This is a genomic window from Frigoribacterium sp. VKM Ac-2530, from assembly GCF_015350835.1.
Lineage (GTDB): Bacteria > Actinomycetota > Actinomycetes > Actinomycetales > Microbacteriaceae > Frigoribacterium.
This window is the reverse complement of sequence record NZ_JADKSE010000001.1, coordinates 1662662-1719023: the sequence shown is the minus strand read 5'-3', so window position 1 is coordinate 1719023 and position 56362 is coordinate 1662662. Positions and strand designations below refer to the sequence as shown.

Here is a 56362-nt window from a genome sequence, read left to right as displayed (position 1 = left end):
GCCCAGCGGCGTCAGCTACGTGATCTCGAACCGGCGGGTGATGGCACAGACGCTGCCCGAGCTCTTCGTCTCGATGAAGGTGCGCCCCGTGGGCGACTATCCCGCCCGCCTCCTCGCTGCCCTCAAGAAGAGCGCGCCGTCGGGCGTCGACGAGCCGACGGTGGTCGTGCTGACCCCCGGGGTGTTCAACTCGGCCTACTACGAGCACACCCTGCTGGCCCGGCTGATGGGCGTCGAGCTCGTCGAGGGCCGCGACCTCTACTGCTCGGGCGGCCGCGTCTTCATGCGCACGACGGGCGGCCCCGAGCGGGTCGACGTGATCTACCGCCGGGTCGACGACGAGTTCCTCGACCCGCTGCAGTTCCGTGCCGACTCGGTGCTCGGCTCGCCCGGCCTGCTGATGGCCGCGCGCCTCGGCACCGTCACCATCGCGAACGCGGTCGGCAACGGCGTCGCCGACGACAAGCTCGTCTACACGTACCTGCCCGAGCTCATCCGCTACTACCTGGGCGAGGAGGCGCTGCTGCCGAACGTGCGCACCTGGCGCCTCGAGGATCCCGGCGCCCTCGAGGAGGTGCTCGACCGCCTCGACGAGCTCGTCGTCAAGCCCGTCGACGGCTCCGGCGGCAAGGGCCTCGTCGTGGGGCCGGCCGCGAGCCGACGCGAGCTGGACGAGCTCCGCACCCGCCTGCGGCAGGACCCGCGTGGCTGGATCGCTCAGCCAGTCGTGCAGCTGAGCACCATCCCCACCCTCGTCGACGACGGCCTGCAGCCCCGCCACGCCGACCTCCGGCCGTTCGCCGTGCACGACGGCGACGACGTCTGGGTGCTGCCCGGCGGGCTGACGCGCGTGGCCCTGCCCGCGGGCCAGCTCGTCGTGAACAGCAGCCAGGGAGGCGGGTCGAAGGACACCTGGATCGTCGGCGGCGACGTGGCGGCCTGGGCAGGCCACGACGTGAGCGCCCTCATCGCGGAGCAGACGACGCCGACGCAGTCGATCCCGGTCATCACGCCGGAGGCGGCGGCAGCGGCAGCAGCGGCGGCCGCCGACCACACGCCCGACCACGCCCCGCAGGACGACCCCCGCAACGACCAGCAGGCCCAGCAGCAGCAACAGCAACAGCAACAGCGGGCGAGACCCGCCACCACGACCGAAGGACGACCATGCTGAGCCGCATCGCCGAGAGCCTCTTCTGGATCGGCCGCTACATCGAGCGGTCCGACGGGACGGCCCGCATCCTCGACGTGCACCTGCAGCTGCTGCTCGAGGACCCGTGGATCGACGAGGACACCGCCTGCCGCAGCCTCCTCTCCGTGATGGGCAGCGAGGCCGCCTCCGACGTGCCGCTGACGCGGGGCGACGTGCTCGCGCGGCTGGCCGTCGACCGGCACGACCCGGCCTCCATCGCGTACTCGCTCGGCGCGGCCCGCGAGAACGCCCGGCGGGCCCGCGAGATCGTCTCGACCGAGCTGTGGGAGTGCCTCAACACGACCCGCGCCCGCATGCCGCGCAAGGTCGCGGGCGACAAGGTGCACGAGTTCTTCGCCTGGGTGCGGGAGCGCAGCGCGCTCGCCGTCGGCATCATCGAGAGCGCGACGAGCCGCGACGAGGTATGGCAGTTCTTCACCCTGGGCCGGTCGATCGAGCGCGCCGACATGACGGCGCGGCTGCTCGCGACGCGCACGCTGACCGAGGCGTCGGGGCCGTCGTGGACGACGATCCTCCGCTCGTGCGGCGCCTACGAGGCCTACCTGCGCACCTACCGGGGCGTGCCGAGCGCCCGCAACGCGGCGGAGTTCCTGCTGCTCGACCGGTTGTTCCCGCGCAGCGTGATGTTCGCGGTCAGCCGCGCCGAGGCGTGCCTCCGCGAGGTCGAGCCGTCGAACGGGCGGGTGATCGCGACCGACGGCGGAGTGCGGATCCTCGGGCAGATGCGCAGCGAGCTCGAGTTCCGGCCGATCGGCGACATCCTCGACGACCTGCCGGCCCAGATGGACGCCGTCCAGGCCGCGACGAGCGCCGCCTCCGAGGCCATCCGGCAGCGGTACTTCCCGACCAGCGCGGCGCCGACGTGGGTCGGTGAGCGATCGTGAGCCGGCTGCGGATCCGCCACCACACCGGCTTCTCCTACGCCGGCGAGGCCGTCGCGAGCTACAACGAGGCGCGCATGCTGCCGGCGCACGCCGAGGGGCAGTTCGTGCTGTCGTCGCACCTCCGCATCGACCCGGCCGCGGGCACCCACGAGTACGTCGACTACTGGGGCACGCGGGTGTCGGCCTTCGAGGTGCTGCTGCCGCACCGGCAGCTGTCGCTCACGGCGACGTCGACCGTCGAGCTGCGGCCGGTGCTGCACCCCGAGACGACGACGGGCTGGGACGACCTCGCCCGCGTCGCCGGCGCCACCGCCCAGTTCGTCGAGCACCTCGAGCAGACGCCGTTGACGGCGCCGCCGGCCGACCTGGTCGACCTGGCCCTCGAGGCGAAGGGGGCGTCGACCTCGCCCTGCTCGACCGCGATGGAGATCTGCCAGAGGGTGGGAGGTGCGGTCCGGTACCTGCCCGGGGTCACCAACGTGAAGACGACGGCCGCCGAGAGCTGGGCCGCCCGGGCCGGGGTCTGCCAAGACATCGCGCACGTGACCGTGGGGGCGCTCCGCGCGGCGGGGATCCCGGCGCGGTACGTCAGCGGGTACCTGCACCCCCGGCCGTCGGCCGAGCTGCGCGAGACCGTCACGGGAGAGTCGCACGCCTGGATCGAGTGGTTCTGCGGCGCGTGGCACGGCTACGACCCCACCAACCTGATCGACATCGGCGACCGTCACGTGGTCGTCGGCCACGGCCGCGACTACCGCGACGTGCCGCCGCTGCGCGGGGTGTACGCGGGGTCGGGCGCGTCGTCGCTGTTCGTGACCGTGGAGATCACGCGCGAGGCGTAGCCGGCTCAGCAGCGAGCGAACGAGTACCCGGGGTCGTCGGCCGGCACCAGGTCGCGGTCGCGCACGACGGTGCTGCGCGGCGTCGTCGCCCGGGCGCAGAGCCCCGCGACGGTGTCGCGCAGGTCGTCCGTGTACTCGACCGCGAGCACGTGGTCGCCGTACACGTCCGTGAAGGACCCGCACTCGGAGTACAGGTCGCACTCCTCGACGACGGCGAAGTCGAAGCCGATCTCGTCGCGGCCGCGCGCCTCCAGCTCGGCGGTGTTCTTCTGGCCGGCGGCGAGGCCGGCCTGGTGGGTGCGCTCGACGAGCAGCGTCGCGAAGGCGACCGCGTCGTCGAGGTCGAGGGCGCCGTCGGAGCGGCTGTACGAGTCGAGGTTGTCGAACTCGACCGCGTCGAAGCCGGCCGCCGCGCAGCCGTCGATGACCGGCGCCTGCAGCTCGGCCAGCGCCTCCCTGGCCTCGGCTGTGGAGGTGTCGAAGAGGTGCTCGTCCGGCCAGCCGGGGTCGACGAGAAGCCCGCCGGAGGCGTCGTGCAGCAGCAGGGACTCGGGCCAGACCGCGCCGGGCTGCGTCTGGAACCCGTTCACGTAGCAGATGTCGAACCCGGCGCCGGCGGGCTCGTCGGTGCTGTCGCGGGCGACGACCGTCACGCCGTCGGGCACGGGGGAGGTGCCGCCGAGCTGATAGTCGAAGCCGGCTCCGGTGGGCCAGAGGTCGGCGCCGGAGGCGCGGGCCGGGTCGGCAGCACCGGTCGCCCCTGAGGGCGCTGCGCCTGCACCGCCTGCGGCGGCTGCTCCGCTCGTCGCGGGCGGGGCGGCTGCCGCGCAGCTGGCGAGCACGACGACCAGCGCCGTCGCGGCGGCGGCGGCCGCCACCACGGCCGCGGTGCGCCCGGCGAGGCGAGTCCGTGCGCGCGGAGGAGTGCGTCGTCCCTGGTCCATGCCGCGAGCCTAGGTCAGCGTGGGCAGGGCCGCGGCTGCGCGACCTCCCCTTCCTCGTCGCTGTGCCGGATGCGTCGGACGTCGTCCTCTGGGGCACCGGTCGGGCTCCACCACGTCGACTTGCCTGTTCCGACGGGTCGAGTCGGCACAGTGCACTCCGTCGGGCGGCTCGGTCGTGCACGGGTGACGGTTCTGCACGGTGGATCGAGGAGGACTCGACGGGGTCCACTGGTCACAGGAGGAGGCGGCCTCCTGCTCCGGTTCCTCGTCCGAGGGCGTCTGGTAGTCGGCGGGCTGAGATGGCGAGGGTGATGGTGAAGCAGAGGAGCAGTGCTGCTCCTGCCGGTCGGAGGTCAGGGGTCGCCAGGGTGAGGGGTGTCTCGGTCGCTTGTGCGAGACCGACGCCGCCAGCGAGCATGACCATCGCGAACACGACGGCGGGACCTCCTGCAGCCATGGTCTGGATCAGGGCCTGGGCGACGGGGAGGAGCCGCGCTTGTCGTGGCTTCATGCCGATCCCGGCGAGTGCCACCCAGTCGCGTGCATCATGTCGGGAGGCGACGAGTGCGGCGGCGACGCCACCGGACAGGCTCACGGCGATCATGGGTCCGAGGGTCGAGGCGATGTTGAGCCATTCGGCCCCGATGGAGGTGGACAGCTCGAAGGAGAGCATCTGGACGATGTCGAAGGTGGCCTGGGTCAGCGCGACCGACCCGACGACGAGGGCTATGGCTGATGAATAGGCCGCGGTCACGCCTGCCCGCTCGAGGGCGACGTGGCGGGCGAGGTGCCAGATGAGGCCGCCCCGGGGGACGACCCATCCGATGGCACGGACGGTCGCAGACGCGATGAGGGGCATGAGGGCCGCGAGACAGATGATCCCTGCCACCAACGACGCCCCCATGAAAGCCACTACCCAGTCGCTGTTCGGCATGTCACCCATCTCGTCCCTGTCATCGGGCAGCAGGGCGAACAGTGCGATGGGGATGAGCAGGAGCGCCAGCGAGGCGATCGCCGTGGTCACGCGCAGGGCTGCCGATGCCCGTCGGCGTCGGACGATGCGGCGGGCTGCTGCTGCGGGCAGTTCGCGGCTCGCACGACCAGCCACGCCCAATGCCGACACGAACGCCAGACCGGCCACCGCGATCGATGTGGTGACCACGGTCCCGACCAGGTCGCCGGCCGAGGCGTGGGCGGTCTCCTCGGCGCCGCCGAGCAGGGCGACGTAGGCGTGTGAGGTGACCGGTGCCAGGGCCGGGACGACGACCGTCCCGGCGAGGATCGCCCCGCATGTCGCGATCAAGGCCGAGCGTGCGGCGTAGGTCCAGGCCACGGCGGCGGGTGGGGTGCCGAGGGTGGTGAGCGCGAGGAGGGCTGGGCGTCCGGCGTCGTGGATGCTTCGTGTGGTCGCGGTGATGACGGCGATCACCGCGACGGTGGTGATGGTGACGAGCGTAGCTTCGCCCGACTCGTCGGTCATGGACGGGATGCTGGCCTCTCGTTCCTGGAATGCGTGGAGCATGAGGGAGAAGACGGCCACGGATGTCGCCGTGGTCAGCAGCTCGGCGGCGATGACCCGGGGCGCCGACACAGTGCGGTGCAGGAGCAGGAGCAGGGTCATCGCAGGTCGCTCACGATCTGGCCCTGTTCGAGTCGCACTCGCCGGGAGGCGGCCGCTGCGGCCTCGCCGTCATGGGTGACCATGACCACGGTGCACCCGCGGGCCGCCTGGTCCCGGAGCAGAGCGATGACCTGACGGGCGTTCGCCCGGTCGAGGGACTCGGTCGGTTCGTCTGCGAGGATGAGCCGTGCACGATTGGCGATGCACCGTGCAACTGCCACTCGTTGCCTCTCGCCGCCCGAGAGCTCGGCGGGGCGGGCCTTGGCACGGTCTCGCAGCCCGACCGCATCCAGGGCAGCCCCGATCTCGCTGCGCGTCAGGCGGCCACGGCGGATGCGTGCCGGGAGCTCGACGTTCTCGGCGACGGACAAGGACGAGAAGACGTTGTCGTGTTGCTGGATCAGGCCCACGCTGTGTGACCGCAGATCCGCTAGGCGGCGCGGCGAGAGTGTGCGGAGATCGACACCGTCGAGCGCGACGACCCCCCGGGTCGGCCTGTCGAGCCCCGCGAGGCAGCTGAGCAGACTCGTCTTGCCGGCACCCGACGGACCCTCGAGAGCGACGAATTCGCCCGGGGAGACGCTCAGGTCAACGCCAGCAAGAATGCGTGTCTGCTGTCCTCCGGTCTGCCGCAGCATCTCGATGCTTCGGACATCTATCTGGGTCATGCGTCCAGCTTTCTGAGTCGTGGTCCAGTGCACGGGAACCCACCGATGTGGATGCGGTTCACTGCCCTGATGTTCTTTGATCGGAGAAGAGGAGAGAACCGAGCGCGATGCACTTCGCGGCTACGCCCTCTGGCCCTGGAGTGGCGCCCGCGCTCTCCATCTGTTCCGACGGTGCTGGGTTCAGTCGGCCACGTCGGCTGCAGGGTCGGTCTCGAGGATCACGCTCAGGCCACGCCGCAGCAGCTACGCGCGCCTCGAACGTCGGTTCGGAGCACGTCGACGTGGTGTCGTGCCGCCGTGCACCGGTCGTCAGTCGGGCTGGCGTGGGCCGATGAGGATGTCACCGACGCGCGACTCGAATCGGTATTGCCGCGCGGCGTCCGGGTTGTTGCCGAGTCCGTTCCTGATGTCGCCAAGGCCGGCTTTGGTGGTGATGCCGTAGTCGCCGACAGGAAGCGTGACGTCTTGATCGCCGGCGGAGGTCTGGATGGACATCGTGGCGGGCGCGTCGTCGAGGTTGACTCTCGAGTCACCCGCGACGTTCTCGAGGGCGAGCGAGGCGGCCTTTCCCTCCAACGAGAAGTCGCCGCCAGAGGTCGTAGCCGTGATGTCGCCGAATCGGCCGTCGAGGGTGACATCGCCCCCGAAGGTGGTGATCACGAGGGACGCGCCGAGTGCGTGGTCGTGGGGAAGTTGGAGGGTGAGATGCCGCTCAGGTGACCGGCCTCCATCGAAGTTCCACGAGTCCCATGAGGGGCGGTCGGTCTCGATGACCAGTTCGTTGCCGTCGACGTGGTGCCGGAGGTGGATCGCCCCGGCGTCGTGGATGATCCGGGGGCGTTCGACATCCGAGTCGACGACGGTGATGTCGGCCATGGAGGTGTCGAAGGTGACTCGCTCGAAGGGTTCATCGACCCACACGGTCCGCGGATCGCTCCTTTCCTGAGCGGGCTGACCGATTCTCAGAGCAGTGGCTACGAGGGTTCCGCCGATGACCACAGTGGGGACTGCGATGACGACTGCGGTCAGCGCGGCGATGCCGGCGACTGCTCCTGCGGTCAGTGAGGAGCGCCTCGAGGGGGGACGGCTATCGGGCGTGGAGGTGGTGGCCTGCGGGGATGGTGGTGTGCGGTGAGGAGAATTCATGGGGTACCAATCTGTGGAGCGTGTCCGCCGCCAGCCTTCAGAGGCAGCGGAGCACGGTGGAGACGCGGCGGTCACGAGCGTCGAGGTCGGAGATCTGGACCCGCGCGATCGCCTCGAGATCGATACTCGGGCGGTCGAGTTTCCAGATGTCAACCATGGAATCCTAAAGGAGATATTTCGACGTGTGACTCCGGGTAGCAGGTGATCGTGGCGGGGGGTTTGCCCCCTGGCGAGGGGTGGGCTGTTCCCGAGAAGGTGGGAGAACGTTCCTGTTCCCGTTCTGGCCAGTGGCTCTCGAGATGGGGTCGTGCCCGCCCTGAGACGGCGGCTGGCCGCCTCGAGCGAGGTCGGCGCCATCCGCGCCGTGGGGACCGACGAGAGCGCACCATCTGGCTTTTCCTCAGGTGCGGACCATCCCTATCGAAAGGAGATCACGTGGACGCAGTGATCGTCTCGCTGGCCGAATCTCCGTGGGTGCTGGCTGCGGTCTTCTTGGTCGTCGTCCTCGACGGATTCTTCCCCCCCGTCCCGAGCGAGACTGTGGTCGTCGCGCTGGCAGCCGTCGGCGCCGCGACCGGGGCGCCGAACCCGGGGCTCGTGCTCCTCGTCGCGGGCCTGGGCTCGTTCCTCGGCGACAACATCGCCTTCTCGATCGGGCGCAGAGTCGGTTCGAACAGGTTCCGTTCCCTGCGGGGAAAGAAGGTCGGGGCCTTGATGGAGCGAGCGCGATCGAATCTCGACCGCCGAGCCGCCTCGGTGATCCTCACGGCCCGTTTCGTTCCCGGGGGCCGCGTCGTCGTCAATGTCCTGGCAGGAGCCAGCAGCTTCCCGCGGCACCGATTCGTCGCGTTCTCTGCGGTCTCCGGAGTCCTCTGGGCGGCGTACTCGGTCCTGATCGGTGTCGTCGCCGGCGCCTGGGTACACGACACTCCCCTTCTCGGGGCGGGCATCGCGGTCATCATCGCGCTCGTGTCGGGTCTCGTCGTCGACCGGATCAGTCACTCACGGACACGACGATCTGTGAAGCCAGCTTCATCGGCAGGCTCAGACGTGACCTTGGCCGATGGGAGCTGGTGACGCTCACGGTCTCCGAACCCGACGCCGACGACACATCGGGGACAGGCGGGCGAGTTGCCGAACTCGAGCCTTCCGCACTCAGGCGCCCCAGGCCCAGCTAGCGGCGCTGCGGAGGCGCCCCGCCGCCAGGGCCGGGCCGGGGGCTTCGTCCGGAAGAGCCCGCTTCGTCGACCGGCACGGCCCCATCGCCGACTGCGGAAGGCACCATCGACACGTCGGGCGCCTCGCCTCCGGACGGCGCGCTCGGAACGATCGCACCCGCGGCGACCGTCCGCGATCGGACGGCCGCGACCGACCGTGACACGACGGCTGCGAGCGAGGCCGTGGCCGTGCGCTGAGCCGTGGAGGCGTGCTGCCCCGCCCGCTGTGTGGCGGCCCTCGCCGCCCGTCGTGCCGTGAGCGCGTGGCGGTGCGCGGCAGTCCGAGCTGCGGACAGGGAGGACGGCCCCGCGGCGACGGCCGTGTCCGAGGTCCCGACGGGCGCCGCGAACGGTGCTGAGAGCGGCGATGCCGACGTGGGCGCCGTCTCCTCGGCGACGGGAGCAGGGAAAGAGGAAGAAGCGGCGAGGGCGGAGGACGCGGGGGACCGGGACAGATCACGGGTGCGGCCGGTCGCCGATGCGGTCCTCGACTCGGCCGTGGCGGCGGCCGCCTCGGCGGACGAGCCCGACGCGGGCAGCCGTCCGAGGACGCGGTCGGCCAGGGCAACGAGCAGCACCACCACCCCGCCGACGACGAGCGCGGACGCCAGCAGCAGGAACGAGACCGCGACGTAGTCGTAGGGGCCGTCGACGGCGCGGGCGTCCGCTGCCAGGCCGAGCGCGCCTCCGGAGACCACCGCGGCGAGGGCCGCTGCCGCGCACCGCGCTGTCCTGCCCATGTCGGGACCCTCCACGACGGGACGCCGCGGGGCCGGATCAGACCCGAGGACTCGTCATGGGCGGACTGTACGCCGGGCGGCCCGACCGTGGTAGCCCTTTGCGCTCAGCGGCCACGCGCTCACGACGTGCGCGACGTGACCTCGTCGGCGGCGAGCACCGCGGCGGCCTCGTCACTCCGCTCGCGCGCGGGTCGGCCCCCGTCGCCGTCGTGCTCGACGGTGAAGTGCGGCACGAGCCGCGGGGCGATCCGCCGCACGACGCCGGCGTCGGCGGCCGCGGCGACCGGTGCCACGCGCCGCACCCGCAGGTGCTGACGGCGCACGAGCCAGACGACGGCGATGCCGGCGGCGACGAAGCCGGCTGCGGCGCCGACGCCGATCGCCCAGCGGGGCCCGGCCGTGTCGGCGACCCAGCCCACGATCGGGGCGCCGAGCGGCGTGCCGCCCGTGAAGATCGCCATGTAGAGCGCCATCACGCGGCCGCGCATCTCGGGCGCGGTCGACAGCTGCACCGTGCTGTTGGCCGTGGTCATCAGCGTGATCGACGACAGCCCGACGGCGACGAGCACGGCGGCGAACGTCCAGTAGCTGGGCATCAGCGCGGCGACGGTGCAGGTCACCCCGAAGGAGGCGGCGGCCAGCACCAGCACCCGCATCCGCGGGCGCTCCCGTCGCGCCGAGAGCAGGGCGCCCGTCAGCGACCCCACGGCGATGCACGACGACAGCAGGCCGAACCCGCTGGCGTCGACGCCGAACTCGACGCTGGCCATCGTCGACGTGAAGATCGGGAAGTTGAGGCCGAAGGTGCCGATCACGAAGATCATCGTGAAGACGACGAGCAGGTCGGGGCGCCCCTTCACGTAGCGGAACCCCTCGCGGATCTGTCCCTTGGCCCGCGACACCGGCGGCTTGTGCTCGAGCTGCGACACCCGGATGAACCGCAGCGACAGCAACACTGCGGCGAACGAGGCCGCGTTGATCAGGAACACCCAGCCGGTGCCCACGCTCGCGATCAGCACGCCGGCGACGGCCGGGCCGAGGAGGCGCGCGCCGTTGAACGAGGCCGAGTTCAGCGAGACGGCGTTCGAGAGGTGCCCCGGGGGGACGAGCTCCGACACGAAGCTCTGTCGGATCGGGGCGTCGATCGCGTTCACCGTGCCGAGCAGGAGGGCGAACACCCACACCATCCAGAGCTGCGCGACGTCGGTGAGCACGAGCAGGCCGAGGGCCAGGCCGAGCAGCGCCATCGTGCCCTGGGTGAGCATGAGCATGCGTCGCCGGTCGAACCGGTCGGCGATGAGGCCCGTGACGGGCACGAGCAGGATCGGCGGCGCGAACTGCAGCGCCATGGTGATGCCGACCGCGGTCGCGTCGTGGTCGGTGAGGTGGGTGAGGACGAGCCAGTCCTGTGCGGTCGCCTGCATCCACGTGCCCGTGTTCGAGACGAGCGCGCCGCCGAACCAGAGCCGGTAGTTGTAGAGGCCGAGCGAGCGGAACATCGCGCTCACGACCGGGTCAGCTTCCGGAGGATCTCGGTGGCGTCGGCCAGGGTGCGGCGCTCGTCGGCGGTCAGCGCGGCCAGCCGCGGCACCAGCCACTCGTCGCGGCGGCGCCGGGTCTCGAGCACGAACGCGGCACCCGCCTCCGTCGTCTCGAGCACCACCCGGCGACGGTCGTCGTCGTCGGCCCGACGGCTGACCAGGCCGGCGTCGACGAGCTTGCCGACCGTGCGGTTCATCGACGGGGGAGTGACGCCCTCGTGCTCGGTGAGTGCTCCGATGGTGAGCGGCTGCTCGTGGAAGACGTAGCCCAGGGCCGTCATCTGCGCGTCGGAGACGTCGACGTCGGCCTTCTGCTGGCGCATCCGGCGGGCGAGGCGGAGCACGGAGCCGCGCACGTCGGAGGCGAGCTGGGCATGCGGGACGGTGCGGCGTGCGGGTGCTGCAGCTGCGGGTGCGGTGGTCTCGGTCATCGCCCGCCAGCCTAATCATTTAGCTCGCCTAAGTAAACGATCTACCACGATGTACGACACTTGTTGCCGTCAAGTCCATGCAGGCGTATCGTCGAGGACGGCTCATCGAGGAGCCCCACACGACACGAGGAAGAAGCGACAGCATGGGCAAGTTCAGCGGCAAGACGGCGATCGTCACCGGCGGCGGGAGCGGCATCGGCGCCGAGGTCTCGCGCCAGCTCGCGGCGGAGGGGGCGTCGGTCGTCGTCACTGACATCAAGCTCGACTCTGCGCAGCGCATCGTCGACGAGATCACCTCGACCGGCGGCACGGCCGTCGCGTTCGAGCAGAACACCGCGAAGTGGGAGCACTCGGAGGCGGCCGTCGCGTTCGCGAAGGAGACCTACGGGGCCCTGCACCTCGCCGTCAACAACGCCGGCATCGGCGCCGCGCCCCAGACCATCGGCGACTACGACATCGCCGCCTGGGACAGGGTCCGCTCGGTCGACCTCGACGGCGTCTTCTACGGCCTCAAGTTCCAGCTGCCCGCGATGGTGGAGGCCGGCGGCGGAGCCGTCGTCAACATGGCCTCCGTGCTCGGCTCGGTCGGCATCGCGAAGAACGCGGCGTACGTCACGAGCAAGCACGCCCTGATCGGACTGACCAAGGTCGCGGCGCTCGAGTACACCGCCCAGGGCGTCCGCACCAACGCCGTCGGCCCCGGCTTCATCGACACGCCTCTCGTCCGCTCGTCGATGTCGACCGACGAGCTGCACGCCCTCGAGGGCCAGCATGCGTCGGGCCGCCTCGGCACCGACTCCGAGGTCGCGGCGCTCGTGCTGTTCCTTCTCAGCCCCGAGGCCTCGTTCATCTCGGGCAGCTACCACCTCGTCGACGGCGGCTACTCGGCGCACTAGCGCGCGCCTCCTGCGATCCGCCCCGCGCGCCGCTTCAGCCCCGCTTCAGCGCGCCCGCGCCAGGATGGGCACGCGGGCAGGGTGCGCGCGAGGAAGGGGCCGACCGTGCGCGTGCTCGTCGTCGAGGACCAGCCGACGCTGGCCGAGGGGCTCCGCGTCGGGCTCGAGGCCGAGGGCATGGCCGTCGACGTGGCGGGCACCGGCACCGACGCCCTCTGGCGCACGCGCGAGGGCAGCTACGACGTGGTCGTCCTCGACATCATGCTGCCCGGCATGAGCGGCTACGCCGTCTGCCGGGCGATGCGTGAAGGAGGCGACTGGACGCCGGTCATCATGCTCACGGCCAAGGACGGCGAGTGGGACCAGGTCGAGGCCCTCGACACCGGTGCCGACGACTACCTCACCAAGCCGTTCTCGTTCGCGGTGCTGCTCGCCCGCCTCCGTGCGCTCGTCCGCCGCGGGGCCCGGGAGCGGCCGGTCGTGCTCGAGGCCGGCGACCTGAGGCTCGACCCGGCGTCGCGCGACGTCCGCCGCGGCGACGAGCAGATCGAGCTGACGAGCCGCGAGTTCGCCGTGCTCGAGTTCCTGATGCGCCGTTCCGGCAGCGTCGTCACGAAGCGCGAGGTGCTCGACGGCGTCTGGAACGACGACTTCGAGGGCGACCCGAACATCGTCGAGGTGTACGTCCGGCACCTCCGCAACAAGGTCGACCGGCCCTTCGGCCGCGAGTCGATCGTCACCCTGCGCGGGGCCGGCTACCGGCTGGAGGCGCGGGGTGGCTGACGACTCCGGTCGCGTCGGCCCCGGTGGTCGCGACGACGAGGATGGCCGCGCGACCCGCACCGGTCGACAGGCCCGCCCCGGACGCCGTGGCTCGCTGCGCCTCCGCATCACCGCGGCCGCCGTGCTCGCCGTGGCGCTCACGCTCGGCGCGTTCGCCCTCGTCTTCGCGCTGGTGCAGCAGGCGGTGCTCGCGGACGCCCCGCGCTCGGCCGCGTCCGCCGACGTCGACCGTGCCGTCGCCGCGCTCGCCGGCGGGTCGAGCCCGGCCGTCGCCGTCTCCGGCGACGCGGACGGAGCCCTCGTGGCCGTCTTCGACTCCGCGGGGCAGCTCGTCGCGACGGGCGGCGACGACGACCTCGCCGACCACGCGAGACAGCTCGCGGGGGCCGCCTCGGGCAGCCGGGTCTCGCTCGACGGGGACGACTTCGTCGTCGAGACCGACGGCGCGGAGTCGGTGAGCACGACCACGTCGACCCCCTCGCCGTCGTCGAGCCCGAGCCCGAGCGCGAGCGCGTCCTCTGCGCCGGAGCCGTCGGGGTCCCCGTCCGACGACGACGACGCGCTCGACGAGGACGACGCCGCCGAGGCCGCGAGCGACGCCGCCGACGACGCGCGCGAAGCCGCCGAGGACGCGCGCGAAGCCGCCGCGGCTGCCGCCGCCGAGGGCGACGAGGACCTCGACGTCCAGACCGTCACGACACGGTGGGACGTCGTGGCCGCGCGCTCCCTCGACGAGGCGCAGGCCGCCTCCTCGGCCAGCCTGCTCACGCTCGGCGTGGCCGTCCCCGTGGCGCTGCTCGTGCTGGGGGTGACGACCTGGTTCGTGGTCGGGAGGGCGCTGCGCCCGGTCGAGTCGATGCGCCGCGAGGTCGCCGAGGTGACCGCCGCGAACCTGTCGCACCGCCTCGCCGACCCGGGCGGGGGCGACGAGGTGTCGAGGCTCGCCTCGACCCTCAACGGGATGCTCGACCGGCTGGACGCCTCCGCGACCGCGCAGCGGCGCTTCGTCGGCGACGCCTCGCACGAGCTCAAGACGCCGCTCGCGACCATCCGCCAGCACGCCGAGGTCGCGCTGCTGCACCCCGAGAGCATCGACGGGCGTGCGCTGGCCGGCACCGTCCTCGGCGAGGAGGCGCGGCTCACCTCCCTGGTGCAGGGCCTGCTGGTCCTCGCCCGCGCCGACGAGGGCGCGCTCGGCGTCGCCCGCCGCCCGGTCGACCTCGACGACCTCGTGCTGACGGAGGCGGCTCGCCTGCGGTCGGGCTCCGGCGAGGGCGTCGGTCGTGGCGTCTCCGTCGACGCCACGGCCGTGGGACCGGCACGCGTGCGCGGCGACGAGGGGCTGCTCGGGCAGGTCGTCCGCAACCTCGTCGCCAACGCCTCCCGGCACGCGCGCTCGGCGGTGGCCGTGGGGCTCGTCGAGACCGCCGACGGCCGCGCGGTGCTGACCGTCGACGACGACGGTGCGGGGGTCGCCGCGGACGACCGCGCGCGGATCTTCGAGCGCTTCGTCCGCCTCGACGAGGCTCGTGACCGCGACGCCGGGGGCAGCGGCCTCGGGCTCGCCATCGTCGCCGAGATCGTGCGAGTGCACGGAGGCTCGGTGCGGGTCGAGACGTCGCCGCTCGGCGGGGCGCGCTTCGTCGTCGACCTCCCGGCCGACGCCGCCTGACCTGGCCGTCGGCGGACCCGGCCTGATCTGCCTGCCCGGCCCGCGCCTCCTCGTCGCCCGCTCCGATGTCGAAACACCCCGGAGTGGACGATGCACCTCGGAACGACGGGGTGCATCGTCCACAACGGGGTGCGAGGTGCGGGCTGTGGGTGCGGGTCGAGCGGCAATCGACAGGAGGTGGCCGTCGAGCGACCTGCGGCGGCGCTCGCTGAACGTTCCTTCAGGTCGCTTCAGGGGCGCTTCAGCGCCTGCCCGAGACAGTGGGGTCATCGCTCGAGAGAGCACCACCCGCCGCACCGCGGCCCACGATCGGAGACACCGTGAAGAACGTCCTGAAGAGCAAGAAGTCCCTCCTCGTCGCCGGCGGGGTCGTCGGGATCCTCGTGCTGGGCGGCGGCGGCGTGGCCGTCGCCTCGACCCTCGACGACCGCGTCGGCGGCGGGGCGAACGACCGGGCGCAGGAGGCGGCGCTCGCCGAGACCGGCGGAGGAACCGTCACCGACGTCGACCGCCTCGACGACGGCCTGCCCGGCTACGAGGTCGACGTCGTGCTGCCCGACGGCCGCGAGAGCACCGTGCTGCTGGGCGACGACTTCAGCGTCTCCTCGTCGCTCATCGACGACGACGACCGTTCCGGCCGTGACGACCGCTCGGGCCGTGACGACCGCTCGGGCCGTGACGACCGCGACGACGACTCCGGCCGCGACGGCCGTGGCGACGACGACCTCTCCGACGACTCGACGGCCACGCCCGGCTCCTCGAGCACGCCCGGCTCCGACAGCACGTCCGGCAGCACCTCCGGCACGGACGACGACGACCTCGTCGGAGCCGACTTCGACCAGGCCGCCGCAGCCGCGATCGCCGCGGCCGGCGGGGGCACCGTGACCTACGCCGACCGCAGCGACGACGGCGACACCGCCTACGAGGTCGACGTGCGCCTCGACGACGGGACCGAGGTCGACGTCGACCTCGACGCCTCCTTCGGGGTGCTCCGCACCGACGTCGACGACCGCCGCTGACCTGCCCGGCGCGCTCCGCGCCTCCTCCGCACCCTCCGGACCCGCGCACACCCCCGTGCGCGCCGGAGGGTGCGCGCGGTTCCCGGGGGTCTCGACGACGACCAGCGCCGCCCACCGCCTGACGATGCGAGGATGACACCGTGCCCATCTTCTCCGCCGCGCGAGGCGACCACACGTTCGTCGACGCCCACGGCGTCACCGTCCACTGGTACGTCTGGCGGGCGGCCGACCCGCGCGGATCCGTCCAGCTGATGCACGGCGTGGGCGAGCACGCGCTCCGCTACGAGGAGCTGGCGCAGGAGCTCGTCCGCGCCGGCTGGACGGTCTACGCCGACGACCACCTCGGCCACGGCGCGACCGGCCTCGGTCAGCACGGCGGCGACCGCACGAAGCTCGGCCGGCTCGGCCCGTCGGGGCTGCGGGGAGCGGTGGAGGCGGTCGTCCAGTTCACGGGGATCATCCGCGACGACGCACCCGGCCTGCCCCTCGTGGCGCTCGGCCACTCTTGGGGGTCGCTGATGCTCCAGAAGATCGTCGACGAGCGTGCCTCGCTCTACGACGCCGTCGTGCTCAGCGGGACCGCGTACCGGGTGCCCGGCAGCATGAACGGCGGCGACCTCAACGCCCGGCACGCGCACCTCGGCACGACCGGCTTCGAGTGGCTGAGCCGCGATCCGGCGGTCGCGGCCGAGATGGCGGCCGACCCGCTCGCCGTCGACGCGAAGGTCGCGACCCTGTTCGGCTGGCGCGACGCGCTGCGGCTGCTCGGGCGTCCGGCCAAGCAGCTCGACCGTGACGTGCCGCTGCTGATCCTCGTCGGGGGAGACGACCCGCTCGGCGGAGAAGAGAGCGCCCGCAAGCTCGCCGAGGCGTACGTGTCGCGCAGCGGGCTGACCGACGTCGAGCTCGTCGTCTACGACGGCGCCCGGCACGAGGTCTTCAAGGAGACGAACCGGGCCCAGGTCTTCGCCGACCTCCTCGCCTGGCTCGACGCCCGCCTCCCGCGCCCTTGACCTGCCCGCCTGACCTGCCCCTGTCCCGCGGCGCGCCCCTCACCTCCCGCGCCGCGCCGCGCCCTGCCCCCAGACCCGCTGGGGCCGCAAATGCCGACCGCGGGACCTCGCATGGTGGGATATCCAAGGGTTGCGGGGCCGTCCATGCTGCTGCGGTCGGCATCTGCCACAGCCCCGCCGCAGACCGCGCAGGCATAGGCTGCAGCCATGCACGGTGAGTACAAGGTCCCTGGCGGCAAGCTCGTGGTGGTCGACCTGGAGGTGCGCGAGGGCCGCCTCGCCGAGTTCCGACTCGCGGGCGACTTCTTCCTCGAGCCCGACACCGCGCTCGACGCCATCGACCGTGCGGTGAACGGCCTCCCGGTCGAGTCCGACGCGGGGTCGATCGCCGCGGCGATCAAGGCGGGCCTGCCCGACGACGCCGTCCTGCTCGGCTTCTCGCCCGACGCGGTCGCGACGGCCATCCGCCGCAGCCTCTCGAAGGCCACCGACTGGCGCGACCACGACTGGCAGATCATCCACGACGCGCCCGTCTCGCCGAACATGCACCTCGCCCTCGACCAGGTCCTGACCGAGGAGGTGGGGGCCGGCCGCCGCCAGCCCACCCTCCGCTTCTGGGAGTGGGACCAGCCCGCCGTCGTCATCGGCAGCTTCCAGTCGCTCCGCAACGAGGTCGACCTCGACGCGGCCGCCGAGCACGGCTTCGAGGTCGTGCGGCGCATCAGCGGCGGCGGCGCCATGTTCATGGACGCCCAGTCGATCGTCACCTACTCGCTCTACGCCCCCGGCGAGCTCGTGCAGGGCATGAGCTTCGCCGACAGCTACGCGTACCTCGACGAGTGGGTCATCACGGCCCTCAAGTCGCTCGGCATCGACGCGTTCTACCAGCCGCTGAACGACATCACCAGCGCGAAGGGCAAGATCGGCGGGGCCGCCCAGAAGCGCCTCGGCAACGGAGCCCTGCTTCACCACGCCACGATGTCGTACGACATGGACGGCGAGAAGATGGTGAAGGTGCTCCGCATCGGCCGCGAGAAGATGAGCGACAAGGGCACGACCAGCGCCGCCAAGCGCGTCGACCCGCTGCGCAGCCAGACCGGGCTGCCGCGCGCCGAGATCATCGAGCGCATGAAGCAGACCTTCACCGGCCTCTACGGCGCCGAGGTCGGCCACGTCACCGACGACGAGCTGCAGGCGGCCGAGCAGCTCGTCACCACGAAGTTCGCGACGCCGGAGTGGCTCCGCCGAGTCCCCTGACCAGCAGATCCCACCGAGGGAGGCGCGGGCTCGGCCCCGGGACCGGTCGCCGACCTCCCCGGACCCGGCCCCGAGCTCGGGACCGTCGAGTGGTCAGTTCCTGTCCCTCCCGCTCGCGAGAACGACAGGAATCGACCACTCGACGTGACGTCCAGGCCAGTGCAGGCCGAGCCCGAGCCTGAGGCCGGGCCTGTCCCCGAGCTCGGGGCTCAGCGCGTCAGGAGCTCCTGGTAGTCGACGTGCTCGTCGACCCAGTCGACGACGAACGGGCACATCGGCACCACGCGCAGCGACGTCTCGGAGCGGACGTCGTCGAGCGCGCCCTGCACGAGCTGCGCCCCGAGGCCGGCGCCGCGGCGGGCCGGCTCGATCTCGGTGTGGGTGAAGCGGATCTCGTCGCCGACGACGTCGTAGGCGGCGAGCCCGATGGTGCTGCCGTCCTCGACGAGGACGTACTGGTTCTGCTCCGGACGGTTCTCGACTGTGGTGCTCATCCCGACACGGTACGCCGGCTGGCTCGGGGCCCGTCCACCGGTGCGAGAGGATGGCGACCATGCCCGTCGACTGGACCCGCGCCTCCTCGAGTCTCGTGGTCCACGGCGACAACCTCGACGCGACCGCGACGCTGCCCGACGGCGCGTTCACCGTCGTCTACCTCGACCCGCCCTTCAACACGGGCCGGCCCCAGACGCGCCGCTCGACGACGTCGGTGCGCAGCGTCCCCGACTCGGTGACCGCCGTGACCGGGTTCAAGGGGCTCGGCTACGAGCGGATCCGCGGCGACCTGATGCGGTACGACGACCGCTTCGACGACTACTGGTCGTTCCTCGAGCCGCGGCTCGCCGAGGCGTGGCGGCTGCTCGCCGACGACGGCACGCTCTACCTGCACCTCGACTACCGCGAGGCGCACTACGCGAAGGTGCTGCTCGACGCGCTGTTCGGCCGCGACTCGTTCCTCAACGAGATCATCTGGGCCTACGACTACGGCGCGAAGAGCCGCAACCGGTGGCCGACGAAGCACGACACGATCCTCGTCTACGTGAAGAGCCCGAAGGGGTACTTCTTCGACTCGGAGACGGTCGACCGCGAGCCGTACATGGCTCCCGGCCTGGTCACGCCCGAGAAGGTCGCGCGCGGCAAGCTGCCGACCGACGTCTGGTGGCACACGATCGTGTCGCCGACGGGACGCGAGAAGACCGGCTACCCGACGCAGAAGCCCGAGGGGGTGCTGCGCCGCATGGTGCAGGCGTCGTCCCGCGAGGGCGACTGGGTGCTCGACTTCTTCGCCGGCAGCGGCACGCTCGGCGCGGTGGCCGAGGCGCTCGGTCGTCGCTACGTGCTGGTCGACAGCAACGAGGAGGCGGTGGCCGTCATGCGCAGACGCCTCCCGGACGCGACATTCGTCGTCGCCGAGCCGCCCCGCGCCTCCTCGGCCAGCTGACCTACGGCCGCAGCCGCCCGAGTTGCCGTCATGGCGGCTGTAGATCCGCAAATGCCGACCATCTGCCCGCATTCCCCGCTACAACAAGGGGAAAAGTCGGTATTGCGGCGCGCCCAGTCGGCTTTTGCGGCCAGCGGGCCCGGTCAGGCGGAGACGGGCTCCGAGCCGGCATGGGCGTCGCGCGACGGCTCGGCAGCGGCAGCACCAGCGGGGGCGGCGTCGCGGCCCTCGAGCTCGGCGAGTGCCTCGGCCTCTGCCTCGGCGCGGGCCTCGGCGAGGGCGATCTCGGCGAGGGCGTGGTCGTCGACGTCGACGGCGGCGGTCATGGCCTCGAGGAACGAGACGACGGCTGCGGTCTCGTCGGGCGAGAGTCCCTGGGCCGCGGTGATCATGCGGCCGTGCATGCCGGAGAGCGTGTCGGTGACCTCGGCGTGCGTGCCCTCGGTGGCCCGCAGCAGGACGCCGCGCTTGTCGGTGGGGTGGGGCAGGCGCTCGACGTGGCCGCTCGCGACGAGCCGGTTGATCAGCACCGACGTGGACGCGGAGGTGATGGCGAGGTGCTCGGCCAGCACCTTCGCGCTGACGGGCTCGTGCTTGCGGCCGGCCCGCACGAGGAACCGCAGCGCGGCGAGGTCGGTCTCGTTCATCTTCATGCTGTCGCGGGTGCGACGGCGCATGTCCGACTCGGCGGCGCGGTAGCGGCGCAGGGCGTTCAGCACGGCGACTCCGCGCTCGCTGGCGCTGGAGCCGTACCAGTAGCCCGTCGCGTCGTAGTTCCGCCGGGTCGGCTCAGGAGGCATGCTAGAGAGTGTAGCTAAGCCGATCAGGCAGTCCTAGCCTGCGCCGGGCGTCGCGAGGCGTTCCCAGGCAGTTCATGGCGGGTGCGACCAGCCCCGGTCAGCTCGAAGCGGGCCGGTCCGAGGACGGCCCGCCTGACGCGGGGCGGTCCGAGGACGGCTCGCCTGACGCGGGGCGGTCCGAGGACGACCCGACCGACGCGGGTCGCTCCGGCGACGGCCCGTCGCCCTCGACGACCGGGACGCTCCCCGTCGTCGGCGCGACCAGTGCGCCCGACGCGGCCGCCGCCTCCTGCGCTGCCAGCTCGGCCGCGAGCCGGTCGTCGTTCGCCTCGTCGATGGCCGACTTCTGCCTCAGCGGCGTCGCCTTGAGGAAGAAGCTGAGCACGAAGGCGACCAGCACGATGCCGAGCGCGACCCAGAACACGGTGACGGTCGCCTGCGCGAAGCCGTCGAGGAACGGCGCCGCCAGCCGGCTGTCGGCCGTGTTGAGGAACGACGTGTTGCCGTTCAGCGCCCCGCCGACCTGCGACGTGTCGCCTTTCTGTGCCGCCTGGTAGAGGCCGAGGATGCTCGCGTTCGCGCTGTCGGCGGTGACGCTCGGGTCGGCCAGTGCCGCCTGGGCGTCGCGCTGCAGCGCCGGGTCGGCGAACGCCGCGGCGATCGTCTGCGGGATCCGCGAGAAGAGCACCGAGAACAGCACGGCGGTGCCGAGCGTGCCGCCGATCTGGCGGAAGAACGTCGACGCCGAGGTGGCCACGCCGATGTCGCGCGGGCCGACCGAGTTCTGCGACGCGATGGTGAGCGTCTGCATCAGCTGGCCGAGGCCGAGGCCGATCAGCAGCATGCCGATCATCATGAACCAGTAGGGCTTGTCGTACGAGAGGTTCGTGAACCAGAAGAAGCCGAGCGACATGAACGCGGTGCCCGTGATGGGGAAGATCCGGTAGCGGCCCGTCCGCGAGATGAGCTGGCCCGAGACGATCGACGAGATCATCAGCCCGGCGATCATCGGCAGCATCTGGAAACCGCTCTCGGTCGGCGTCGAGCCGAGCACGAGCTGCAGGTAGAGCGGCACGGTCAGCAGCGCGCCGAACATGCCGAAGCCGACCAGCACGCCGAGCACGGTCGCCATCGAGAAGGTGGCGTTGCGGAACAGCTTCAGCGGGATGAGCGCGTCGTCGCCCATCGCCCGCTCGACCATGACGAACGAGACGATGCCGATCGCGCCGATCACGTAGCAGGCGAAGGCGCCGGGCGACGACCAGCCCCACTCGCGGCCCTGCTCGGCGACGAGCAGCAGGGGCACGGCGGCGACGATCACCGAGGCCGCGCCCCACCAGTCGATGCGGACGTTCTCGCGACGCACCTGGCCGGGGATGTGCAGGAACCGCACGACGACCGCGAGCGCGACGACGCCGATCGGCAGGTTGACGAGGAACACCCAGCGCCAGCCGGTGACGAACAGGATCTGGTCGGCGCCCGCGAAGAGCCCGCCGACCAGCGGGCCGATGACGCTCGAGATGCCGAACACGGCGAGGAAGTAGCCCTGGTACTTGGCGCGTTCGCGCGGGGCGAGGATGTCGCCCATGATCGTCAGCGGCAGCGCCATCAGGCCGCCGGCGCCCATGCCCTGCACGGCGCGGAACAGCGCGAGCTGGTACATGCTCGTCGAGAAGCCGGCCAGCAGCGAGCCCAGCAGGAATATCGAGATCGCGATCAGGAACAGCGGCCGCCGCCCGAAGATGTCGGACAGCTTGCCGTAGATCGGCGTCGAGATCGTCGAGACGATCAGGTAGGCGGTGGTCACCCACGCCTGCAGGCTCAGCCCGTCGAGGTCGTCGGCGATGGTCCGCATCGACGTGCCGACGATCGTCTGGTCGAGCGCCGACAGGAACATGCCCGCCATCAGGCCGAAGATCACGAAGAGGATCTGGCGGTGGGTCATCAGCCCCTGTCGCTCCGCGGGTGCCGAGGAGGCGGTGGTCGCAGGGGAGGAGGAGGCGGTGGTTCTCGACATGGCGCGGCGTCCTTCGGAGGGCACGAGGTGGTGAGGCTGCGGAGCAGGGCGGGGGCTGCGGGACCGGGCGTGAGCTGCGGGACCGGGCATGGGCTGCGGAACGGGAGGGGCGAGGCGGCGACGCTGCAGCCGAGGGAGGCGCACCGAACGTGCGCAGACCGCAAAAGTACTGCACCGGCACGGCTTCCACCAGACGTGGTGACGAGCCTGGGGACGGAGCAGGCAGAGCTGCTGTCGGGGGAGGAGCCGTAGCCTGGTGCGATGCCGTCCTCCCGCCGTCGCCGACCGTCGCGACACCGCCCGTCGGCGTCAGCCCCGCTGGCCGCGCTCGCGCTGGCCCTGGTGACGGCTGCGCTCGCGGGGTGCACCTCGGGTGCCGCGCCGGACGCGAGCACGAGTGCGAGGCCGAGCGCGCCTCCTTCGTCGTCTGCTCCCGCGGCGACCGCCGATCCTTCCGAGGAGCCTGCCCCCGTGACCAGCCCCGCCGAGCCCCCGACGCCCGCAGCGCCCGCCTTCGACAAGTCGGCGATGTCGATCGACGACCCCGCGAGCCTCTGGGTCGTGAGCGACAAGCTGAGGCCGCTGAGCCCGATCGACTACGTGCCGAGCGACCTCGTCACGATCGACGTCGCGTCGCAGAACCCTCCCGTGTTCCGCCGCGAGGCCGGGGACGCCCTGCTCGCGCTGTTCGCCGCGGGGGAGGCGGAGGGGGCCGGGCAGTTCCAGGTCCAGAGCGCGTACCGGTCGTACGCCACGCAGGTGAGCGTCTACCAGGGCTGGGTCGACCGGCTCGGCCAGGCGCAGGCGGACATCCAGAGCGCACGCCCCGGGCACAGCGAGCACCAGACGGGCCTCGTCGCCGACATCAGCCCGATCCCGCTGAGCTGCGCCCTGCAGGCCTGCTTCGGCGACACCGCCCAGGGGCAGTGGCTCGCCGCCAACGCGTGGCGCTACGGGTGGCTGCTGCGCTACCCGGCCGACAAGACTGCCGTCACGGGGTTCACCTACGAGCCGTGGCACTTCCGCTACGTGGGGGTGCCGCTCGCGACCGAGCTGCACACGACGGGCGTCACGACGCTCGAGGAGTTCTTCGGCCTGCCCGCAGCGCCGACCTACGCCGGCTGAGCCCCGCCGCCGCTGCTTCGCCCCCCGGACCTCCGCGAAAGCGACAACCCTCCGCGATGTTCCGCGTCGCTGTGTCACTTTCGCGTGGCTTCGCTCACGCGGAGATGTGGCGGGCCGCCGGCGGTGCTTCCTCCCCAGCCGCACCTCCTCGGCGGGCCCTCCCCATCGACGCGTGACGTCGGGGCGTCCGTGGCCAGCCGGGAGCCATGGTGGCCGCATGATCGACCTCGCCGACCAGACGTCCGACCTCGTCACGTCGAAGGAGGCGCGGGCCGGCGTCGGCGACTCACGTGCCCTCCAGCGTGATGCCGCCGCCGGGCGACTCGTCCGCATCGCCCACGGCGCGTACGTGGAGACAGGCCGGTGGTCGTCGCTCCTCCCCAGCCAGCGTTTCGTTTACCGGATCGCGGCGGCGCAGCGGACGGCCGTCCGGCCTCTCGTCTTCTCCCACGCGGCCGCGGCTGCGTTGTGGGGGCTGCCCTGGTGGGGTGCTCCGCCCGGTCTGGTCGAGGTCACCGATCCGGCAGCTCGCTCCTCACGAACTCATCGTCTGACGCGTGTCCACGCTCAACCGCTGAGGGACGGCGACGTCGTCGAGCACCTGGGCGTCAGGGCGACCGTCCTCGGCCGCACCTGCGCGGACGTCCTCCTCGACCACCCGAGCCTCGACGCGACCGTGGTCGTCGACGGAGCCCTGCACGCCGGGGAGACGGACCCGGCAGGCATCGCGGAGTTCGTCGAGCAGCGTCCCGCTGCGAGAGCGCACGCCCGGGCCCGCCGCACCCTCGGCTTCTGCGAGCCCGGCGCCGACTCGGCCGGCGAGTCGGTCAGCCGCGTGCTCGTGCACGGCTTCGGGTTCCCCGCACCGGTGCTGCAGCAGCCGTGGCGCGACACCTTCGGGCTGATCGGCTTCACGGACATGTGGTGGCCTGAGCTCGGCGTCATCGGCGAGTACGACGGCGACGTCAAGTACCTCAGCGACCGGTGGCGTCGGGGGCGGACGCCTGAACAGGTCGTCAAGGACGAGAAGGAGCGTGAGGACCGGCTGCGCTCGCTTCCGGAGGTGCGGGGCTTCGCCCGCTGGGGCACCGCCGATCTCCGCTCGCCCGAGAGACTGCGGCGGATCTTGCTCGCGGCCGGCCTCGAGGTCGGACGGTGATCGCCTCGAACCAACCCGAAAGCGACGAACCGACGTGGTTCATCACGTCGGTTCGTCGCTTTCGGGTTGGAACCCGTCCGGCGGCGGGCTAGGCGCCGAGCGCCGCGTCGACGATCTGCTTGGCCTCCGCCTGCACGCGCCTGAGGTGCTCGGGGCCCTCGAAGGACTCGGCGTAGATCTTGTAGACGTCCTCGGTGCCGCTCGGGCGGGCCGCGAACCAGGCCTTGTCGGTGACCACCTTGAGGCCGCCGACCGCAGCCCCGTTGCCGGGCGCCTCCGCCAGCTTGGCCGTGATGGGGTCGCCGGCGAGCTCGGTCGCGGTGATGTCGTCACCGCTGAGCTTGCCGAGGCGTGCCTTCTGCTCCTTGCTGGCGGCGGCGTCGACGCGCTCGTAGACGGGGTCGCCGAATTCCTCGGTCAGCTCCGCGTAGAGCTGCGACGGGGTCTTGCCCGTGACGGCGATGATCTCGCTGGCGAGCAGCGCGAGCAGGATGCCGTCCTTGTCGGTCGTCCACACCGTGCCGTCCTTGCGCAGGAACGACGCCCCCGCGCTCTCTTCTCCGCCGAAGGCGACCGAGCCGTCGACCAGGCCGGGCACGAACCACTTGAAGCCGACCGGCACCTCCCACAGGCGTCGGCCGTGCTTCTCGGCGACCTTGTCGATGATGCTCGACGAGACGAGCGTCTTGCCGATCGCGGCGTCGTCGCGCCACTGCGGGCGGTGCGTGTAGAGGTAGTCGATCGCGACCGCGAGGTAGTGGTTCGGGTTCATCAGGCCGCCGTCGGGCGTGACGATCCCGTGGCGGTCGGCGTCGGCGTCGTTGCCCGTGAGCACGTCGAACTCGTCCTTGCGGTGCACGACGCTGGCCATCGCGGAGGCGCTCGACGGGTCCATCCGGATCTTGCCGTCCCAGTCGAGCGTCATGAAGCGCCAGGTCGGGTCGACGCCGGGGTTCGTGACCGTCAGGTCGAGGCCGTAGACGTCGCGGATGGCGCCCCAGTACTCGACGCTCGCGCCGCCCAGGGGGTCGGCGCCGATCTTCACGCCGGCCGCCTTGATGGCGTCGATGTCGATGACGTTGATCAGGTCGCCCACGTAGCCGCGCAGGAAGTCGTGCCGGCCGGCGCTGCCGTCGGCCTTGACGACGTCGACGTTGCCCGCGGCGATGATCTCGTTCGCGCGGTTCGCGATCCACGACGTGGCGTCGCTGTCGGCCGGACCGCCGTGCGGGGGGTTGTACTTGAAGCCGCCGTCGCGCGGCGGGTTGTGGCTGGGGGTGACGACGATCCCGTCGGCCTTCTCGGTGTTGGCCGGGTCGGCGTTGTGCACGAGGATCGCGTGGCTCAGCGCGGGCGTCGGCACGTAGCCGCCGTCGGCGTCCGCGAGCACGTGCACGCCGTTGCCGACGAGCACCTCGATCGCCGTGCGCTCGGCGGGGGCGCTGAGCATGTGGGTGTCGCGCCCGATGAAGAGGGGACCGGTGATGCCCTGGCCGGCGCGGTACTCGACGATCGCCTGCGTGATCGCGGCGATGTGCGTCTCGTTGAAGGCGGTGTCGAGCGACGAGCCCCGGTGGCCCGAGGTGCCGAAGACGACCTTCTGCTCGGGCACCGACACGTCGGGGACGAGCGAGTAGTAGGCGTCGACGAGCTCACCGGTGTCGATGAGGTCGCTGTCGAGTGCGGGGGTGCCTGCGCGATCGGTCATGCGCTCATCCTGGCACCAGCTGCCGACCTCCGTCGCTGCCCGGCCACGGCGCTCAGCAGGCTCTCGGACATCAGCAGGCCCTCGGTCGTCAGCACGCCGTCGGCCATCAGTAGGCTCTCCGTCATGCCGACCCCCGCCTCCTCGTCGACCTACAGCTACCTCGGCCCGGCCGGCACCTTCACGGAGGCGGCCCTCAAGCAGGTGCCCGAGGCCGCGGGCGCCGAGTGGCGCAGCGTCAACAACGTGGGCGAGGCGCTCGCCGACGTCGTGTCGGGCCGCAGCGCCGCCGCGATGATCGCGATCGAGAACAGCGTCGAGGGCGGCGTCTCGGCCACGCAGGACGCCCTGGCCACCGTGCCCGGCCTCCGCATCGTCGGCGAGTACCTGGTCGCGGTCGACTTCGTGCTCGTCGCGCGTCCGGGCACCCGCCTCGAGGAGGTGCGGGTCGTCAACGCGCACCCGGTCGCCTACGCGCAGACCCACCTCTGGCTCGAGGCGAACCTGCCGGGGCACGGGCACCTGCCGGCGACCTCGAACGTCGCCGCGGCGGCCGACCTGCTGTCGACGCCGGCCGGAGCAGGCCGGGCCGATGCCGCCGTGGCCCCGCCGACGATCACCGAGCACCACGACGTCGAGGTGCTCGCCCGCGAGATCGGCGACAACCGCAACGCCGTGACCCGCTTCGTGCTCGTCAGCCGCACCGTGCCGGTGCCGCCCGCGACGGGCGCCGACAAGACGAGCATCATCGTCGAGCTGCCCGAGGACGGCGCGGGCGCGCTCGTCGACATGCTCGAGCAGTTCGCGACCCGCGGCATCAACCTCAGCCTGATCCAGTCGCGGCCGATCGGCGACGCCCTCGGCCGGTACCGCTTCGTGATCGACCTCGAGGGCCACGTGCTCGACGAGCGCGTGGCCGACGCGCTGCTCGGGCTCAAGAGGTTCAGCCCGAACGTGATGTTCCTCGGGTCGTACCCCCGGGCCGACGCCCGCCCGGTCGTCGTCGTGCCGCGCTACGACGACGACGCGTTCGTCGACGCGCGCGACTGGCTCCGCGGGCTGGTCTCGGGAGCCTGAGCCGCGCCTCCTCGGATCGCGTTCCTCCCGGTCCGGCGTGCCCGACCGGGGAGCGGAGGAGGCGCCGGTCGTCAGGCCGGGACGCGCACCGTCAGCGCCCCGGGGTCGACCCACGTCTTGATGGCGACGGCCTTGCCGACCGAGTCGCCGTCCATCTCGAAGTCCTGCGGCTCGTCGAGGCGCACGACGATCTCGCGCCCCTTCGAGTAGCGGACCGTGCGCACCTCGCGGCTGTGCGCCATGATCTTGCGTCCGACGGAGCTGCGACGCAGCACTCCGTTCTCCCACACGATCTTGACCCAGATCTGCACCCAGCCGAAGAAGCCGTCGGGGCGCAGGGCGACGATGTCGAAGACGCCGTCGTCGACCGCGGCGTCGGGCAGCAGCATGATGTTGCCGGGCAGCAGCCCGCAGTTGCCGACGAGCACCGTGTGGGCACGCATCGTCTTGCGGCCCTGGCCGTCGAGGTCGTAGCGGATGACCATGCTGTTGTCGTCGCGGAGCGAGCGCGCGATGGCGTCGACGTAGGCGAGCCAGCCGACGCGGGCCTTGAGCTTCGGGTTGGTGTTGGCGAGCATCTTGGCGTCGAGGCCGATGCCGGCCATGACGACGAACGCGAAGCGCTCCCGCTCGCCGTTCTCGCGCTCGACGTCGACGAGCCCGAGGTCGATGGCGCGGTCGCGGCCGGAGAACGCGGTGGCGACGGAGCCGTCGAGGTGGTCGAGGTCGAGGTTCAGGTTCCGGGCCAGCAGGTTGCCCGTGCCGCTCGGCAGCAGGGCGATTGCGGCGTGCGATCCCCTGAGCGCCTCGGCCACGGCGCGGACCGTGCCGTCGCCGCCGGCCGCGATGACGACGTCGGCGCCCTCGGCCACGGCCGTCGCGGTGATGCCGCCGCCCGGATCTTCGACGCTGGTCTCGTAGAAGCGGGTCGGGCCCCAGCCGGCCTCGGCCTCGTGGCGCAGCACGGCCGCGCGGACCTTCGCGATGTCGACCTTGATGGGGTTGTAGACGACGGCTGCCGTCTTCGTGGCCGTCGCGGCGTCGGGCGTCGAGGGGGGCTCGGCGGGCGAGGCGGCGGGGGAGGTCGTCATCCGCCCACCGTAACGGGCGGGCACGACGCGAGGCCTGCCTCCTGCACCGCCTGGGGAAGGATGCGCGGCCCGCACCTGCGCCCGGGGAGAGCGGCGAGCGTCAGGGGGCGTCCATAAGATGGACCCGTGATCGATCCCCAGCTGCTGCGCGATGCCCCCGACGTGATCAAGACGAGCCAGCGTGCCCGAGGTGAGTCGGAGTCGCTGGTCGACGACGCGGTCGCCGCCGACGCCGCCCGCCGCGCGGCCATCGCCTCGTTCGAGGAGCTGCGGGCCGAGCAGAACGCGTTCGGCAAGACCGTCGCCAAGGCGCCGAAAGAGGAGAAGGCCGGTCTCGTCGCGCAGGCCCAGCAGCTGGCCGCGAAGGTCAAGGAGGCGCAGGCCGCGTCGACCGAGGCCGACACCGCCTTCGACAAGGCCGTCCGCTCGCTCGGCAACGTCGTCGTCGACGGCGTGCCTGCCGGTGGCGAGGAGAACTTCGCGACGCTCCGCGAGGTCGGCACCCGCCCCTCCTTCGACTTCGAGCCCCTCGACCACGCCGACCTCGGCGAGAAGCTGGGTGCGATCGACATCAAGCGCGGCACGAAGGTGTCGGGCTCGCGCTTCTACTTCCTCCGCGGCATCGGCGCCCGCCTCGAGCTCGCGCTGATGAACATGGCGCTCGACAAGGCGATCGAGAACGACTTCACGCCGCTGATCACGCCGACGCTGGTGCGGCCCGAGATCATGGCGGGCACCGGGTTCCTGGGGTCGCACTCCGACGAGGTCTACCACCTGCCCGCCGACGACCTCTACCTGACCGGCACGAGCGAGGTCGCCCTCGCCGGGTACCACTCCGACGAGATCCTCGACGTGACCGCCGGGCCGATCCGCTACGCCGGCTGGTCGACCTGCTACCGCCGCGAGGCGGGCGCCGCCGGCAAGGACAACCGCGGCATCCTCCGCGTGCACCAGTTCAACAAGCTCGAGATGTTCAGCTACGTGCACCCCGACCAGGCCGAGCAGGAGCACGACGCGCTCGTCGCGCTGCAGGAGTCGATGATGCAGGCGCTCGGCCTCAACTACCGCGTGATCGACGTGGCCGCGGGCGACCTCGGCTCGAGCGCGGCGCGCAAGTTCGACATCGAGGCGTGGGTGCCGACGCAGGGCACCTACCGCGAGCTCAGCAGCACCTCGAACTGCACCACGTTCCAGGCGCGTCGCCTCGACACCCGCTACCGCACCGAGAGCGGCAAGACCGCGCCCGTCGCGACGCTGAACGGCACGCTGGCGACCACGCGCTGGCTGGTGGCGATCCTCGAGACGCACCAGCAGGCCGACGGCTCGGTCGTCGTGCCCGAGGCACTGCGTCCGTGGCTCGGCGGCCTCGAGGTCATCGAGCCGGTCGCGTGAGCGCCGACGAGATGACGACGAGCGAGGGCTCGAGCGGGGACGACGACACCCGCCGCGGGCAGTCCCCCGTGGCGGCGACCGTCTCGGCCGACGAGCGCTGGCTCGTCGCGCTCGACGTCGACGGCACGATCATGCAAGAAGGCGGCACCATCTCGGAGGCGGTGGCCGGCGAGATCACGCGCCTCGCCTCCCAGGGGCACGCGGTGATGATCGCGACCGGGCGATCGGTGTCGATGACGCTGCCCGTGATGGACCGTCTCGGCCTCGTGTCCGAGTACGTGGTCTGCGCGAACGGGGCCATCACGCTGGGTCGCGACGAGTCGGCGCCGACCGGCTACTCGCAGTTCCACGTCGAGGAGTTCGACCCGACCGACGTGCTGACCACCATCCGCGAGGGACTGAACGAGGCGGCTTATGCGGTGGAGGACCGCGACGGCGTCATGCGCTACTGCGGCTCGTTCCCGCAGGTGGAGCACACGGGCGGTGCCGAGAAGGTCGAGTTCGAGCAGCTCTTCGACATCCCGGCGACCCGCGTCGTCGTGGTGTCGCCGTCGCACGACACCGATGACTTCCTCGAGGTGGTCGAGCGGATGGGCCTGCAGAAGGTGAACTACAACGTCGGCTGGACCGCGTGGCTCGACATCGCTCCCGACGGCGTGACGAAGGCGACCGCCCTCGAGCGCGTGCGTGCCGACCTCGGCATCCCGCGCGATCGCGTCCTCGCCGTGGGCGACGGCCGCAACGACATCGCCATGCTGCACTGGGCCGCTGCCGAAGGTCGCGGCGTCTCGATGGGGCAGGCGCCCGACGACGTGCACGAGGTCGCCAACGAGCGCACCCGCACCGACCTCGACGACGGCCTCGCGGAGGCGCTCGCGCAGCTCTGAGCTGGCGCCGGCGCGCTGCGGCGCTGCCGCATGGCGCAACGCACCGGCTTTCGTTCACTGCACTGCGTCTAGACCTGGTGCAGTGTACGAAACCCGGTGCGGTGTCCTCGCGTGCGGGTTCGCGGGCCGCGGCGGCTTGTCTGCCGCCGAGACCCGCGGGACCCGCGCGGACCCTCGCTCGCGCGGCGGGGTGCGAGCGGGTTCGGCGGGTGCGGACGCACCAGCCCCGCGGCGGCCGACGTGCGGGGTAGGCAGCGCGGCGATCCTGCCCGGCTGGTGCCGCGCCTCCTCGGCTAGACTCAACGCGGTCGCACCGGCTCCGGCGGGTGTGCCGGGAGGGCTGTCCGAGCGGCCGATGGAGCTTGTCTTGAAAACAAGTGGGCAGAGATGTCTCGTGGGTTCGAATCCCACGCCCTCCGCCACCACGGCCCGAACGAGCAGCCTCCCGAGCCCGGCCAGCCTGATCAGCCCGCCCAGCCGGATCAGCCCGCCCAGCCCGGCCAGCCTGCTCAGCGCGACGACCCGCACCGCCAGCGACGCGACGCGCTAGTCGTCTGTCGGGCGTCGGCGCTGCTGCTTCGTGGCCGAGCGTTCGTTCTTCGCGGTGAGCCGGCGGCGGTCCGAGCCGCGGGTGCGCCGGGTCGGACGCCGAGGCGCTGCATCGGGAGCGAGTCCCGCGGCGACCACGTCGGCGAGCTTCGCCAGCGCGGTCTCGCGGTTGCGCAGCTGCGACCGCTGCTCGGACGACGTGACCGTGAGCACGCCGTCGACGAGCCGACCACCGAGGCGGGCGAGCAGCAGGTCGCGCTGGTCGTCGCTGACGGCGGCGGAGGAGGCGACGTCCCACGAGAGCTGCACCCGGCTGTCGGACGTGTTCACGTGCTGACCTCCCGGGCCCGACGAGCGCGAGAACCGCCACACGAGCTCGGCCGCGGGCACGGTGAGCGCACGCGACACGACGAGGTCCATGCGGTCAGCTTCGCACGAGGCAGGCGCGGGCGGTGAAGGAGGCGCGGGTGGGGCTGCAGCGGCGCGGCTACGCGCCCTGCCCGGTCGCCTTGCGCAGCAGCGCCGCGATGACGGGGCTCGTCGTCTCGTCGACGCTCGCGAGCGCGTACGACGTCGGCCACATGTCGCCGTCGTCGAGCTGGGCCGCGTCCTGGAACCCCATCGTCGAGTAGCGCCCGCCGAACTTCGAGCCGGGCTGGAAGAACACGACGATCTTGCCGTCCGCGTCGGCGTACGAGGGGAACCCGTACCAGGTCTTGGGGGCGAGCATCGGGGCGTGCTCGAGCACCAGCGCGTGCAGTCCCTCGGCGACGGCCCGCTCCTCCTCGGTCATCGCGGCGTGCGCGTCGAGGACCGCCTGCAGCTCGGCCGCCGACTTGTCCGCGGACTTCTGCCGCTTCGCCTCGGCGCGCAGCTCGGCCGCGCGTTCCTTCACGGCCGCGCGCTCCTCCTTGCTGAGTCCTTCTCCGCCTGACGCCATGATGTGTTCCTCTCGTCGTGGACCCGTCGCCCGCTGCTCGCCCAGCCGCAGCCGCAGTCGCAGTCGCAGTCGCGGCCGCAGCCGCAGCCGCAGCTCCGCGCACGGCAGCCGCGAGCGGGTCGCGCTCATCCTGGCCGTGCACCCTCGGCGCCACAAGGGCGCGCCCCTAGGGTGTGGACATGTCGTCGCCGTTCACGTGCATCCCCGCCGACCAGCACGTCGCCGCGAACGAGCTGGCCTTCGCGGTGCGCGACGCGAACCCCGTCTCGCCCGGCCACACGCTGGTCGTGCCGCGACGGGAGGTGGCGACCTGGTTCGACGCGACGATCGACGAGCACGCCGCCCTCACGGCCCTGGTCGAGGAGGTGCGGCTGCAGCTGGACCAGGAGCTCGCGCCCGACGGCTACACCCTCGGCGTCAACGTCGGGGAGGCGGCCGGCCAGACGGTCATGCACCTCCACGTGCACGTCATCCCCCGGTGGACGGGCGACGTGCCTGAGCCCCGCGGGGGAGTCCGCGGCGTCATCCCCGAGCGGCGCGACTACCCGCCGACGCCGTAGGCGGCCGGGCAGGCCGGCAGGTGGCCGTGCAGGCCGTCAGGCAGGCAGGCGGCCAGGCATGCAGTCGAGCGGGGACGGCAGGCCCGTCATCAGGCGGTCGACACCGCCGCCACGATCCGCTCGGCCCCGAACCGCCAGGCGGCGTCGACGTCGCCGCCGAGTCCGAAGCCGCCGGCGAGCTCCATGCTCACGAAGCCGGCGGCCCAGGCGGTCACCGTGCGCGCCGCCTCCAGCGCCCGGTCCTCGCCCGCGAGGGCGCCCGCGTGACGCAGGATCGGCCGGCTCGTCGCCGCGCCGAACTCCGGCCGCGCGGTCGGGACGCCCGGCCCCGGCGTCATCACCAGCTGGAACGCCGCCGGCCGCTCGTGCCCGAACGTCCGGAACCGGTCGACCAGGTCGCCCAGGTCGGCGCTCTCCTCGAGCCGCACGCCCACCTCCTCGAGGGTCGCCTCCGCCACCAGCTGCACCAGCTGGTCCCGCCCCTGCACCCGCTTGTACAAGGAGGGGGCGCGCACGCCGACCCGCTCGGCCACCGCCTGCATGGTCAGGCCGGCCAGCCCCTCCGTCTCGAGCAGGTCGCGGGCGGCGGTGACGATGGCCTCCAAGGAGGTGCGGTCAGGAGTCGGCATCCGTCCACCATACCTATTGACCGTAGCCATGATGGCTATGTATCGTAGCCATCATGAAGATCAGCGAGCACGTCCACCGCCTCGGCAACGACATCGTCGCCTCCTACCTCGTCGTCACTCCCGAGGGCGTCACCGCCGTCGACGCTGGCCTTCCCGGCCACCGCCGCGAGCTGCTCGCCGAGCTCGCCTCGCTCGGCCTCGGGCCGGCCGACGTCGCCGGCGTGGTCCTGACGCACGGCGACTCCGACCACGTGGGCTTCGCCGAGTGGCTGCGCCGCGAGCACGGGGTGCCGGTCTACGTCCACTCGGCCGACGCCTCCCGCGCGAAGGGCGGCGACAAGCCGGCCGGCCTGAAGCAGCAGATGAAGATCGGGGCGATGCTGCAGTTCCTCACGTACTTCGTCCGCAAGGGCGGCGCGCGCTCGGCCTGGCTCAGCGAGGTCGTCGAGGTGCGCGACGGCGACGTGCTCGACCTGCCCGGCTCGCCGCGCGTGATCAGCGTGCCCGGCCACTCCGAGGGCAGCATCGCCGTCCACGTGCCTCTCGCCGATGCCCTCTTCGTGGGCGACGCGCTGACGACCAGGCACGTGCTCACCGGCGCGGAGGGGCCGCAGCCGGCGCCCTTCACCGACGAGCCCGAGCGTGCCGTCGCGTCGCTGCGGGCCCTGGTCGACACGGGCGCGACGTGGGTGCTGCCCGGGCACGGCGCCCCCTGGGGCGGGGGAGTCGCCGCCGCGGTCGCCGCCGTCGAGGCCGCCGCCGCGCGCCGGGCGCGCTGACCCGCGCCGCACGCCGCGCGTAGTGACCGCCGCCGCCGCGCGCTGACCTGCGCCGTGTGCCGCGCGCGCTGACCTGCGCCGTGTGCCGCGCGCTGACCTGCGCCGTGCGCCGCGCGCGCCGACCCGCGCCGCGCGCCGCGCGCCTCGACCCGTGCCGCGGGCCTGTCGACGCAGGCTGCCGCACCCCGAAGTGGACCATGCACCTCGTCGTTCGGGGGTGTCTGGTCCACTTCGGGGTGCAAGGCCGGACAAGGGTGCTGCGCGCGCGGTCGCTCGGCGACCGCGGCTGGCCTGCTCGCCGGCCGCGGCCGGACAGCGTGCACGCCGCGGCGGACAGCCCGCACACCGCTGGAGGACAGCACGCACACCGCTGGAGGACAGCACGCACACCGCTGGTGGGCAGCACGCACGCCGAGCACGTCGAGGAGACGCGCACCGGATGCGCAGGAACCCTCGCCCCGGTCCTGCGCAGCGAGGACGCGCGACGTACCCCCACCCCCGAAGACGGGCGACGACCGCCTCCGGACGGGGGGTGGGGGCGGATCCGGCGTCGTGGTGCACTGACGTCGTCGCCAGGCGGGCCGACCGAGGCCCGCCGGCCGGCGCCGACGCCCCGCCGACGGCGCAGCACCTGCCCGGCCTCCGGGAACCTCGTTCCCGGCCCTGCGAACCCGCACCCTTCCTCACCTCCAAGGACCCTCCCGTGATCGACCTCGCCCGCGCGGGCGTCGTCGCCGGGGCCGTCGTCGCGCTCGCGGCCGGTCTCGTCGTCGCACCTCCCGCCTCCTCGTCCCCCGGCTCGGCTGCGGAGGCCGCGGCTCCCCGCACGACCGCGACCACCACCTCCTCGACGATCCGCTCCGCGTCGGCCGCGACCGTCTTCAAGGGCGGGCTGCACGTCGAGCAGTACGGTCCCGCGGCCACCGCCGCGACCCAGCTCGCCGCCCAGGGGCGCACTGCCGACGCCGCCGCGGCCCGCACGATCGCGGCGCAGCCGATCGCGATCTGGCTCGGCTCCTGGTACGACGACGCGATGCTGGTGAAGGTGATCCAGCGGAACCTGGCCGCCGCCGAGGCGAAAGGGACGACGCCGGTGTTCGTCACGTACGACATCCCCGGGCGCGACTGCGGCGGGCACTCCGCAGGAGGCGCGGCGAGCGACGCCGCCTACCTGGCCTGGAACCAGAAGGTCGCGACCGCGCTCGCGGGGCACCGTGCCGTCGTGCTCGTCGAGCCCGACTCGCTGGGGCACCTCAGCTCGTGCCCGGCACTCACCGCGACCCGGACCGCCACGATCGCGAGCGCCGTCGCCGCCTTCTCGCGCGCCGGCGTGCCCGCCTACCTCGACGGGGGCAACTCGAACTGGGTGAAGCCCGCCGACATGGCCGTCAGGCTCAAGGCGGCGGGGATCGACAAGGCCCGCGGCTTCTACACGAACGTCGCGAACTACTACACGGTCGACCAGGAGCGGGCCTACGCCGACGCGGTCTCCGCCGCGACGGGCGGGGCCCGGTACGTGATCGACGTGTCCCGGAACGGGCGCGGGTGGAAGGGCACCTGGTGCAACGCCCCCGGCGCCGGACTCGGACAGACGCCCCGCGTGGCGACCTCGGGGACGGGCGCGCTCGACGCGCTGCTCTGGGTCAAGACGCCCGGCGCGAGCGACGGCACGTGCAACGGCGGGCCCGCGGCGGGCGTGTGGTTCCCGTCGTACGCGACGGCGCTGGTCGCGAACCGGCGCTGAGGCTCGGGCCGGGCGGGAGTCCCTCGGGCCCGTCGCGCGCTGATCGGCTTCCTGCCCGCGTGCGCTCGATGGCCGCAAATGCCGACCGCAAGCGCCCTGCAGCCCCGATCGTGACGGGAAAACCCGCCATTGCGAGGGGCTCGGTCGGCATTTGCGGAAAGCAGACTCGCCGCGCTCCCGAGAGGACGGTCCTGTCCGAGCAAGGGCTGCGCAGCTGCCCGGCCGGAGACGCGCAGGAGGCGCGGCGCGAGCCTCGCTCGCACCGCGCCTCCTGCAGGCGGCCGGGTCGTCCCGGCGGGGCCGACCTAGAGCGTGGCCTCGGACGGGTCCCAGGCCTCGGCCAGCGGCTGCGGCTTCGCGACGGTCGAGGCGACCTCGACGACCGAGCGCGACTCCGCGGCCTCGCTGACCGCGAGCAGCACGTCGAGCACGTGCGACGCGACGGCGCCGCTCGCACGCTCGGCGTCGCCGCCGCGCAGCGCCCGGGCGAGGTCGAGCACGCCCGAGCCTCGGCCGTAGGTCGATCCCGCAGCCGTGAGGGTGCTCGGCTCGTCCTGGCCGAAGCGCCAGATCGTGGAGTCGCCCTCGAAGGTGTTGGGGTCGGGCAGCACGATCGTGCCCTCGGTGCCGCTGATCTCGACGAAGCCCATGCGGGGCAGCGCGTTCTGGAACGAGAAGGTCGACTGCGCCGACTGCCCGCCCTCGAACGAGATGAGCGCCGCGTGGTGCGTCGGCACCTCGACGGGGAACTCGGTGCCGGCGCGGGGGCCGCTGCCGATCGAGCGCGTGGTGCGCGACGTCGACGAGACGGCGCTCACCGAGCTCGCGGCGCCGAACGCGTGCACGAGCGTCGTCACGTAGTACGGGCCCATGTCGAACAGCGGGCCCGCGCCCTTCGCGAAGAGGAACTCGGGGTCCGGGTGCCACGCGTCGGGCCCCGGCACGTGGAACAGCGTCGTCGCGGTCAGCGGCTCGCCGATGTCGCCGCGGGCGATCGCGCGCATCGCCGACTGGATGCCGGCGCCCAGCACGGTGTCGGGCGCGCAGGCGACGCGGACGCCCGCCGCGTCGGCCGCGGCCAGCAGGTCGCTGCCCGAGGTGTGGTCGAGGGCCAGCGGCTTCTCGCTCCAGACGCTCTTGCCCGCGGCGACGATCTGGCGGCCGACCTCGGCGTGGACGGCCGGGATCGTCAGGTTGACGACGATCTCGATCTCGTCGATCGCGAGGAGCTCCTCGACGGTGCCGTGGCGGGGCACGCCGTACTCCTCGGCGCGCGACCGGGCGCGGTCGGCGATGAGGTCGGCGACGAAGAGGACCTCGAGGTCGGGGAACCTCGTCATGTTCTCGAGGTAGGTGCCGCTGATGACGCCCGCGCCGACGACGCCGACGCCGACGCGGCCCGTGCGGCCGGTGCCGGTGCGGCCGGTCCCGCCGGTGGCGTCCGTCTCGACGCCGGTCACTTGTCGTTCTCCGCGAGCCACGCGAGCGACTCGGCGATGCCGTCGAAGACGTTCCCGCTGTAGTCGTCGAACTCGACGACGCGCAGCGCGTGCGGAGCCGCGGCGAGCACGGCGGCGACGTCGACGTCGCCCTGGCCGGCGGGCGTCTGGTTCTTGAACGCCGCGGCGAGGGCCTCGGGCACCTCCAGGGCGCTCTCGCTGCTCGGCAGCGCGGTGGCGATGTCGCCCGAGATGCGGCCGTCCTTGACGTGCAGGAACTGGACGCGGTCGCCCAGCGACCGCAGCAGCGCGGGGGTGTCCATGCCGCCGACGGTCGACCAGAAGGTGTCGATCTCGAGCACGACGTCGTCGTTCAGGCGCTCGAGGAAGAACTCGTAGACGGGGCGCCCGTCGACCTTGTTCGCGAACTCCCACTGGTGGTTGTGGTAGCCGAACTTGAGTCCTGTGGCGGCGGCCTGCACCTGCAGCTCGTTGACGCGGTCGGCGATCGCGCGGGCGTCGTCGGCGGTCTGCCAGCGGTCGCTGGGGATGAAGGGGTCGATGACCGTGCCGACGCCGAGCTGGGCGGCGGCGGCGAAGGCGCGCTCGGGCTCGGTCGAGTCGATGACCGGCGCGTGGGCGGAGGGTGCGGTGACGCCCGAGGCGGCGAAGGCCTTCTCGAGCTCGTCGGCGCGGGCGACGAAGTCGTAGGGCTCGACCTTGGTGAAGCCGATCTCGGCGACGCGGGCGACGGCGCCCTGCAGGTCGGCCGAGATGGCGTCCCTGACCGTGTAGAGCTGGACGGAGGGTGACGAGGTCATGGCGAACTCCTTTGTCGTGGTGGATCTCGTGGTGGCCGGAGGGCCGGAGAGGAAGATCGAGGGCGTGCACGTCAACTCTGTCACTTCTGTCGACCCATGACAAAAGGTTCCCGACGATCGACAGGACGGATCTCGGGATCGAGGAGGCGCCTCCTAGGCTGACGGGGTGCGCCTGCGACTCAGCCCCCGACTGCAGGGCGCCCCTCCCGTGGTCGTCGTGCTCGTGCTGTACGCCCTCTCGCGGCTCGTCTCGAGCGCCTGGCTCGGCGGGCTCTTCTCGCTCGCGACCTCGCAGGGCTGGGCCTTCGCGAGCCATCGTGCCGACCCGAGCTTCGCCTCCTTCTCCGGCTCGTGGGACGCGAGCTTCTACCGGACCATCGCGCAGCAGGGCTACCCGACCGAGCTGCCCGTCGACGACGACGGCCACGTGCTGCCCAACCCGTGGGCCTTCCTGCCGGTGTTCCCGGGGCTCGTGCGCGGCGTCGCGTCCGTGCTCGGCGTCGACCTCGCCGGGAACGCCTTCTTCGCGATCGGCCTCGTCGTGGCCGTGGTCGCAGGAGGCGGCGCCGCGGTGCTGCTGCACCGTGTCGTCCTCGAGACGGTCGGCGCGCAGAGCGCCCTCTGGGCCGTCGCCCTGTTCTGCTTCGGGCCGCTCTCGTTCGTGCTGCAGGTCGCCTACGCCGAGAGCCTGATGCTGCTGCTCACCTTCGCGGCGCTGCTGGCCCTGGTGCGCCGGCAGTACCTGCTGATGGTCCCGTTCGGCGTCGTCGCCGCCTTCACCCGGCCCGGCGTGCTGGCGCTCGCCCTGGCGCTCGCCGTGACCGCGATCGTGCGGCTGCGACGCGAGGGTCGAGGGTTCAGGAGGCGCGAGCGCGTCTCGGTCGTCGTGGCCGGGCTGCTGATCTCGGCGGCGGGCCTCGCGTGGCCCGTGGTCGCGGACCACGTGACCGGCCGCTCGGGCGCCTACCTCGACACCGAGCTCTCGTGGTGGGTCGGCTTCGTCGGGCGCCAGCACTTCGCCCCGTTGACGCCGTGGTTCGTGATGGCGGGCACGTTCCTCGGCGCGGCGGGGATCGTGCTCGTCGGGGTGCTGCTCGGGGTCGTGACCTGGGCGTTCACCCGTCGGTCGACGCGGGCGATGGGCGTCGAGGTCGTGTCGTACGCCGCGAGCTACCTGCTCTACCTCGTCGCCGTGTTCCTGCCGCAGCAGAGCCTGCCGAGGCTGCTCCTGCCCGTCGCGCCGCTGCTCGGCCACCCCGCGGTCGTGGCCGTGCCGCGCCTCCGGTGGGTGCTGCTCGGGGTCGGCGTCGCGCTGCAGCCCGTCGCCGTCGTGCTGCTCTGGTTCGTCGGCTACCCCTGAACCCCACGAGCCCCCCGTTCTGGGCGACGGACCGTTTCGTCGGGTTCCGCCCGTTACGATGCCGTTCTGCCCGCCCATCGCGCAGGCACGATCCCCGCCGACCGTCACCGGGTCCGCGTCGTGCCCGCGTCGACCGAGAGGACTCCGCGTGACCGACGACCGCGACCGCACAGCCAGCCGCACCGAGAGGCGTGCGGAGAGCCGCACCGGCCGCCGTGCGGCCGAGACCTCGGGCCGAGGCGTCGCCCGTCACGGGCGCCTCCGGGCCACGGGCCCGCTGGGCACGATCGGCAAGGTCGTCGCCGGCGCCCTGGCCGTGGTGCTCGTGAGCGGGGCGTCCGTCGGGGCCATCGCGGCCTACCAGGTGCGCTCGGACCTCGGCTCGGGCGTCGCGCTCCCCGCGGCGAAGGGCAAGACACCGATCGTCGCGTCGCCGCCGTCCGTCGACGCCTACCCGGGCGGCTTCAACGTGCTCGTCGTCGGCACCGACAACGACGCCGACCAGGACGAGGGCGCCTTCGGCAAGCGAGACGCCACCCTCAACGACGTCAACATCCTCCTGCACGTCTCGGCCGACCACTCCAACGCGACCGCGGTCAGCATCCCCCGCGACATGGTGGTCCCGATCCCCGCCTGCGCGAAGGAGGACGGCAGCGGCTACTACTCCGCCATGTCGGCCCGGCCGATGAACGAGGCGTACTCGTACGGCGGCCTCAGCTGCGTGGTGTCGACCGTGTCCGAGCTGACCGGCCTCGACATCCCGTTCGCGGGCATGATCTCGTTCAACGGCGTCATCGAGATGTCGAACGCCGTCGGCGGCGTCCCCGTCTGCGCCGCGACCCCGATCAAGGACCGCTACACGGGCCTCGACATCCAGGCCGGCGAGACGGTGCTGCAGGGCGAGCAGGCGCTGCAGTTCCTCCGCACGCGCCACGGCGTCGGCGACGGCTCCGACCTCGGCCGGATCAGCAGCCAGCAGGTCTACCTGTCGTCGCTGCTGCGCACGGTCAAGAGCGCCGACACCCTCACGAACCCGACCAAGCTCTACTCGCTCGCCCGCGCGGCGGCGAGCAACATGACCCTCTCCGAGCAGCTCACCGACCTCGGCACCATGGTGCAGATCGGCTCCGCGCTGCGCGACCTCCCGCTCGACCAGGTGAACTTCGTCCAGTACCCCGGCACGACCGAGGGCACCGGGGTCTACGCGGGCAAGGTGCAGCCGATCACCTCGGTCGCGACGAAGCTGTTCGACGCGATCCGGGCCGACCAGCCCTTCACGCTCGAGGCCGGCAGCGAGGGCCTGGGCGCGGCGTCCGCCGGCACGGACGACGCGGCTGCGGGCGATGCTGCTGCGGGCGACGTCGCAGGAGGCGCCTCCGCGGCTCCCGAGGCGCCTGCCGCGTCCGCGTCCGGGACGCCCGCCCCGACGACCCCGGCGCCCGGCGCCCCGACCGACCCTGCCGTGGCCCCTGCCGGCCCGGAGGTCATCTCCGGCCTCACGGGCCAGTCGGCGGCCGAGCAGACCTGCTCGGTCGGCTTCCTGCAGAAGTAGTCCTGCCGACGCTGCCTGCGCGGCGCCGGTCGGGGCGGCTGAGAGGGCGCCCCGGCGAGTAACCAGCTCGCCGGGACGACCGGGGATCCCCGCGCGGGCGCCCGAACGCGCCGTGGGGGGCCCTGCGGTGCCGGGATCAGGGGTTCGGCACCGCAGGGGGTGTGACGTCGACGTCGTCGTCGACAGAGATGCCTCCGGCCGGTGCCGCGTCGGAGCGGCACGCTGTCGGGACGTGCGTCGGAGGTCTGGGGCGGCGTCGTCAGGGGGGAATCGTCGCGTCCGAGGACGCACCGTGCTGCCGGGTGGTGCACGACTCCGCCGTCTCCGGCGCCAGGGGTACTCTATGAGTCGGCATATAGGTGGACAAGGCCGCGACGCCCCCCGAACGGGGGATCACCGGGTGAATCACGGGTGACCGGGCCCGCCCGAAGGCCCGGGGAGGCGCGGCTCGGCCCGTCGAGGAGGCGCGGTTCGGCAGATCGCGTCCGGCCCGCTATGATCGTGGGTGCGCCGTCACGTCCCGCACGAGACTGCGCATGGAGCCGTCGCATAGTTCGGCCTAGTGCACCACCCTGCTAAGGTGGAGTTCCCTTTGTGGGAACCGTGGGTTCAAATCCCACCGGCTCCGCGGGGCCCCGTCGCGTTGTGATCTCGCCAGATCGATGCACGGGGCCTTTTTCTTTGCGCCGACGCGTGCGAGCCATCCGCTCCGCGTCGCCGACCGGCCGCTCCGCGTCGCCAGTCAGCCGCGCCGCGTCAGCGAACCGCGAGGATGCCGCCCGCCGCCGTAGGGAACCCGTGAGGACCGCCGTCCGGGCCCGTGCGCCGGTGTCTGCTGGGTGACCGTGCCCCCGTCGGGCACGCGACCGGCGCCGCCGGCCGCACCCGCTCCTCCTGGACTCGGAGTCACCACCGTGCTCGACCTCGTCTACCTGCTCACCATCGTCGCCGTCATGACGGTCGTCGCCCTCGTGGCGAAGGGGGTGGAGCGCCTGTGACCGCCCTCGGCATCGTCGCGGTCGTCCTCGCCGTGGCCGCCCTCGTCTACCTCGTGGTCGCGCTCGTCGCGCCCGAGAAGTTCTAGGCGGCAGGCGTGAACGACACCCTCGCAGGCCTCCTGCAGATCGCCACCGTCGTGCTGGTGCTCGTGGTGCTGCACCGGCCGCTCGGCGACCACATGGCGCGCACCTTCACGAGCACCCGCGACCTCGCGGCCGAGCGGCTGCTCTACCGCGCCATCGGGGTCGACAGCTCGTCCGAGCAGACCTGGCGAGCGTACCTCCGCGGCGTCCTCGCCTTCTCGGTCGTCGGCCTCGTCCTGCTCTACGTGCTGCAGCGCACGCAGGCGCTGCTGCCCGCCTCCCTCGGCCTGCCCGCCGTGCCGCCCGACCTCGCGTTCAACACCGCCGCGAGCTTCGTCGCGAACACGAACTGGCAGTCCTACTCGCCCGAGCTGACGATGGGCTACGCCGTGCAGCTCGCGGGCCTCGCCGTGCAGAACTTCGTCTCGGCCGCCGTCGGGATCGCCGTCGCCGTGGCGCTGATCCGCGGCCTCGCCCGGGCCCGCAGCGGCACCCTCGGCAACTTCTGGGTCGACCTGACCCGCTCGGTGACGCGCATCCTGCTGCCGCTGGCGGTCGTCGCGGCCTTCGTGCTGCTGGCCGGCGGCGTCGTGCAGACCTTCGCCGCGCCCGAGACGGTCACGACGCTGAGCGGCGGCTCGGCGGTGATCCCGGGCGGGCCGGTGGCCTCGCAGGAGGCGATCAAGCTGCTGGGCACGAACGGCGGCGGCTTCTTCAACGCCAACAGCGCGCACCCGTTCGAGAACCCGACCGCCTGGACGAACCTGTTCCAGGTCGTGCTGATGCTCGTCATCCCGTTCTCGCTGCCTCGCACCTTCGGCCGGATGGTCGGCTCGGTCCGCGAGGGACGCGCGATCGCGGCCGTCATGACGACCATCGCCGTCGTCTCGCTCACCGCGATGACCTGGGCGGAGGTCCGGGGCGCCGGCACGGCTCCCCAGCTCGCCGGCGGCGCCATGGAGGGCAAGGAGGTGCGGTTCGGCGTCTGGGGATCGACCCTGTTCGGCTCGACCTCGACGCTCACCTCGACGGGCGCCGTCGACTCGATGCACGACTCGTACACGGCGCTCGGCGGCATGGTCGCGATGATCAACATGATGCTCGGCGAGATCGCCCCCGGCGGGGTCGGCTCGGGGCTCTACGGGATCCTCGTGCTCGCCGTCATCACCGTGTTCATCGCGGGGCTGCTCGTCGGCCGGACGCCCGAGTACCTCGGCAAGGCGATCGGGCCGCGCGAGATCAAGCTCGCGAGCCTGTACATCCTCGTCACCCCGACGCTCGTGCTCACCGGCACGGCGCTGAGCTTCGCGATCCCCGCGGTGCGCGCCGACGTCGAGGGCACGTCGATCTGGAACCCCGGCCTGCACGGCTTCAGCGAGGTGCTCTACGCCTTCACCTCGGCCGCGAACAACAACGGCTCGGCCTTCGCCGGGCTCACGGCGAACACGCCCTGGTTCAACACGGCCCTCGGCGTCGCGATGCTGCTCGGCCGGTTCGTGCCGATCGTGCTCGTGCTCGCCCTCGCCGGCTCGTTCGCCGCCCAGGGCAAGGCGCCCGCGACCGCGGGCACCCTGCCCACCCACCGCCCGCAGTTCGTGGGCCTCCTCACCGGCGTCTCCGTGATCGTGACGGCGCTGACCTACTTCCCCGTGCTCGCACTGGGGCCGCTCGCCGAAGGGCTGAACTGACCATGGCCACCTCCACCGACACACCGACCGGCTCGCCCGCCGACTCCTCCACCACCACCGAGCAGGGCGCCGACGGCACGACCGACGGCGCGACCGACGGCACGACCGGCTCGGGCTCGTCCCGGGGCGGCGCCTTCAGCGTCGCCCAGCTCGCCGCGGCGCTGCCCGGTGCGCTCCGCAAGCTCGACCCCCGCCTGATGTGGCGGAACCCCGTCATGTTCATCGTCGAGGTCGGCGCCGCGTACACGACGGTGCTCGCGGTCGCGGGCCTGTTCGCCGGCCCGCAGACCTCCGGCGGCTCGGCCGTGCCCGGCTCGTTCACCTGGGCGATCGCGCTCTGGCTCTGGGCGACCGTCGTCTTCGCGAACCTCGCGGAGTCCGTGGCCGAGGGCCGCGGCAAGGCGCAGGCCGAGACGCTCCGGGCGACACGGACCAGCACGACGGCGCGACGCGTGGCTGCGTGGGACGAGACCGGCGACCCCTCGGCCGAGCGCGCCTCCTCGGAGCAGGTGTCGTCGGCCGACCTCGTGCTCGGCGACGTCGCCGTGGTCGTGGCCGGCGAGGTCGTCCCGGGCGACGGCGACGTCGTCTGGGGCATCGCGAGCGTCGACGAGTCGGCCATCACGGGCGAGTCCGCCCCGGTGATCCGCGAGTCGGGCGGCGACCGCAGCGCCGTCACCGGCGGCACCCGGGTGCTGTCCGACCGCGTCGTCGTGCGCATCACGAGCAAGCCCGGCGAGACCTTCGTCGACCGGATGATCCGCCTCGTCGAGGGCGCCTCGCGGCAGAAGACGCCGAACGAGATCGCGCTGAACATCCTGCTCGCGAGCCTGTCGGTCGTGTTCGTCGTCGTGACGCTGACGCTGAACCCGATCGCCGCCTACAGCGACGCGTCGGTGAGCATCCCGGTGCTGATCGCCCTGCTCGTCTGCCTCATCCCCACGACGATCGGCGCGCTGCTCAGCGCCATCGGCATCGCCGGCATGGACCGCCTCGTGCAGCGCAACGTGCTCGCGATGTCGGGCCGGGCCGTCGAGGCCGCGGGCGACGTGACGACCCTGCTGCTCGACAAGACGGGCACCATCACCTACGGCAACCGGCGCGCGTCGGAGTTCGTGCCGCTGGACGGGGTCGCCCCGGGCGAGCTCGTCGACGCCGCGGCGACCGCGTCGCTCAGCGACCCGACCCCCGAGGGCCGCTCGATCGTCGACCTCGCCCTCACGACGGGCTGGCACGAGGGAGGCGCGGCGGGCTCGTCCGGCGACGGGAGCGTCGTCGTGCCGTTCACCGCCCAGACCCGCATGAGCGGCCTCGACCTGCCCGACGGGAGCGTCGTCCGGAAGGGGGCCGCCGCCTCCGTCGTCGCCTGGGCCGAGGAGGCGCGCGCCCTGCCCGCAGACCGGCGCGAGCAGCTGCGCGGCCTGGTCGACGCCGTGTCGGAGGCGGGCGGCACGCCGCTGGTCGTCGCCGTCGCGGACGCCTCAGGTGAGCGCCGGGTGCTGGGCGTCGTCCACCTCAAGGACGTCGTCAAGGACGGCCTGCGCGAGCGCTTCGCCGAGCTGCGCACGATGGGGATCCGCACCGTGATGATCACGGGCGACAACCCGCTCACCGCCAAGGCCATCGCGGCCGAGGCCGGCGTCGACGACTACCTCGCCGAGGCCACCCCGGAGGACAAGCTCGCGCTGATCCGCCGCGAGCAGGAGGGCGGCGCGCTCGTCGCCATGACCGGCGACGGCACCAACGACGCCCCGGCCCTCGCCCAGGCCGACGTCGGCGTCGCGATGAACACGGGCACGTCGGCCGCGAAGGAGGCCGGCAACATGGTCGACCTCGACAGCGACCCGACGAAGCTGATCGACATCGTCCGGATCGGCAAGCAGCTGCTGATCACCCGGGGCGCCCTGACGACGTTCTCGATCGCGAACGACGTCGCCAAGTACTTCGCGATCATCCCCGCCATGTTCGCCGGGGTGTTCCCGGGGCTCGGGGTGCTGAACGTGATGCAGCTGAGCTCGCCGGCCTCGGCGATCCTCTCGGCGATCGTCTTCAACGCGCTCGTCATCGTCGTGCTCATCCCGCTGGCGCTGCGGGGCGTCGCGTACCGCGCGGCCTCGGCCTCGCAGGTGCTCAGCCGCAACCTGCTCGTCTACGGGGTCGGCGGCGTCGTCGCGCCGTTCGTCGGGATCAAGCTGATCGACCTCGTCGTGGCGCTGATCCCGGGGTACTGAGCGCGCGCCTCCTGCCCGGCCCGATCCTCCTGCACCACCGCTTCCCGCACCGCACCTGCACCACCAGAAGAAGGAACCCCATGGACACCCGCTCGACGCTGCGCCAGTACGGCACGGCACTCCGCGCGATGGTCGTCGCGACCGTCGTGCTCGGCCTCGGCTACACCCTGCTCGTCACCGGCGTCGGTCAGCTCGTGCTGCCGCACCAGGCCGACGGCTCCCGGCTCACGGTGGACGGCGAGGTGGTCGGCTCGTCGCTGCTCGGCCAGTCGTTCGTCGACGCCGACGGGGCCGCCCTGCCCGAGTGGTTCCAGTCGCGTCCCTCTGCGGCGGGCGACGGCTGGGACGCCGGCGCGTCGAGCGGCAGCAACCTCGGGCCGGAGAACGCCGACCTGATCGCGGCGATCGAGGAGCGCCGCGCCGCCGTCGCCTCCCTCGACGGGGTGGACCCCGCGTCGGTGCCCGTCGACGCGCTGACCGCCTCGGCCTCGGGCCTCGACCCGGACATCTCGCCCGAGTGGGCGCGTCAGCAGGTCGAGCGCGTCGCCGCCGCGCGGTCGCTGCCCGTCGACGAGGTGAGCGAGCTCGTCGAGCAGCACGTGCACGGCCGCGAGCTCGGCTACCTGGGGGAGCCCACGGTCGACGTGCTCGAGCTGAACGCCGCACTGGCGGAGCTCGGGTCGTGAGGGCGGCGGCTGCCGCCGGTGCGACGCGCGCGGCGGGTGCGGCCCGTGCCGCGGGCGTCGCCGTGTGCGCGGCCACGGACGTGTCGGCGGCGCGTGCGAAGCTGGGCGCATGACACGAGGTCGGCTGCGGGTGCTGCTCGGCGCCGCTCCCGGCGTCGGCAAGACCTTCACGATGCTCGAGGAGGGCGCGAGGCTGCGCGACGAGGGCAAGGACGTCGTGGTGGCCGTGGTCGAGACCCACGGCCGGGCAGCGACCGCCGCCCGGCTCGGCGACCTCGAGGTGGTGCCGCGGGAGCGGCACGTGCACCGCGGGGTCGAGCTCGACGAGATGGACCTGGAGGCGGTGCTCGCCCGGGCGCCGCAGGTCGCGCTCGTCGACGAGCTCGCGCACAGCAACGCCCCGGGCTCCCGGCACGACAAGCGCTGGCGCGACGTGCAGGCCCTGCTCGACGCCGGCATCTCGGTGGTGTCGACCGTCAACGTGCAGCACGTCGAGTCGCTGGCCGACGTCGTCGAGCAGATCACCGGCGCGGCGCAGCACGAGACCGTGCCCGACGCGGTGCTGCGCGCGGCCGACCAGATCGAGGTCGTCGACCTGGCGCCGCAGGCGCTCCGCGACCGGCTCGCGGCGGGCGACGTCTACCCGGCCGCCCGGGTCGACGCGGCGCTCTCGAACTACTTCCGGCTCGGCAACCTCACGGCGCTGCGCGAGCTCGCCCTGCTCTGGCTCGCCGACGAGGTCGACAGCGCCCTCCGCGCGTACCGCGTCGAGCACGGCATCGACGCCGCGTGGGAGGCGCGCGAGCGCGTGGTCGTGGCCCTCACCGGAGGCGCGGAGGGCGAGACGCTGATCCGTCGCGCCGCGCGCATCGCGGCCCGCAGCGCCGGGGGCGAGCTGATCGCCGTGCACGTGAGCACCCCCGACGGCCTCCGGCAGGGCGCGCCCGGCGCGCTCGCGGCCCAGCGCGCCCTCGTCGAGAAGCTCGGCGGCAGCTACCACCAGGTCGTCGGCTCGGACGTGCCGAGGGCGCTGGTCGACTTCGCCAAGGGGGCCGACGCCTCCCAGCTGGTGATCGGCGTCAGCCGACGCGGGCGGCTCGGGTCGCTCGTCACGGGGCCGGGCATCGGCGCTACCGTGATCCGCGAGTCGGGCCAGCTCGACGTGCACATCGTCACGCACTCGGCGGCGGGCCGGGGCTGGTCGCTGCCCAAGCTCGGCGGGGCGCTGTCGCGCTCGCGGGTCGCCACGGGCTTCGTGCTCGCGGCCGTCGTCGGGCCGCTGCTCACCTGGCTGCTCGCGGGGCACCGCACCGAGGACGGCATCGCGGGCACCGTGCTGCTGTTCCAGCTGCTCGTCGTCGTCGTCGCGGTGACCGGCGGCGTCTGGCCGGCGCTCTTCGCCGCCTTGCTGTCGGGCGTCACGCTCGACCTCTTCTTCATCGCGCCCATCTACAGCGTCACGATCGCCGAGCCGCTGCACCTGCTCGCGCTCGTGCTCTACGTGCTCAACGCCGCCATCGTCAGCTGGGTCGTCGACCAGGCGGCACGGCGCAGCCGGTCGGCGGCCCGGGCCCTCGCCGAGACCGAGCTGCTCGCGACCGTGTCGGGCAGCGTGCTGCGGGGGCAGGACGCGCTGCAGGCGCTCGTCGCGCGCACCCGCGAGGCGTTCGGGCTGAGGCGGGTGCGGGTGCTGTCGGGCGACGAGGTGCTCGGCGACAGCGGGGTCGCGGGCGAGGGGCCTGCTGCTGCTGGTGCACGTGCGGGTGGGGCTGCTGCTCGTGCACGTGCCGGTGCGCCTGCTGCGGGTGCCTCGGCCGACGTCTCGACGCTGCCCGCCGGGGAGCACGGCGTGCTCGAGCTCACGGGCGAGCCGCTGCAGGCGGGCGACCGACGCCTCCTCGCCGTGGTCGCCGCGCAGGTCGAGGCGGCGCTCGAGCACTCGGCGCTCACCCGCACGGCCGGCCAGGTCGCGCCGCTCGCCGAGGTCGACCGGATGCGCAGCGCGCTGCTGGCCGCGGTCGGGCACGACCTGCGCCGCCCGCTCGCCGCGGCGACCGCCTCCGTCAGCGGCCTGCGCCAGCCCGGCGTCGACTGGAGCGACGCCGACCGGGACGAGCTGCTCGCCACCGCGTGGGAGAGCCTGGAGTCGCTGTCCTCCCTCGTCACCAACCTGCTCGACGTCAGCCGGGTGCAGGCCGGCGCGCTCGCCGTCCGCACGGCGGTGGTCGACGTCGACGACGTCGTGCTCGGGGCGCTCGACGAGCTCGGCCTCGGGCCCGCCGACGTCGAGCTGGCGCTGCGCGCCTCGGTGCCGGCCGTCGTCGCCGACGCCGTGCTGCTGCAGCGCGTCCTCGTCAACCTGCTCGACAACGCGCTCCGCCACTCGCCCGACGGCACCCTCGTGCGCATCTCGACCAGCGGCTTCGCCGGCCGGGTGGAGGTGCGGGTCGTCGACCGCGGGCCCGGCGTCCCGCCGGAGCGCCGCGACGAGATCACCGTCGCGTTCCAGCGGCTCGGCGACACCGACAACTCCACGGGGCTCGGGCTCGGCCTGGCGCTGAGCATGGGGTTCACGGAGGCGATGGGCGGCACCCTCACCATGGACGACACCCCGGGCGGCGGGCTCACCGCCGTCGTCTCGCTGCCCGAGGCCCCTGCCCCGGGTGCCGGCGCGGATCCTCACGGGATCCCTACGTCAGGAGCGCGATCGGCGCCTCCTGCGGGCGGTACCGTCGTCGAGGAGGGCCCGTGAAGATCCTGATCGCCGACGACGACCCGCAGATCCTGCGGGCGCTCAAGGTGACCCTCGGCGCCCACGGCTACGAGATCCACACCGCGTCCGACGGTCGCGAGGCGCTCGACGTCGCCATGACGCAGCACCCCGACCTGGTCATGCTCGACCTCGGCATGCCGCGGCTCGACGGCGTCGAGGTGATCGCGGGCCTGCGCGGCTGGTCGACGGCCCCCGTGCTCGTCGTCTCCGGGCGCACCGACGCCGCCGACAAGGTCGAGGCGCTCGACGCCGGCGCCGACGACTACGTGACGAAGCCGTTCGCGATGGAGGAGCTGCTCGCGCGGATCCGAGCGCTCACCCGCCGCCTCGCTCCCGGCGACGACGACGCGCCCGTCGTCGAGTTCGGCGACGTGCGGGTCGACCTGTCGGCCACGACGGTGACCCGCGCCGGCGAGCTCGTGCGCCTCACGCCGACCGAGTGGCGCGTGCTCGAGCTCCTGCTGCAGAGCCCCGGCAAGCTCGTCACCCGCGAGACCCTGCTGACGCAGGTGTGGGGGGCGTTCCACGCGAAGGACACGGGCTACCTCCGCCTCTACTTCGCGCAGCTGCGCAAGAAGCTCGAGCCGGTGCCGGCCGAGCCGCGCTACCTCGTCACCGAGCTGGGCATGGGCTACCGCTTCGTGCCGGACGGAGGCGCCGAGAAGCCCTGACCCCAGAGGAGCCAGACCTCAGAGGAGCCTGCCCGCCGAGACCGTCGCCGGGCTGCCCCGCACGCGACCTGCGTGCCCGCCGTGGGCTCGCTGGGCGTCTGCTGCGGACGTCCGAAGTCCTCACGACATCCTTACGGCCGACCGCCCCGAGCCGCCTCGCGCCGGGCGTAGCGTTGCTCCGTCGAGCCGTCCCGGGTGCGACGAGCGACGAGAGGTCACCGTGTCCACGACGTCCGAGCAGCGCGACGCCGACGCGCTGGAACCGGCGCTCTCCCGCACGTCGGGGTCGCGCCTCCGTGGCTGGCTGCTGGGCGGCCTCTCCGAGAACAGCGGCGCCCACCAGGGGCCGCACGCCACCACCGTCGAGAAGACGCACTCGTGGTGGCGCGTCATGTGCCTCACCGGGGTCGACTACTTCTCGACCCTCGGCTACCAGCCGGCGATCGCCGCCGTCGCGGCCGGCCTGCTCTCGCCGCTGGCGACGATCGTGCTCGTGCTGCTGACCCTCTTCGGCGCGCTGCCCGTCTACCGCCGCGTGGCCCGCGAGAGCCCCCGCGGCGAGGGCTCGATCGCGATGCTCGAGCGCCTGCTGCCCTGGTGGGGCGGCAAGGTCTTCGTGCTCGTGCTGCTCGGCTTCGCCGCCACCGACTTCATGATCACCATCACCCTCTCGGCCGCCGACGCCACCGCGCACGCCGTCGAGAACCCCTTCGCGCCGTCGTGGTTCCACGGCGCCGAGGTGCCGATCACCCTCTTCTTGGTGGCGCTGCTGGCCGCGGTGTTCCTCCGGGGGTTCAAGGAGGCGATCGGCATCGCCGTCGTCCTGGTCGGCGTCTTCCTGGCGCTCAACCTCGTCGTGATCGCCGTGGCGCTCGCCCACGTCGCCGAGAACCCGGTCGTCATCGGCAACTGGTGGCAGGCGCTGACCGTGCAGCACGGCAACCCGCTGGTCATGGTGGGCATCGCGCTGATCGTGTTCCCGAAGCTCGCGCTCGGCCTGTCGGGGTTCGAGACCGGCGTCGCCGTCATGCCGCAGATCACCGGCGACGCGAGCGACACCCCGCAGCAGCCGGTCGGCCGGATCCGCGGTGCTCGCCGCCTGCTCACGTCGGCCGCGATCATCATGAGCTCGTTCCTCATCCTGTCGAGCTTCGTGACCACCCTCTTGATCCCGCAGGAGGAGTTCCGGTCAGGAGGCGAGGCGAACGGCCGCGCGCTCGCCTACCTGGCGCACGCCTACCTCGGCAACGGGTTCGGCACCCTCTACGACGTCGCCACCATCTGCATCCTCTGGTTCGCCGGCGCCTCGGCGATGGCGGGGCTGCTCAACATCGTGCCCCGCTACCTGCCGCGCTACGGCATGGCGCCGCAGTGGGCGCGGGCGGTGCGGCCGCTCGTGCTCGTCTTCACCGTGATCGCCTTCGTCATCACCATCGTGTTCGACGCCGACGTGGACGCCCAGGGCGGGGCGTACGCGACGGGGGTGCTCGTGCTCATCACCAGCGCCTCCGTGGCGGTGACCCTGTCCGCGCGCCGGGCGCGTCAGCGCAAGCGGACCGTCGCCTTCGGCGTCATCGCCGTCGTCTTCGTCTACACGACCGTCGTCAACGTGGTCGAGCGCCCCGACGGCGTCCGGATCGCCGCGATCTTCATCGTGGGCATCATGGCGGTGTCGCTGATCTCGCGGGTGCGACGGTCGTTCCAGCTGCGCGCGACGTCGATCTCGTTCGACGACACGTCGCTCGGCTACGTCCGCGAGGACGCCGACGAGTACGGCTCGATCCGCATCATCGCGCACGAGCCGGGCCGCGAGGTCGCCGAGATCTACAAGAAGAAGCTGAGCGCCGAGCGCAAGTACAGCGGCATCCCGCAGCGCTCGCCCGTGATCTTCCTCGAGGTGCACCCCGGCGACTCGTCCGACTTCGAGGAGGACCTCGAGGTCACCGGCTGCGTCGTGCACGGCTACCGCGTGCTGCGCGTCACGAGCGGCGCCGTGCCCAACACGATCGCGTCGGTGCTGCTCGCGGTGCGCGACGAGACCGGGGTCGTGCCCGACGTCTACTTCGAATGGACCGAGGGCAGCCCGCTGTCGAACATGGGGCGGTTCCTGGTGACCGGGGCCGGCGAGGTGGCGCCCGTGACGCGCGAGGTGCTGCGGCAGGCGGAGCCGCACCGCTCGCGCCGCCCCGACGTGCACGTCAGCTAGCCGCCGCGCCCTGCCCCAGCTCGCCTGCCCACCGCCTCCGGTCGCCTCCCCCCCCCCCCTACGAACCGTGCTCCGTTCAAAGAACCGCGAAGCAACGGGGTTCTTTGAACGGAACATGGTTCGGAGTGGACCCTCCACAGAGCCGAGGCGGGCTGGACGATTGACAGTCGAGGAGGAGGTGCTGCCGTCTCGATGACCGCGTCAGCCACGCTCGGGCCATGTCATCAGTCCAGAGCCCGTTCGATGTCCCGTTGTCGTTCGCTGCGACGCACGGAGACGGTGCCAAGGAGACGCTCGCCCTGCGGCGCGGGGCGTCGTCCGGCGCTTTGACGCGACTCCATCGCGGTGTCTACGTCCCGAGCCTGTTGGTGGCCGGCCTCGATGCGCGTGGCCGCCACGTCTTGCTGTGCCGCGCTGTCGCCGCCGGTCTCGGCCGCAGATGCGTCGTCTCTCACATGTCGGCTGGTGCGGTCTGGGCGCTGCCCCGTGTCGGATCCCTGCCGGACGTCGTCCACGTCGTCGATCCACATCGGGCGACCGCACAGCGCTCCACGCACCTGTGCCGCCGGCCTGGGACCACCGTCGCATCCGACGTGGAGCGCATCGGCGACCTCACGGTGACCTCGCTGGTCCGGACCGCCACGGACATCGCTCTCACCGCCCGGTTCGACGACGCCGTCCTCTGCCTCGACGCGGTGCTGCGTCGTCTGGTGCTGCCTCAGGGCCACGACGAGGGCCCGGAAGTCGATGCGCGATTGGAGAGGTGGCGGGCGAGCTTGTCGAACGAGCTGGGAGCACCCGGCCGACGCGGCGGGACGGCAGCGCGCCGGGCGCTGGCCTTCGCGTCCCCCTGGGCCGAGAACGGAGGCGAGTCGCTGCTCCGTCTCGCTCTCCACGAGCTCGGCGTCGGCGAGGTGGCCCTGCAGCGTGTGCTCCGTGTCGACGGGCGGGATGCCGGCCGCGTCGACACGTTCCTCGCCGAACACGAGACGGCGGTCGAGCTCGACGGCTTCGTCAAGCTGACCGACCCCGCGATGCTGGCTGGACGCAGCCCTGCGGACGTCGCGCGAGAGCAGAACCGGCGCGACCACCGCCTCCTCGGGGCGCCGGGCGTGCGCCGCGTCGTCCACTGCGAGTACGCGGACGTCGTCCACCCCGAGCGGCTGGCGGGCCATCTGCGCCGAGCGGGCATCCCACTCGACCCCCGGCACGTGTCCTCCGCGGTCCGTGCAGCGGCCCGCCGCTTTGCCGCACGGGCGTGACGAACCTCGATCCGTTCACACAACCGCGTTAGAACGAGGTGCTTTGAACGGAACGCGGTTCAGGGCCGGCGGCGCGGGGCGCGAGGCGCGGCGGCGCGCGGAGCGCGCGCGGGGCGGCGGGGTACAGCGGGCCGGGCGCTCAGCTTGGCCCCCGCAGCCGCGCAGCCTGTATGTCTGGTGCATGACCGCTTCTCGCTCCTTGCCCTACCCCCTCGGCGTCACGCCCCTCGAGGGCGGCGGCGCCCACGTCGCCGTGTACTCCGAGACCGCCGACAAGATCTGGTTCTGCCTGTTCGACGACGCGGACGACGGCACCGACGGCACCGGCGGCACCGCGGGCACCGAGACCCGCTTCGAGCTCACCGAGCGCACCGGCCACGTGTTCCACACCGTCGTCGAGGAGGCGCGCGTCGGCTCCCGCTACGGCCTGCGTGTCGCGGGCCCCTGGGACCCGGCCGCCGGCCTCCGGCACAACGAGAACAAGTTGCTGCTCGACCCCTACGCCACGGCCCTCGACGGCCGGTTCGACTGGGGCCAGGCCGTCTTCGGCCACGACATGGACGAGCCCGAGACGATGGACACGACCGACTCCGCGTCGGCGATGCCGCGCAACGTGATCGCCGACCGCGACTTCGACTGGGGCTCGGACGAGCGCCCGCTGACCGCCCTCGAGGACACGGTCGTGTACGAGGTGCACGTCAAGGGCTTCACGCAGCAGCACCCGGACGTTCCCGAGGAGATCCGCGGCACCTACGCGGGCCTCGCGCACCCGGCCGCGATCAAGTACTTCACCGACCTCGGCGTCACCGCCGTCGAGCTGCTGCCCACGCACCAGTTCGTGCAGGACAGCCACCTCGAGGAGAAGGGCCTCCGCAACTACTGGGGCTACAACTCCATCGGCTTCTTCGCCCCGCACGACGAGTACGCCTCGGAGGCGGCAGGCACGCGAGGCGGCCAGGTCGCCGAGTTCAAGGCCATGGTCAAGGCCTTCCACGAGGCCGGCCTCGAGGTGTGGATGGACGTCGTCTACAACCACACGGCCGAGGGCAACCACATGGGCCCGACGATCTCGTTCAAGGGCATCGACAACGCGTCGTACTACCGCCTGGTCGAGGGCGAGGAGTCGGCGTACTTCGACACCACCGGCACCGGCAACAGCCTGAACGTCAGCCACCCGGCGGCGCTCGGCCTGATCATGGACAGCCTGCGCTACTGGGTCACCGAGATGCACGTCGACGGCTTCCGCTTCGACCTGGCGACGACGCTGACGCGTCAGGGCGGCGAGGCCAGCGAGCACAGCGCGTTCCTCACGCTGATCCACCAGGACCCGGTGCTGCAGAGCGTCAAGATGATCGCCGAGCCGTGGGACACCGCCGGCTACCAGGTCGGCGGCTTCCCGGCCGACTGGTCGGAGTGGAACGGCAAGTTCCGCGACGACGTCCGCGAGTTCTGGAACGGCGAGCCCGGCGTCCTGTCGACCTTCTCCGACCGCGTGCTCGGCAGCCCCGACGTCTACGAGGACTCGCGCCGCTCGCCCCTCTCGAGCGTGAACTTCGTCACCGCGCACGACGGCTTCACGCTGGCGGACCTGACGATGTACGCCGAGAAGCACAACGACGCCAACGGCGAGGACAACCAGGACGGCGAGAGCGACAACAAGTCGTTCAACGGCGGCGTCGAGGGCCCGACCGACGACGGCGCCGTCAACGAGTACCGCGACCGCCAGCGCCGCAACTTCCTCGGGACGCTGCTGATCAGCGCGGGCGTGCCGATGATCCTCGGCGGCGACGAGATCGCGCGCAGCCAGGGCGGCAACAACAACGCCTACTGCCAGGACAGCGAGATCTCGTGGTTCGACTGGGAGCGCGCCGACCGCGACCTGCTCGCCTTCACGACCGAGCTGATCACGCTGCGTCGCGAGAACCCGGCGCTGCGCCCCGACTGGTTCCGCTACGCGCCCGAGGTCGAGAGCGACGACCACGTGCAGGTGCGCCGCGCCGACGACCACTCGTTCTCGACGGGCGACTGGCAGCAGGGCGAGAACAAGGCGATCACCTTCGTGCTCACGCACAAGGACGCCGATGCCTTCGCCTACCTGACCAACGGCTCGACGAGCGTCGTCGAGTTCCAGGTGCCCGAGGCGCCGCACGGCGAGTGGGAGCTCGCCAGCTCGAGCGATCCCGACCAGCAGGTCGAGGGCCCGGTGACGACGCTGCTCGTGCGCGACGCGAGCTTCACGCTGCTCCGCAGCCGCGCCTCCTAGGGGCACCAGGCGAGAGCTGACCCGAGGAGGCGCGCGTCGCCTCCTCGGGTCGGGTCACGCCGGTCCCGGGAACAGGACCGCGGACGAGGACGCCGGAGGGCGGGCACCCAGGGTGCCCGCCCTCCGGCGTGTGGTCGGGTCGACGGCGTCAGGCCGTCGCGAGGTGCCGCGCGGGCTCGACGAAGAAGTCGGCGTAGGACGGGCCGGCGGCGACGACGGGCACGCGGGGCGTCCGCGCGGTGCGGCGGCGCTTCGGGTACGCGCCGATGCGGGCCGGCGCGACGCTGGACTCGCGTCGGTAGGAGCTGTCGGTGGTGACGTCGACCCGGGAGCGGACGTGCTGGACGAGCTGCTCCGGGACGAGGCCGGCGAGGTCGCGGGCCGACACGGAGCGGAGAGGGGAGCGGGGGGTCGCTGCGGACATGTTCGGCTCATTCCCGGCGCCCTGCGAACGCCTGATCGAACTGCGGATGATGGCTGCGCCGCCGTGAATCGGCACGTCCCCACCATCGCAGTCGACCCCGGAAGTGTCTAGCTCACCTAAGTACT

At 72.5% G+C, this 56362-nt stretch carries 51 protein-coding genes and 2 tRNA genes (1 of these 53 only partly in view); 34 read left to right on the top strand and 19 right to left on the bottom strand.

Going from position 1 to position 56362, the window contains the following annotated elements; all coding sequences use genetic code 11:
- The 3 genes in view from ITJ48_RS08080 to ITJ48_RS08070 are tightly spaced (each overlapping or abutting the next) and all read left to right on the top strand, a layout consistent with a single transcriptional unit that may run on beyond the window.
- A protein-coding gene (locus ITJ48_RS08080) for a circularly permuted type 2 ATP-grasp protein (RefSeq protein WP_194613101.1) crosses the window boundary here: on the top strand, window positions 1–1171 show its 3' portion. 536 nt of this gene lie to the left of the window's left edge; 1171 of the gene's 1707 nt are visible here — the last part of the coding sequence; its start codon lies off the left edge, out of view; the stop codon is at window positions 1169–1171.
- Window positions 1165–2094, top strand: a complete 930-nt coding sequence (locus ITJ48_RS08075; protein WP_194613100.1) for an alpha-E domain-containing protein — start codon at window positions 1165–1167, stop codon at window positions 2092–2094. Before ITJ48_RS08080 ends, ITJ48_RS08075 begins: the two co-directional genes overlap by 7 nt.
- Window positions 2091–2936: a transglutaminase family protein gene (locus ITJ48_RS08070; protein WP_123547111.1), complete on the top strand. Its 846-nt coding sequence runs from the start codon at window positions 2091–2093 to the stop codon at window positions 2934–2936. The genes ITJ48_RS08075 and ITJ48_RS08070 overlap by 4 nt, the downstream gene beginning before the upstream one ends.
- 5 nt (window positions 2937–2941) lie before the next feature.
- On the opposite strand, the gene ITJ48_RS08065 is transcribed toward ITJ48_RS08070, so the two are convergent.
- From ITJ48_RS08065 to ITJ48_RS08050, 4 genes are all read right to left on the bottom strand, one after another.
- Window positions 2942–3880, bottom strand: a complete 939-nt coding sequence (locus ITJ48_RS08065; RefSeq protein WP_194613099.1) for an endo alpha-1,4 polygalactosaminidase — start codon at window positions 3878–3880, stop codon at window positions 2942–2944.
- 232 nt (window positions 3881–4112) lie between these two features.
- The gene (locus ITJ48_RS08060; protein WP_194613098.1) at window positions 4113–5501 is read right to left on the bottom strand and encodes a hypothetical protein; all 1389 of its coding nucleotides are present in this window, start codon (window positions 5499–5501) and stop codon (window positions 4113–4115) included.
- A complete protein-coding gene (locus tag ITJ48_RS08055) occupies window positions 5498–6169 on the bottom strand; it encodes an ABC transporter ATP-binding protein (RefSeq protein ID WP_194613097.1) in 672 nt (223 codons plus the stop codon). The genes ITJ48_RS08060 and ITJ48_RS08055 overlap by 4 nt, the downstream gene beginning before the upstream one ends.
- Window positions 6170–6478: 309 nt before the next feature.
- Window positions 6479–7045 (bottom strand): DUF4097 family beta strand repeat-containing protein, encoded by a 567-nt coding sequence (locus ITJ48_RS08050; RefSeq protein ID WP_194613096.1) that lies wholly within the window; start codon window positions 7043–7045, stop codon window positions 6479–6481.
- Between the two features lie 705 nt (window positions 7046–7750).
- Between ITJ48_RS08050 and ITJ48_RS08045 the strand changes: the two genes are divergently transcribed.
- Entirely contained in the window at window positions 7751–8392 is a 642-nt protein-coding gene (locus tag ITJ48_RS08045) for a DedA family protein (protein ID WP_194613095.1), read from the top strand.
- 97 nt (window positions 8393–8489) lie between these two features.
- On the opposite strand, the gene ITJ48_RS08040 is transcribed toward ITJ48_RS08045, so the two are convergent.
- From ITJ48_RS08040 to ITJ48_RS08030, 3 genes are all read right to left on the bottom strand, one after another.
- Window positions 8490–9272 carry a hypothetical protein gene (locus ITJ48_RS08040; RefSeq protein WP_194613094.1) on the bottom strand — a complete coding sequence of 261 codons (783 nt, stop codon included), beginning with the start codon at window positions 9270–9272 and terminating at the stop codon, window positions 8490–8492.
- 119 nt (window positions 9273–9391) lie between these two features.
- Window positions 9392–10780 carry an MFS transporter gene (locus tag ITJ48_RS08035; protein ID WP_194613093.1) on the bottom strand — a complete coding sequence of 463 codons (1389 nt, stop codon included), beginning with the start codon at window positions 10778–10780 and terminating at the stop codon, window positions 9392–9394.
- Window positions 10777–11244 (bottom strand): MarR family winged helix-turn-helix transcriptional regulator, encoded by a 468-nt coding sequence (locus tag ITJ48_RS08030; protein ID WP_194613092.1) that lies wholly within the window; start codon window positions 11242–11244, stop codon window positions 10777–10779. The genes ITJ48_RS08035 and ITJ48_RS08030 overlap by 4 nt, the downstream gene beginning before the upstream one ends.
- Before the next feature lie 143 nt (window positions 11245–11387).
- Here ITJ48_RS08030 and ITJ48_RS08025 point away from each other — a divergent pair, with 143 nt between their 5' ends.
- The 6 genes from ITJ48_RS08025 (at window position 11388) to ITJ48_RS08000 (ending at window position 17884) form a co-directional block, all read left to right on the top strand.
- Window positions 11388–12140 (top strand): SDR family NAD(P)-dependent oxidoreductase, encoded by a 753-nt coding sequence (locus ITJ48_RS08025; protein ID WP_194613091.1) that lies wholly within the window; start codon window positions 11388–11390, stop codon window positions 12138–12140.
- A 105-nt stretch (window positions 12141–12245) separates the two neighbouring features.
- Window positions 12246–12923, top strand: a complete 678-nt coding sequence (locus ITJ48_RS08020; RefSeq protein ID WP_194613090.1) for a response regulator transcription factor — start codon at window positions 12246–12248, stop codon at window positions 12921–12923.
- Window positions 12916–14595, top strand: a complete 1680-nt coding sequence (locus ITJ48_RS08015) for an ATP-binding protein (protein ID WP_370544834.1) — start codon at window positions 12916–12918, stop codon at window positions 14593–14595. Before ITJ48_RS08020 ends, ITJ48_RS08015 begins: the two co-directional genes overlap by 8 nt.
- A 320-nt stretch (window positions 14596–14915) precedes the next feature.
- Window positions 14916–15614, top strand: coding sequence for a PepSY domain-containing protein (locus ITJ48_RS16665; protein WP_194613089.1), 699 nt, complete (start codon window positions 14916–14918; stop codon window positions 15612–15614).
- Window positions 15615–15754: 140 nt separating this feature from the next.
- The gene (locus tag ITJ48_RS08005; protein ID WP_194613088.1) at window positions 15755–16627 is read left to right on the top strand and encodes an alpha/beta hydrolase; all 873 of its coding nucleotides are present in this window, start codon (window positions 15755–15757) and stop codon (window positions 16625–16627) included.
- A 207-nt stretch (window positions 16628–16834) separates the two neighbouring features.
- Window positions 16835–17884 (top strand): biotin/lipoate A/B protein ligase family protein, encoded by a 1050-nt coding sequence (locus tag ITJ48_RS08000; RefSeq protein WP_194613087.1) that lies wholly within the window; start codon window positions 16835–16837, stop codon window positions 17882–17884.
- 209 nt (window positions 17885–18093) lie between these two features.
- On the opposite strand, the gene ITJ48_RS07995 is transcribed toward ITJ48_RS08000, so the two are convergent.
- Window positions 18094–18378 carry a GNAT family N-acetyltransferase gene (locus ITJ48_RS07995; protein WP_194613086.1) on the bottom strand — a complete coding sequence of 95 codons (285 nt, stop codon included), beginning with the start codon at window positions 18376–18378 and terminating at the stop codon, window positions 18094–18096.
- 59 nt (window positions 18379–18437) lie between these two features.
- On the opposite strand from ITJ48_RS07995, the gene ITJ48_RS07990 reads away from it, so the two are divergent.
- Window positions 18438–19325: a site-specific DNA-methyltransferase gene (locus ITJ48_RS07990; RefSeq protein WP_228506236.1), complete on the top strand. Its 888-nt coding sequence runs from the start codon at window positions 18438–18440 to the stop codon at window positions 19323–19325.
- Window positions 19326–19468: 143 nt separating this feature from the next.
- On the opposite strand, the gene ITJ48_RS07985 is transcribed toward ITJ48_RS07990, so the two are convergent.
- Together ITJ48_RS07985 and ITJ48_RS07980 are read right to left on the bottom strand one after the other, a co-directional pair.
- Window positions 19469–20125, bottom strand: coding sequence for a MarR family transcriptional regulator (locus ITJ48_RS07985; RefSeq protein WP_194613085.1), 657 nt, complete (start codon window positions 20123–20125; stop codon window positions 19469–19471).
- 97 nt (window positions 20126–20222) lie between these two features.
- The gene (locus tag ITJ48_RS07980; RefSeq protein ID WP_370544833.1) at window positions 20223–22142 is read right to left on the bottom strand and encodes an MDR family MFS transporter; all 1920 of its coding nucleotides are present in this window, start codon (window positions 22140–22142) and stop codon (window positions 20223–20225) included.
- Window positions 22143–22613: 471 nt separating this feature from the next.
- Between ITJ48_RS07980 and ITJ48_RS07975 the strand changes: the two genes are divergently transcribed.
- Window positions 22614–23267, top strand: coding sequence for a M15 family metallopeptidase (locus ITJ48_RS07975; protein ID WP_233569025.1), 654 nt, complete (start codon window positions 22614–22616; stop codon window positions 23265–23267).
- A gap of 217 nt (window positions 23268–23484) precedes the next feature.
- Window positions 23485–24426: a type IV toxin-antitoxin system AbiEi family antitoxin domain-containing protein gene (locus ITJ48_RS07970; RefSeq protein WP_194613083.1), complete on the top strand. Its 942-nt coding sequence runs from the start codon at window positions 23485–23487 to the stop codon at window positions 24424–24426.
- Between the two features lie 88 nt (window positions 24427–24514).
- On the opposite strand, the gene pgm is transcribed toward ITJ48_RS07970, so the two are convergent.
- Window positions 24515–26134, bottom strand: a complete 1620-nt coding sequence (gene pgm, locus ITJ48_RS07965; protein ID WP_194613082.1) for a phosphoglucomutase (alpha-D-glucose-1,6-bisphosphate-dependent) — start codon at window positions 26132–26134, stop codon at window positions 24515–24517.
- Window positions 26131–26259, bottom strand: coding sequence for a hypothetical protein (locus ITJ48_RS16430; RefSeq protein ID WP_255524501.1), 129 nt, complete (start codon window positions 26257–26259; stop codon window positions 26131–26133). The genes pgm and ITJ48_RS16430 overlap by 4 nt, the downstream gene beginning before the upstream one ends.
- Here ITJ48_RS16430 and pheA point away from each other — a divergent pair.
- Window positions 26258–27208 (top strand): prephenate dehydratase, encoded by a 951-nt coding sequence (gene pheA, locus ITJ48_RS07960; RefSeq protein WP_192170304.1) that lies wholly within the window; start codon window positions 26258–26260, stop codon window positions 27206–27208. The two genes, ITJ48_RS16430 and pheA, sit on opposite strands and share 2 nt — an antisense overlap.
- 71 nt (window positions 27209–27279) lie before the next feature.
- Here pheA and ITJ48_RS07955 read toward each other — a convergent pair whose 3' ends face one another.
- The gene (locus ITJ48_RS07955; protein WP_194613081.1) at window positions 27280–28299 is read right to left on the bottom strand and encodes a diacylglycerol kinase family protein; all 1020 of its coding nucleotides are present in this window, start codon (window positions 28297–28299) and stop codon (window positions 27280–27282) included.
- A gap of 126 nt (window positions 28300–28425) precedes the next feature.
- Between ITJ48_RS07955 and serS the strand changes: the two genes are divergently transcribed.
- From serS to ITJ48_RS07935, 4 genes are all read left to right on the top strand, one after another.
- On the top strand, window positions 28426–29691 hold the full coding sequence (serS, locus tag ITJ48_RS07950) for a serine--tRNA ligase (RefSeq protein WP_194613080.1): 1266 nt from the start codon (window positions 28426–28428) through the stop codon (window positions 29689–29691).
- The gene (locus ITJ48_RS07945; RefSeq protein ID WP_370544832.1) at window positions 29688–30578 is read left to right on the top strand and encodes an HAD family hydrolase; all 891 of its coding nucleotides are present in this window, start codon (window positions 29688–29690) and stop codon (window positions 30576–30578) included. The genes serS and ITJ48_RS07945 overlap by 4 nt, the downstream gene beginning before the upstream one ends.
- A gap of 334 nt (window positions 30579–30912) precedes the next feature.
- Window positions 30913–31000: transfer RNA gene (locus ITJ48_RS07940), tRNA-Ser, on the top strand.
- Complete coding sequence (locus ITJ48_RS07935; protein ID WP_194613079.1) at window positions 30973–31128, top strand: hypothetical protein; 156 nt, start codon at window positions 30973–30975, stop codon at window positions 31126–31128. The genes ITJ48_RS07940 and ITJ48_RS07935 overlap by 28 nt, the downstream gene beginning before the upstream one ends.
- On the opposite strand, the gene arfB is transcribed toward ITJ48_RS07935, so the two are convergent.
- Window positions 31125–31547, bottom strand: coding sequence for an alternative ribosome rescue aminoacyl-tRNA hydrolase ArfB (arfB, locus tag ITJ48_RS07930; RefSeq protein ID WP_194613078.1), 423 nt, complete (start codon window positions 31545–31547; stop codon window positions 31125–31127). The genes ITJ48_RS07935 and arfB overlap by 4 nt on opposite strands.
- Before the next feature lie 67 nt (window positions 31548–31614).
- On the bottom strand, window positions 31615–32067 hold the full coding sequence (locus ITJ48_RS07925; RefSeq protein ID WP_194613077.1) for a hypothetical protein: 453 nt from the start codon (window positions 32065–32067) through the stop codon (window positions 31615–31617).
- Between the two features lie 179 nt (window positions 32068–32246).
- Between ITJ48_RS07925 and ITJ48_RS07920 the strand changes: the two genes are divergently transcribed.
- Window positions 32247–32627, top strand: a complete 381-nt coding sequence (locus ITJ48_RS07920) for an HIT family protein (protein WP_194613076.1) — start codon at window positions 32247–32249, stop codon at window positions 32625–32627.
- A gap of 89 nt (window positions 32628–32716) precedes the next feature.
- Here ITJ48_RS07920 and ITJ48_RS07915 read toward each other — a convergent pair whose 3' ends face one another.
- Complete coding sequence (locus tag ITJ48_RS07915) at window positions 32717–33256, bottom strand: TetR/AcrR family transcriptional regulator (protein ID WP_194613075.1); 540 nt, start codon at window positions 33254–33256, stop codon at window positions 32717–32719.
- A gap of 53 nt (window positions 33257–33309) precedes the next feature.
- Here ITJ48_RS07915 and ITJ48_RS07910 point away from each other — a divergent pair, with 53 nt between their 5' ends.
- Together ITJ48_RS07910 and ITJ48_RS07905 are read left to right on the top strand one after the other, a co-directional pair.
- Entirely contained in the window at window positions 33310–34035 is a 726-nt protein-coding gene (locus tag ITJ48_RS07910) for an MBL fold metallo-hydrolase (RefSeq protein ID WP_194613074.1), read from the top strand.
- A gap of 703 nt (window positions 34036–34738) precedes the next feature.
- Window positions 34739–35779 carry a glycoside hydrolase family 6 protein gene (locus tag ITJ48_RS07905; RefSeq protein ID WP_194613073.1) on the top strand — a complete coding sequence of 347 codons (1041 nt, stop codon included), beginning with the start codon at window positions 34739–34741 and terminating at the stop codon, window positions 35777–35779.
- Window positions 35780–36084: 305 nt separating this feature from the next.
- On the opposite strand, the gene ITJ48_RS07900 is transcribed toward ITJ48_RS07905, so the two are convergent.
- The gene (locus tag ITJ48_RS07900; RefSeq protein WP_194613072.1) at window positions 36085–37239 is read right to left on the bottom strand and encodes a Gfo/Idh/MocA family protein; all 1155 of its coding nucleotides are present in this window, start codon (window positions 37237–37239) and stop codon (window positions 36085–36087) included.
- A complete protein-coding gene (locus ITJ48_RS07895) occupies window positions 37236–38039 on the bottom strand; it encodes a sugar phosphate isomerase/epimerase (RefSeq protein ID WP_194613071.1) in 804 nt (267 codons plus the stop codon). The genes ITJ48_RS07900 and ITJ48_RS07895 overlap by 4 nt, the downstream gene beginning before the upstream one ends.
- Before the next feature lie 166 nt (window positions 38040–38205).
- Here ITJ48_RS07895 and ITJ48_RS07890 point away from each other — a divergent pair, with 166 nt between their 5' ends.
- The 13 genes from ITJ48_RS07890 (at window position 38206) to glgX (ending at window position 55813) form a co-directional block, all read left to right on the top strand.
- Window positions 38206–39399 (top strand): mannosyltransferase family protein, encoded by a 1194-nt coding sequence (locus tag ITJ48_RS07890; protein ID WP_194613070.1) that lies wholly within the window; start codon window positions 38206–38208, stop codon window positions 39397–39399.
- Between the two features lie 148 nt (window positions 39400–39547).
- The gene (locus ITJ48_RS07885) at window positions 39548–40951 is read left to right on the top strand and encodes an LCP family protein (RefSeq protein ID WP_370544831.1); all 1404 of its coding nucleotides are present in this window, start codon (window positions 39548–39550) and stop codon (window positions 40949–40951) included.
- Window positions 40952–41489: 538 nt separating this feature from the next.
- Window positions 41490–41579, top strand: a tRNA-Ser gene (locus ITJ48_RS07880).
- 211 nt (window positions 41580–41790) lie between these two features.
- Window positions 41791–41949 carry a hypothetical protein gene (locus tag ITJ48_RS16660; protein ID WP_194613068.1) on the top strand — a complete coding sequence of 53 codons (159 nt, stop codon included), beginning with the start codon at window positions 41791–41793 and terminating at the stop codon, window positions 41947–41949.
- Complete coding sequence (locus ITJ48_RS16655; protein ID WP_123547082.1) at window positions 41946–42035, top strand: potassium-transporting ATPase subunit F; 90 nt, start codon at window positions 41946–41948, stop codon at window positions 42033–42035. The genes ITJ48_RS16660 and ITJ48_RS16655 overlap by 4 nt, the downstream gene beginning before the upstream one ends.
- A gap of 9 nt (window positions 42036–42044) precedes the next feature.
- Window positions 42045–43721, top strand: coding sequence for a potassium-transporting ATPase subunit KdpA (gene kdpA, locus ITJ48_RS07865; protein ID WP_194613067.1), 1677 nt, complete (start codon window positions 42045–42047; stop codon window positions 43719–43721).
- Window positions 43722–43723: 2 nt separating this feature from the next.
- Window positions 43724–45952 carry a potassium-transporting ATPase subunit KdpB gene (gene kdpB / locus ITJ48_RS07860; RefSeq protein ID WP_194613066.1) on the top strand — a complete coding sequence of 743 codons (2229 nt, stop codon included), beginning with the start codon at window positions 43724–43726 and terminating at the stop codon, window positions 45950–45952.
- Window positions 45953–46032: 80 nt separating this feature from the next.
- Window positions 46033–46638, top strand: coding sequence for a K(+)-transporting ATPase subunit C (gene kdpC / locus ITJ48_RS07855; RefSeq protein ID WP_192042446.1), 606 nt, complete (start codon window positions 46033–46035; stop codon window positions 46636–46638).
- 109 nt (window positions 46639–46747) lie between these two features.
- Window positions 46748–49390, top strand: a complete 2643-nt coding sequence (locus ITJ48_RS07850; protein WP_194613065.1) for an ATP-binding protein — start codon at window positions 46748–46750, stop codon at window positions 49388–49390.
- Window positions 49387–50082, top strand: coding sequence for a response regulator transcription factor (locus ITJ48_RS07845; RefSeq protein WP_192042448.1), 696 nt, complete (start codon window positions 49387–49389; stop codon window positions 50080–50082). The genes ITJ48_RS07850 and ITJ48_RS07845 overlap by 4 nt, the downstream gene beginning before the upstream one ends.
- 256 nt (window positions 50083–50338) lie before the next feature.
- Window positions 50339–52288 (top strand): APC family permease, encoded by a 1950-nt coding sequence (locus tag ITJ48_RS07840; protein WP_194613409.1) that lies wholly within the window; start codon window positions 50339–50341, stop codon window positions 52286–52288.
- Between the two features lie 251 nt (window positions 52289–52539).
- A complete protein-coding gene (locus ITJ48_RS07835; protein ID WP_194613064.1) occupies window positions 52540–53550 on the top strand; it encodes a hypothetical protein in 1011 nt (336 codons plus the stop codon).
- A 181-nt stretch (window positions 53551–53731) separates the two neighbouring features.
- A complete protein-coding gene (gene glgX, locus ITJ48_RS07830) occupies window positions 53732–55813 on the top strand; it encodes a glycogen debranching protein GlgX (protein WP_194613063.1) in 2082 nt (693 codons plus the stop codon).
- A 148-nt stretch (window positions 55814–55961) separates the two neighbouring features.
- Here the strand turns inward: glgX and ITJ48_RS07825 are convergent, their stop codons facing one another.
- Complete coding sequence (locus ITJ48_RS07825; protein ID WP_194613062.1) at window positions 55962–56237, bottom strand: hypothetical protein; 276 nt, start codon at window positions 56235–56237, stop codon at window positions 55962–55964.
- Between the last annotated feature and the right edge of the window lie 125 nt (window positions 56238–56362).

What these genes read in the sequence shown, in the direction of transcription:
- ITJ48_RS08075 (WP_194613100.1), top strand. Translation starts at nt 1,165, where the DNA reads ATGCTGAGCCGCATCGCCGAGAGCCTCTTCTGGATCGGCCGCTACATC.
- ITJ48_RS08065 (WP_194613099.1), bottom strand. Translation starts at nt 3,880, where the DNA reads ATGGACCAGGGACGACGCACTCCTCCGCGCGCACGGACTCGCCTCGCC.
- ITJ48_RS08060 (WP_194613098.1), bottom strand. Translation starts at nt 5,501, where the DNA reads ATGACCCTGCTCCTGCTCCTGCACCGCACTGTGTCGGCGCCCCGGGTC.
- ITJ48_RS08055 (WP_194613097.1), bottom strand. Translation starts at nt 6,169, where the DNA reads ATGACCCAGATAGATGTCCGAAGCATCGAGATGCTGCGGCAGACCGGA.
- ITJ48_RS08050 (WP_194613096.1), bottom strand. Translation starts at nt 7,045, where the DNA reads ATGGCCGACATCACCGTCGTCGACTCGGATGTCGAACGCCCCCGGATC.
- ITJ48_RS08040 (WP_194613094.1), bottom strand. Translation starts at nt 9,272, where the DNA reads ATGGGCAGGACAGCGCGGTGCGCGGCAGCGGCCCTCGCCGCGGTGGTC.
- ITJ48_RS08030 (WP_194613092.1), bottom strand. Translation starts at nt 11,244, where the DNA reads ATGACCGAGACCACCGCACCCGCAGCTGCAGCACCCGCACGCCGCACC.
- ITJ48_RS08025 (WP_194613091.1), top strand. Translation starts at nt 11,388, where the DNA reads ATGGGCAAGTTCAGCGGCAAGACGGCGATCGTCACCGGCGGCGGGAGC.
- ITJ48_RS08000 (WP_194613087.1), top strand. Translation starts at nt 16,835, where the DNA reads ATGCACGGTGAGTACAAGGTCCCTGGCGGCAAGCTCGTGGTGGTCGAC.
- ITJ48_RS07995 (WP_194613086.1), bottom strand. Translation starts at nt 18,378, where the DNA reads ATGAGCACCACAGTCGAGAACCGTCCGGAGCAGAACCAGTACGTCCTC.
- ITJ48_RS07990 (WP_228506236.1), top strand. Translation starts at nt 18,438, where the DNA reads ATGCCCGTCGACTGGACCCGCGCCTCCTCGAGTCTCGTGGTCCACGGC.
- ITJ48_RS07985 (WP_194613085.1), bottom strand. Translation starts at nt 20,125, where the DNA reads ATGCCTCCTGAGCCGACCCGGCGGAACTACGACGCGACGGGCTACTGG.
- ITJ48_RS07980 (WP_370544833.1), bottom strand. Translation starts at nt 22,142, where the DNA reads ATGTCGAGAACCACCGCCTCCTCCTCCCCTGCGACCACCGCCTCCTCG.
- ITJ48_RS07970 (WP_194613083.1), top strand. Translation starts at nt 23,485, where the DNA reads ATGATCGACCTCGCCGACCAGACGTCCGACCTCGTCACGTCGAAGGAG.
- pgm (WP_194613082.1), bottom strand. Translation starts at nt 26,134, where the DNA reads ATGACCGATCGCGCAGGCACCCCCGCACTCGACAGCGACCTCATCGAC.
- pheA (WP_192170304.1), top strand. Translation starts at nt 26,258, where the DNA reads ATGCCGACCCCCGCCTCCTCGTCGACCTACAGCTACCTCGGCCCGGCC.
- ITJ48_RS16430 (WP_255524501.1), bottom strand. Translation starts at nt 26,259, where the DNA reads ATGACGGAGAGCCTACTGATGGCCGACGGCGTGCTGACGACCGAGGGC.
- ITJ48_RS07955 (WP_194613081.1), bottom strand. Translation starts at nt 28,299, where the DNA reads ATGACGACCTCCCCCGCCGCCTCGCCCGCCGAGCCCCCCTCGACGCCC.
- arfB (WP_194613078.1), bottom strand. Translation starts at nt 31,547, where the DNA reads ATGGACCTCGTCGTGTCGCGTGCGCTCACCGTGCCCGCGGCCGAGCTC.
- ITJ48_RS07925 (WP_194613077.1), bottom strand. Translation starts at nt 32,067, where the DNA reads ATGGCGTCAGGCGGAGAAGGACTCAGCAAGGAGGAGCGCGCGGCCGTG.
- ITJ48_RS07920 (WP_194613076.1), top strand. Translation starts at nt 32,247, where the DNA reads ATGTCGTCGCCGTTCACGTGCATCCCCGCCGACCAGCACGTCGCCGCG.
- ITJ48_RS07915 (WP_194613075.1), bottom strand. Translation starts at nt 33,256, where the DNA reads ATGCCGACTCCTGACCGCACCTCCTTGGAGGCCATCGTCACCGCCGCC.
- ITJ48_RS07910 (WP_194613074.1), top strand. Translation starts at nt 33,310, where the DNA reads ATGAAGATCAGCGAGCACGTCCACCGCCTCGGCAACGACATCGTCGCC.
- ITJ48_RS07895 (WP_194613071.1), bottom strand. Translation starts at nt 38,039, where the DNA reads ATGACCTCGTCACCCTCCGTCCAGCTCTACACGGTCAGGGACGCCATC.
- kdpB (WP_194613066.1), top strand. Translation starts at nt 43,724, where the DNA reads ATGGCCACCTCCACCGACACACCGACCGGCTCGCCCGCCGACTCCTCC.
- kdpC (WP_192042446.1), top strand. Translation starts at nt 46,033, where the DNA reads ATGGACACCCGCTCGACGCTGCGCCAGTACGGCACGGCACTCCGCGCG.
- ITJ48_RS07850 (WP_194613065.1), top strand. Translation starts at nt 46,748, where the DNA reads ATGACACGAGGTCGGCTGCGGGTGCTGCTCGGCGCCGCTCCCGGCGTC.
- glgX (WP_194613063.1), top strand. Translation starts at nt 53,732, where the DNA reads ATGACCGCTTCTCGCTCCTTGCCCTACCCCCTCGGCGTCACGCCCCTC.
- ITJ48_RS07825 (WP_194613062.1), bottom strand. Translation starts at nt 56,237, where the DNA reads ATGTCCGCAGCGACCCCCCGCTCCCCTCTCCGCTCCGTGTCGGCCCGC.